General features: G+C 43.5%; 51 protein-coding genes (2 of these 51 running past the window's edge). 35 read left to right on the top strand and 16 right to left on the bottom strand.

The annotated features are described in order from the left end of the window. A protein-coding gene (locus MKS89_RS05815; RefSeq protein WP_072961600.1) for a glycoside hydrolase family 30 protein crosses the window boundary here: on the top strand, positions 1–354 show its 3' portion. Its footprint begins 2,286 nt before the window's first position; only the last 354 of its 2,640 coding nucleotides appear in the window; its start codon lies beyond the left edge, outside the window; its stop codon occupies positions 352–354. Here MKS89_RS05815 and MKS89_RS05820 read toward each other — a convergent pair. The 5 genes from MKS89_RS05820 to nagB form a co-directional block, all read right to left on the bottom strand. Continuing rightward, positions 288–1,286, bottom strand: a complete 999-nt coding sequence (locus MKS89_RS05820; RefSeq protein WP_072961602.1) for a D-alanine--D-alanine ligase family protein — start codon at positions 1,284–1,286, stop codon at positions 288–290. The genes MKS89_RS05815 and MKS89_RS05820 overlap by 67 nt on opposite strands. 15 nt (positions 1,287–1,301) lie before the next feature. Continuing rightward, positions 1,302–2,267, bottom strand: a complete 966-nt coding sequence (locus MKS89_RS05825; RefSeq protein ID WP_072960890.1) for a tyrosine-type recombinase/integrase — start codon at positions 2,265–2,267, stop codon at positions 1,302–1,304. A 70-nt stretch (positions 2,268–2,337) separates the two neighbouring features. Beyond that, entirely contained in the window at positions 2,338–3,573 is a 1,236-nt protein-coding gene (locus tag MKS89_RS05830; RefSeq protein ID WP_072960893.1) for an ROK family protein, read from the bottom strand. After that, positions 3,574–4,725 (bottom strand): N-acetylglucosamine-6-phosphate deacetylase, encoded by a 1,152-nt coding sequence (gene nagA / locus MKS89_RS05835; protein ID WP_072960896.1) that lies wholly within the window; start codon positions 4,723–4,725, stop codon positions 3,574–3,576. Further along, a complete protein-coding gene (gene nagB, locus MKS89_RS05840; protein WP_072960898.1) occupies positions 4,726–5,538 on the bottom strand; it encodes a glucosamine-6-phosphate deaminase in 813 nt (270 codons plus the stop codon). A 289-nt stretch (positions 5,539–5,827) separates the two neighbouring features. On the opposite strand from nagB, the gene nagE reads away from it, so the two are divergent. The 7 genes from nagE (at position 5,828) to MKS89_RS05875 (ending at position 14,305) form a co-directional block, all read left to right on the top strand. Next, entirely contained in the window at positions 5,828–7,324 is a 1,497-nt protein-coding gene (gene nagE, locus MKS89_RS05845) for an N-acetylglucosamine-specific PTS transporter subunit IIBC (RefSeq protein WP_072960900.1), read from the top strand. Between the two features lie 214 nt (positions 7,325–7,538). Next, entirely contained in the window at positions 7,539–9,023 is a 1,485-nt protein-coding gene (locus tag MKS89_RS05850) for a protein adenylyltransferase SelO (RefSeq protein WP_072960903.1), read from the top strand. A gap of 334 nt (positions 9,024–9,357) precedes the next feature. Further along, positions 9,358–10,362 carry a TRAP transporter substrate-binding protein gene (locus MKS89_RS05855; RefSeq protein ID WP_072960905.1) on the top strand — a complete coding sequence of 335 codons (1,005 nt, stop codon included), beginning with the start codon at positions 9,358–9,360 and terminating at the stop codon, positions 10,360–10,362. Between the two features lie 82 nt (positions 10,363–10,444). After that, positions 10,445–11,116 (top strand): TRAP transporter small permease, encoded by a 672-nt coding sequence (locus MKS89_RS05860; RefSeq protein WP_072960908.1) that lies wholly within the window; start codon positions 10,445–10,447, stop codon positions 11,114–11,116. Between the two features lie 5 nt (positions 11,117–11,121). Continuing rightward, complete coding sequence (locus MKS89_RS05865) at positions 11,122–12,483, top strand: TRAP transporter large permease (protein WP_072960911.1); 1,362 nt, start codon at positions 11,122–11,124, stop codon at positions 12,481–12,483. Positions 12,484–12,745: 262 nt separating this feature from the next. Next, the gene (locus MKS89_RS05870; RefSeq protein WP_072960913.1) at positions 12,746–13,537 is read left to right on the top strand and encodes a substrate-binding periplasmic protein; all 792 of its coding nucleotides are present in this window, start codon (positions 12,746–12,748) and stop codon (positions 13,535–13,537) included. Between the two features lie 165 nt (positions 13,538–13,702). After that, positions 13,703–14,305: an ATP-dependent Clp protease proteolytic subunit gene (locus MKS89_RS05875; RefSeq protein ID WP_072960915.1), complete on the top strand. Its 603-nt coding sequence runs from the start codon at positions 13,703–13,705 to the stop codon at positions 14,303–14,305. Between the two features lie 129 nt (positions 14,306–14,434). Here the strand turns inward: MKS89_RS05875 and MKS89_RS05880 are convergent, their stop codons facing one another. Further along, positions 14,435–15,778: a sigma-54-dependent transcriptional regulator gene (locus tag MKS89_RS05880; RefSeq protein WP_072960918.1), complete on the bottom strand. Its 1,344-nt coding sequence runs from the start codon at positions 15,776–15,778 to the stop codon at positions 14,435–14,437. Positions 15,779–15,787: 9 nt separating this feature from the next. Then, positions 15,788–17,590 (bottom strand): sensor histidine kinase, encoded by a 1,803-nt coding sequence (locus MKS89_RS05885; RefSeq protein WP_072960921.1) that lies wholly within the window; start codon positions 17,588–17,590, stop codon positions 15,788–15,790. Between the two features lie 497 nt (positions 17,591–18,087). On the opposite strand from MKS89_RS05885, the gene tig reads away from it, so the two are divergent. The 7 genes from tig (at position 18,088) to MKS89_RS05920 (ending at position 26,963) form a co-directional block, all read left to right on the top strand. Continuing rightward, a complete protein-coding gene (gene tig / locus MKS89_RS05890; protein WP_072960924.1) occupies positions 18,088–19,392 on the top strand; it encodes a trigger factor in 1,305 nt (434 codons plus the stop codon). Positions 19,393–19,498: 106 nt separating this feature from the next. Beyond that, positions 19,499–20,125 carry an ATP-dependent Clp endopeptidase proteolytic subunit ClpP gene (clpP, locus tag MKS89_RS05895; RefSeq protein WP_072960927.1) on the top strand — a complete coding sequence of 209 codons (627 nt, stop codon included), beginning with the start codon at positions 19,499–19,501 and terminating at the stop codon, positions 20,123–20,125. A gap of 86 nt (positions 20,126–20,211) precedes the next feature. After that, the gene (gene clpX / locus MKS89_RS05900) at positions 20,212–21,486 is read left to right on the top strand and encodes an ATP-dependent protease ATP-binding subunit ClpX (protein WP_072960930.1); all 1,275 of its coding nucleotides are present in this window, start codon (positions 20,212–20,214) and stop codon (positions 21,484–21,486) included. Positions 21,487–21,602: 116 nt separating this feature from the next. Then, entirely contained in the window at positions 21,603–23,954 is a 2,352-nt protein-coding gene (gene lon, locus MKS89_RS05905) for an endopeptidase La (protein WP_072960932.1), read from the top strand. 192 nt (positions 23,955–24,146) lie between these two features. Further along, positions 24,147–24,419 (top strand): HU family DNA-binding protein, encoded by a 273-nt coding sequence (locus tag MKS89_RS05910; RefSeq protein WP_021020075.1) that lies wholly within the window; start codon positions 24,147–24,149, stop codon positions 24,417–24,419. Between the two features lie 249 nt (positions 24,420–24,668). Further along, positions 24,669–26,522: a peptidylprolyl isomerase gene (gene ppiD, locus MKS89_RS05915; RefSeq protein ID WP_072960935.1), complete on the top strand. Its 1,854-nt coding sequence runs from the start codon at positions 24,669–24,671 to the stop codon at positions 26,520–26,522. Positions 26,523–26,657: 135 nt separating this feature from the next. Next, positions 26,658–26,963 (top strand): ComEA family DNA-binding protein, encoded by a 306-nt coding sequence (locus MKS89_RS05920; RefSeq protein ID WP_072960937.1) that lies wholly within the window; start codon positions 26,658–26,660, stop codon positions 26,961–26,963. Between the two features lie 82 nt (positions 26,964–27,045). On the opposite strand, the gene MKS89_RS05925 is transcribed toward MKS89_RS05920, so the two are convergent. Together MKS89_RS05925 and MKS89_RS05930 are read right to left on the bottom strand one after the other, a co-directional pair. Next, the gene (locus MKS89_RS05925) at positions 27,046–29,445 is read right to left on the bottom strand and encodes an ATP-binding response regulator (protein ID WP_083571272.1); all 2,400 of its coding nucleotides are present in this window, start codon (positions 29,443–29,445) and stop codon (positions 27,046–27,048) included. A gap of 165 nt (positions 29,446–29,610) precedes the next feature. After that, the gene (locus tag MKS89_RS05930; protein WP_072960943.1) at positions 29,611–30,771 is read right to left on the bottom strand and encodes an acyl-homoserine-lactone synthase; all 1,161 of its coding nucleotides are present in this window, start codon (positions 30,769–30,771) and stop codon (positions 29,611–29,613) included. A gap of 255 nt (positions 30,772–31,026) precedes the next feature. Between MKS89_RS05930 and cmk the strand changes: the two genes are divergently transcribed. The 6 genes from cmk to pyrF all read left to right on the top strand — a co-directional run bounded on the left by cmk (position 31,027) and on the right by pyrF (position 36,229). Continuing rightward, positions 31,027–31,710, top strand: coding sequence for a (d)CMP kinase (gene cmk / locus MKS89_RS05935; protein ID WP_072960945.1), 684 nt, complete (start codon positions 31,027–31,029; stop codon positions 31,708–31,710). Between the two features lie 117 nt (positions 31,711–31,827). Then, a complete protein-coding gene (rpsA, locus tag MKS89_RS05940; protein WP_072960947.1) occupies positions 31,828–33,498 on the top strand; it encodes a 30S ribosomal protein S1 in 1,671 nt (556 codons plus the stop codon). 85 nt (positions 33,499–33,583) lie between these two features. Continuing rightward, a complete protein-coding gene (ihfB, locus tag MKS89_RS05945) occupies positions 33,584–33,868 on the top strand; it encodes an integration host factor subunit beta (RefSeq protein WP_072960950.1) in 285 nt (94 codons plus the stop codon). Positions 33,869–34,005: 137 nt separating this feature from the next. Continuing rightward, complete coding sequence (locus MKS89_RS05950) at positions 34,006–34,290, top strand: LapA family protein (RefSeq protein ID WP_072960953.1); 285 nt, start codon at positions 34,006–34,008, stop codon at positions 34,288–34,290. A 9-nt stretch (positions 34,291–34,299) separates the two neighbouring features. Then, on the top strand, positions 34,300–35,469 hold the full coding sequence (lapB, locus tag MKS89_RS05955; RefSeq protein WP_072960955.1) for a lipopolysaccharide assembly protein LapB: 1,170 nt from the start codon (positions 34,300–34,302) through the stop codon (positions 35,467–35,469). 61 nt (positions 35,470–35,530) lie between these two features. Further along, positions 35,531–36,229 (top strand): orotidine-5'-phosphate decarboxylase, encoded by a 699-nt coding sequence (gene pyrF, locus MKS89_RS05960; protein WP_072960958.1) that lies wholly within the window; start codon positions 35,531–35,533, stop codon positions 36,227–36,229. 68 nt (positions 36,230–36,297) lie between these two features. On the opposite strand, the gene MKS89_RS05965 is transcribed toward pyrF, so the two are convergent. From MKS89_RS05965 to MKS89_RS05975, 3 genes are all read right to left on the bottom strand, one after another. Next, positions 36,298–36,612 carry a hypothetical protein gene (locus MKS89_RS05965; protein WP_072960960.1) on the bottom strand — a complete coding sequence of 105 codons (315 nt, stop codon included), beginning with the start codon at positions 36,610–36,612 and terminating at the stop codon, positions 36,298–36,300. Positions 36,613–36,883: 271 nt separating this feature from the next. Continuing rightward, positions 36,884–37,654, bottom strand: coding sequence for a tRNA isopentenyl-2-thiomethyl-A-37 hydroxylase MiaE (miaE, locus tag MKS89_RS05970; RefSeq protein ID WP_072960963.1), 771 nt, complete (start codon positions 37,652–37,654; stop codon positions 36,884–36,886). A gap of 74 nt (positions 37,655–37,728) precedes the next feature. Then, positions 37,729–38,493, bottom strand: a complete 765-nt coding sequence (locus tag MKS89_RS05975; RefSeq protein ID WP_072960966.1) for a DNA repair protein — start codon at positions 38,491–38,493, stop codon at positions 37,729–37,731. Positions 38,494–38,797: 304 nt separating this feature from the next. Here MKS89_RS05975 and cysB point away from each other — a divergent pair, with 304 nt between their 5' ends. Then, positions 38,798–39,772 (top strand): HTH-type transcriptional regulator CysB, encoded by a 975-nt coding sequence (gene cysB, locus MKS89_RS05980; protein WP_072960969.1) that lies wholly within the window; start codon positions 38,798–38,800, stop codon positions 39,770–39,772. A gap of 129 nt (positions 39,773–39,901) precedes the next feature. Here the strand turns inward: cysB and MKS89_RS05985 are convergent, their stop codons facing one another. Next, positions 39,902–40,138 (bottom strand): hypothetical protein, encoded by a 237-nt coding sequence (locus MKS89_RS05985; RefSeq protein WP_072960971.1) that lies wholly within the window; start codon positions 40,136–40,138, stop codon positions 39,902–39,904. 152 nt (positions 40,139–40,290) lie between these two features. On the opposite strand from MKS89_RS05985, the gene lrp reads away from it, so the two are divergent. Beyond that, entirely contained in the window at positions 40,291–40,785 is a 495-nt protein-coding gene (lrp, locus tag MKS89_RS05990; RefSeq protein WP_021020090.1) for a leucine-responsive transcriptional regulator Lrp, read from the top strand. A 179-nt stretch (positions 40,786–40,964) separates the two neighbouring features. Next, the gene (locus MKS89_RS05995) at positions 40,965–43,742 is read left to right on the top strand and encodes a DNA translocase FtsK (protein WP_072960974.1); all 2,778 of its coding nucleotides are present in this window, start codon (positions 40,965–40,967) and stop codon (positions 43,740–43,742) included. A gap of 74 nt (positions 43,743–43,816) precedes the next feature. Here MKS89_RS05995 and dsbB read toward each other — a convergent pair whose 3' ends face one another. Beyond that, complete coding sequence (dsbB, locus tag MKS89_RS06000; protein WP_072960977.1) at positions 43,817–44,350, bottom strand: disulfide bond formation protein DsbB; 534 nt, start codon at positions 44,348–44,350, stop codon at positions 43,817–43,819. Between the two features lie 72 nt (positions 44,351–44,422). Beyond that, positions 44,423–46,006 (bottom strand): Na(+)/H(+) antiporter NhaB, encoded by a 1,584-nt coding sequence (gene nhaB, locus MKS89_RS06005; protein ID WP_072960979.1) that lies wholly within the window; start codon positions 46,004–46,006, stop codon positions 44,423–44,425. A gap of 629 nt (positions 46,007–46,635) precedes the next feature. On the opposite strand from nhaB, the gene fadR reads away from it, so the two are divergent. Then, positions 46,636–47,481, top strand: coding sequence for a fatty acid metabolism transcriptional regulator FadR (gene fadR / locus MKS89_RS06010; RefSeq protein ID WP_072960982.1), 846 nt, complete (start codon positions 46,636–46,638; stop codon positions 47,479–47,481). 89 nt (positions 47,482–47,570) lie between these two features. Here fadR and MKS89_RS06015 read toward each other — a convergent pair whose 3' ends face one another. Beyond that, on the bottom strand, positions 47,571–48,734 hold the full coding sequence (locus MKS89_RS06015; protein ID WP_072960984.1) for a Card1-like endonuclease domain-containing protein: 1,164 nt from the start codon (positions 48,732–48,734) through the stop codon (positions 47,571–47,573). Between the two features lie 393 nt (positions 48,735–49,127). On the opposite strand from MKS89_RS06015, the gene hinT reads away from it, so the two are divergent. From hinT to MKS89_RS06065, 10 genes are all read left to right on the top strand, one after another. Next, positions 49,128–49,478 (top strand): purine nucleoside phosphoramidase, encoded by a 351-nt coding sequence (gene hinT, locus MKS89_RS06020; protein WP_072960986.1) that lies wholly within the window; start codon positions 49,128–49,130, stop codon positions 49,476–49,478. Positions 49,479–49,543: 65 nt separating this feature from the next. Beyond that, on the top strand, positions 49,544–50,950 hold the full coding sequence (locus MKS89_RS06025) for a COG3014 family protein (RefSeq protein WP_072960987.1): 1,407 nt from the start codon (positions 49,544–49,546) through the stop codon (positions 50,948–50,950). After that, positions 50,950–51,339, top strand: coding sequence for a YcfL family putative periplasmic lipoprotein (locus MKS89_RS06030; RefSeq protein ID WP_072960989.1), 390 nt, complete (start codon positions 50,950–50,952; stop codon positions 51,337–51,339). Before MKS89_RS06025 ends, MKS89_RS06030 begins: the two co-directional genes overlap by 1 nt. An 18-nt stretch (positions 51,340–51,357) precedes the next feature. Further along, positions 51,358–51,948, top strand: coding sequence for a penicillin-binding protein activator LpoB (lpoB, locus tag MKS89_RS06035; protein ID WP_072960991.1), 591 nt, complete (start codon positions 51,358–51,360; stop codon positions 51,946–51,948). Between the two features lie 24 nt (positions 51,949–51,972). Beyond that, positions 51,973–52,842: a phosphotransferase gene (locus tag MKS89_RS06040; protein WP_072960994.1), complete on the top strand. Its 870-nt coding sequence runs from the start codon at positions 51,973–51,975 to the stop codon at positions 52,840–52,842. A gap of 175 nt (positions 52,843–53,017) precedes the next feature. Beyond that, complete coding sequence (gene ycfP, locus MKS89_RS06045) at positions 53,018–53,557, top strand: alpha/beta hydrolase YcfP (RefSeq protein ID WP_072960996.1); 540 nt, start codon at positions 53,018–53,020, stop codon at positions 53,555–53,557. A gap of 327 nt (positions 53,558–53,884) precedes the next feature. Then, positions 53,885–55,174: an NAD(P)/FAD-dependent oxidoreductase gene (locus MKS89_RS06050; protein WP_072960998.1), complete on the top strand. Its 1,290-nt coding sequence runs from the start codon at positions 53,885–53,887 to the stop codon at positions 55,172–55,174. A gap of 465 nt (positions 55,175–55,639) precedes the next feature. Further along, positions 55,640–56,662 (top strand): ABC transporter permease, encoded by a 1,023-nt coding sequence (locus tag MKS89_RS06055; RefSeq protein ID WP_072960999.1) that lies wholly within the window; start codon positions 55,640–55,642, stop codon positions 56,660–56,662. A 3-nt stretch (positions 56,663–56,665) separates the two neighbouring features. After that, complete coding sequence (locus MKS89_RS06060; protein WP_072961001.1) at positions 56,666–57,577, top strand: ABC transporter permease; 912 nt, start codon at positions 56,666–56,668, stop codon at positions 57,575–57,577. A gap of 2 nt (positions 57,578–57,579) precedes the next feature. Further along, positions 57,580–57,671, top strand: partial view of a dipeptide ABC transporter ATP-binding protein gene (locus MKS89_RS06065; protein ID WP_207521993.1) — the start only. It continues 1,585 nt past the right edge of the window; 92 of the gene's 1,677 nt are visible here — the first part of the coding sequence; it begins with the start codon at positions 57,580–57,582; the stop codon falls past the right edge of the window.

Below are 57,671 nucleotides of genomic sequence, written 5' to 3' on the forward strand. Positions count from 1 at the left end.
ATGAACGATTTAGAATTAATGCGTTATAGTCGGCATAAATTAGAAAAGTTATTAGAGAATTCGCATATAAAATTCAGATATCTCTATGTTCTGGGTTGGTATAATTTAATGAAATATTATCAACGCTTAGGGAATCAAAATAAATCAGATAATTACCGATATAAGATCGGTGCTATGAGTGATCATGATTCACTTCTATGGAAAGCTGCAATGGGAGATATTGATCCGACAGGAACTGAAGTAGAGTTTTTAGTCTCTACTCCATTTATGTTTGCATTTCTGCCTAATTATGGTTTATCTGCGCCAAGCTTCGATAACCGAGAAGAAATTATATCATTAAGCATTTGGGAGTAATCTTTACCAATCGTATAGTATGAATGAGCGAAAAGACTTTCCGGGCTGATACCGGGATCTGCGGATAACTCGATGCAGTAAAAATCGTCGGTCATTTTCCCATCGATTCGCATGTAGTCTATTTTTCCGAGGGCCTTATAGAGACGCTGAACCTTTTGGGTAATATGTGTCGGCATTTCTTGTGTAACATTAATAAATTTATGTTTTTTCTGTCGGTCAGTATGACGTTTATCTTCCATTGAAAACAAGTGATCATTAAAATAATCGGGTTCACCTTCTATAGTAATTTCAATCGCTTCACAGTGGACGATATCACCTGAACCAACGATACAGTAGGATATTTCTCTGCCAGATATAAATTCTTCCGCTAAAATTGGCGGTTGATAGTGTAAAAGGAGTGTTTCCACTTTATTCTGGGCTTCCTGATAAGATGAAACCTTGTTACTTTGTGTGATTCCAATTGAACCTCCTTCCATTAATGGTTTCACAACCAGCGGATAATCCAGATGGCGGAGTAGCGGGATATTATCCTCTCTGCGAATTAACAGACCTTTCGGGGCTTTAATAGCAAATTCAGCACAGATATTTTTGGATAATTCTTTATCAGAACATACCATTGCAGCATAAGGATCGGCTCCGATATATGTTAAATCATGTAATTCACATATCGATGGTACCAGTGCTCGGCGATTTCTGTTGTTTATTCCGGACCAGATACTCAAAATAATGGTCTGTTTATTCTCTCTTATATTTTCAAGCTCAACTGGATTCTGAATGTGAATCACGTTAAACCTGAGGCTCTGTAGCCCTTCGATGATGGAACTTATCGTTTTCTGTTCTGAGACTTCTAAATCTTTTCTAGATAAATCAAGTTGTTCAAAGCTTTCTGCCACATCTGAAACAAAAACAAGCGTAATTTCTTTATCGGTCATAATTACTAGTTATCCTTACTTTATCATGATGCGACTCCTGATCCGGGCTTGTTGTAGTTTCTCCTGAAGTGCTGTATCTGATACGTGCGTATATATCTCCGTCGTTGCAATGTTACTGTGGCCGAGCAATCGCTGGACAAAACGAATGTCCAACCCGGATTCGAGTAATTCACAGGCGGCACTGTGTCTGAGCATATGTGGCGTGACTTTGATTTGGGTGTGGGCATCAATCGAGAGTTCCCGAATCAGTTTACGCAGAAACTGAGTCGAGGCGGGTTGTCCCCGGCTATTGACCAGAAAATTGTCAGCTGTCGGGGCAGTGACAGTTCTTTCGCACATATAAAGCATGACCAGATCACGTAATTCTTGATCCGGCAGATAGACATATCGCTCTCTGGAACCTTTGCCCAGTATTTTCAGCTTCCCTTCGTGGACAAAGATATCGGTTATTTTCAGGCTGGCCAGCTCGCTTACCCGGATACCTGTTGCAATCAGCAGTTCAACCGACAAAAGTTTCGTCAACTGATTGAGGGCTCTTTTACTCGTGATCTGAGGTATTTTTGTGGCTGAAGATGACTGTTTGATGGGCTGGCAGATGTTGGCTCGGGCACTGGTCAGCATTTGTCTGAGATCGGAGCGGGGAACATTTCTGGGGAGACGTTTCGGGATTTTTAACTCAAAACGGAACTTATGGAATGGATTGATTTCGATACTCTCTTCCTGTTCCAGCCACTTAAACATTGCCTTGATACAAGCCAGTTTTCTTTTGATCGAGGTCGGAACTAACTGGCGTGTTATCAGATGTTCATGGTATTCGGTTAGTTGCTGTTTCCCGATATCCTGTAAAAATGTATGGATGCCCATGTAGTGTATAAACTGCTGTAAATCACAGTGATAGGCTTTAATTGTGTGTTTGGAGAGCCCTCTGCATTTTTCACAGAATAGCAAATACGCAGCGACTGTTTTACCAAGATTTTTCATGGTGATGCTCACTTTAAAACTGATATCTTACTGTTTTATAGAGCATTTTTAAATTATAATGATTTCTTTATCATTGTTCGTTCAGGATGGATTCATTTTTGTCGGTCATAATCAGACTTAGCAGATTGCTCTCATGTAGTGCCCGTTTAATTAATGCATAGCCCCCAATCGTGTCCTGTTGTTGAAAACGGGCTTGTTCAAGGCGTAAATCCCCGGCAAAGCTGGGAAGAGTCTGTCGCTGAATTTGTTCCAACAATAGGGGAAATAATATCGGGGCTGTCTGAACCATTTCTCCGGCAAACAGAATTTTTTCCGGATTGAATACATTTACCAGCATCCCCAGCACACGGCCGAGATATTGGGCGGCTTGCTCGATAATATGTGTTGCGACGCCATCGCCCTGAATCGCGGCGTGACAGAGGCGTTCTATGGTGAGATTATCCGCAGTTAAGACACTTTGATGGCCGCGTTGCAGTAGCGTTTGTGTTTGCTTGAGCAGCGCTTGATTCGAAACGACGGTCTCAAGACAACCAAAGCTACCGCAGTGGCAGCGTTGTCCGAATGGATCAATCTGAATATGCCCGATCTCGCCAATCGGGCGGTGTTTGCCCAAAAGCAATTGCCCGTCGGTGATAATCCCGGCTCCGACGCCGTGATGAATACTGATCAGGATGAAGTCATCGCATTGTTTCGCTTTTCCCAGATAGTATTCCGAGAGTGCTCGGGCTCGAATGTCATTGCCGATGTAGACGGGTAATGCCAGATCTTCAAGCGCTGAGGACAACTTAAGGCCGGCAATTTTATGGTTGGGAGAGTAATGGATCATCCCTGAAGTTGGATCGACCAAACCTGCCATGGTCACCGCAATGGCAATCAAATGATGTGTCGCATACCGAGTTCGGATTTGACAGATTTCATGGCGGAGCGTGTCAACGATGCCTTGTGTATCGTGAGACTCAATCGATGTTTGCTGAACATGATGAATCTGACCGGATAAATCCATCAGACTTGCCTGAATCATATCCCGACCTAACCGACAAGAGATAAAGTAGAAATCTCGCTGATTGGTGGTCAGCGAGATTGCCGGGCGTCCACCGGTTGAGGCTTGTTGTTCAACCTCAGAAATGAGATTGTGGGACAGTAGCTGACGCGTGATATTGGTGATACTGGCTGGTGCCAATGCACTCTGTTGAGCAATTCGGACGCGGGAAATCGGGCCTTCTTGGTCGATCAACTGATAGACCAGTGCCGCATTAACCTGTTTGAGTTGCTCGTGATTTGTCACTTGTCTGCTACGTTTGACCATTTAGTGCATGTCCTTTGTCCACTCGCCATTGACCAGCGTATTGATGACCTGATAAGCCGGATCAAGAATGGTCAGGTTGGCAATCATGCCGGGACGAATGGCACCAAGCAGGTGATCCATTTTGATCGCCCGGGCCGGGTAGAGTGTTGCCATCCGGAAGGCTTCTTCCTGTGGAATTTCGGCTTGTTCAATCAGTAGACGAATCCCTTCATTCATCGTGAGCGCTGAGCCGCCCAGTGTACCATCCTGATCGACACACTGGCCGTCGCGGATAAATACGGGGGTGCCACAAAAATCAAACTCGGTCATCCCTGCCGGAGGGGTCGCAGCGGCGGTTGCATCCGTTACCAGACAAAGCCGCTCGCCCATGACTGTCTTGGCGGTGCGGATGTTCGCCCAATGGACATGGTAACCATCAGCGATGATGCCGGCATACACATCATTGCGATCAAAGACCGCACCGACGACACCGGGAGAACGGCCATTTTCCATCGAGGTCATGGCATTATACAGATGCGTTGCAAAGCTCGCGCCCTGTTCAAATGCTTGGCTGGCTTGCTCATAGGTTGCTGCCGTATGACCGACACTGACGACAATCCCTGCTTTGTGCAGTTGTCTCAGGTGCTCGCTGTGATTCATTTCTGGGGCGAGTGTGACTTTTTTCAGCCATGGCGCCTGTTCAGCCAACCAGCTGATCATGTCATCGCTTGGATGGCGCAATTGCTGGAGCGGATGAATCCCTTTACGTACAGGGTTGGTATAAGGCCCTTCAAGATGCATTCCCAACACTTGGTGTTGATGTTGGGTCATATACTGACGTGTCGTCTCAACCGCTTGACGAATCACATCGTCACTGTCACTGATCAAGGTCGGCAGAAAGCTGGTTGTACCGGTTTTCAGATTGGTGAGATGCATGTGTTCGAGCGTTTCCACAGTCGGCGCGCTATTGAACATCACGCCACCGCAGCCGTTCAACTGTAAGTCGATAAAGCCGGGAGACAAAATATGGCCATGTAAATCGAACCGAGGGATATCTTCCGACAGTTCTGATATCGGGACTAAAGCGTGAATTTTCCCTTTGCTGATAACAACCGCAGTATCCAGTAATTTTTCATCGCCTGTCAGAATTTCACCGTGACATAATGCGAACATTTACTCTGTTCCTCCAAATTGCTCAATTTCAGCCGCTTCAAGCTGCTGAAAATAGCGTAGTGTTTTGACTTTCAGTTCCATCGCAGCGGGCTCATCGCAGATCAGAAGACTCCGGGGATGCATCTGCAAAGCAGAGACAGTCCACAAATGATTGACTGCGCCTTCGACACCGGCCTGTACTGCCAACGCTTTGTTCGGGCCTGTGGCAAGAATCAAAACTTCTTTGGCATCCAGTAATGTGCCGACTCCGACGGTGAGCGCCATTTTCGGTACCTGATTGATATCGTTTTCGAAGAAACGGGCATTATCAATGATCGTTTCTTGGGTCAGGGTCTTGATTCGGGTTCTGGATGCTAAAGACGAGGCTGGCTCATTAAATGCTATATGTCCGTCACTGCCGACACCACCAAAGAAGAGATGAATACCGCCGAACTGCTTAATCGTCGCTTCATAGGCCTGACATTCTGCCTCTAAATCAGGTGCCATGCCATTTAAAATGTGAATATTTTTCTTTTGGATATCCACATGATTGAAGAAGTTTTCAAACATAAAGTGATGATAACTTTGAGGATGATCTGGCGAAAGTCCGACATATTCATCCATATTGAAAGTTACGACATGTTCAAAACTGACGGCACCCGCCTGATACAACTGAATCAGAGACTGATACGTTGTGAGTGGGGTACTGCCGGTGGGTAGACCTAACACAAAAGGCCGTTCAGCCGTTGGTTGAAACGCTTTGATTTTTTCAACGATATAGTGTGCGGTCCAGTGACCGACTTGGTGCTTATTTTTTAAAGGTAATAAACGCATTTTCTCTCTCCATGCATCATACTGACACTCTGATTCACTGCAGTGTTTGCGTGTTCATTGGCTCATTGCATCGGTTTTTACTGTGCACTGCCTCGGAAAATCACGCGCTGAGACGATCAGAATGTAAAGTGAACTTAATTCATATATTGAATAAACTTTTCGATTAGTGCAAATAAAATGTCGTATTGCTTTACAAAAATATCAATTGTGTGACATATATATTAGGTCTTAGTTTACTGGATGAATTAAGATATCTGTGTAATGTACGAATCATGTGATGGAGGGTGCAATGAACGTACTTGGGTATTTACAAAAACTTGGCAAGGCAATTATGTTGCCGATTGCTATCTTACCGGTGGCCGCGATTCTATTAAGGCTCGGACAACCGGATATGTTGAATATTGCTTTTATGGCTCAGGCAGGGGGCGCAATTTTTGGTCAACTACCTTTGCTGTTTGCGATTGGTATTGCGGTTGGATTGTCTCGCGGAGATGCCGGTGCTGCCGGTTTAGCCGGGGCCGTCGGCTATTTGGTCCTGACGGGCGCCGCTAAAACCATCAATGCTGATATCAATATGTCATTCTTTGGCGGTATTGTGGCAGGGGTGGTTGCCGGTCATGCGTATAACCGTTTTCATCAAACCAACCTGCCGGCTTATCTTGCATTCTTCGGTGGGAAGCGGTTAGTACCGATTATGACTGGTTTGATTACACTCGTTTTGGCTGCTATTAGCGGTGTGGTTTGGCCTGCAATTCAAAATGGTATTGATACATTTGGTCATACTGTAGCGCATTCTGGTGCATGGGGCGAATTTGTCTATGGGACATTAAACCGTGCTCTGATCCCAGTCGGATTACATCATGTTTTGAACTCCATTTTCTGGTTCGGATTGGGTGAATGTACCAAAGTTACTTACGAGTTGGCTGGTGGACTGCATAACTTATGTCTTGCACCTGAGGTGGCAAAAACACTGAGTGTCGGTGGTGCGATTTCAACCATTGACGGTAGTGTGATTCAGAGTATTGCCACTGAAACCACGCGTGGTGATCTCAATCGTTTCTTCGCTGGTGACCCATCGGCCGGGGTCTTTATGGCCGGTTACTTCCCAATCATGATGTTTGGTCTGCCGGGTGCTGCGTTTGCGATGTACATGGCTGCACCGAAAAGTCGTCGTCCGCAAGTGGGTGGGATTTTGCTGTCTGTGGCGTTAACCGCGTTTTTAACCGGTGTGACTGAGCCGCTTGAGTTCCTGTTTATGTTCCTCGCACCGGTGCTGTATATCATTCATGCGATACTCACCGGGATTTCGCTGGTTGTGACCAACTATCTGGGAATTCTCGATGGTTTCGGCTTCTCCGCAGGTCTGTTTGACTTTGTGATCAACTGGGGGCTGGCAACGAAACCCGGACTCTTGTTGGTGGTCGGACTATGCTTCAGTGTGATTTATTTCTGTATCTTTTACTTTGCCATCCGTTGGTTTGATATTCCGACCCCGGGCAGAGAAAAAGAAGAAGTGGCGGTACGCCAGTCCGGAGCGTCTGAAGATATCCAGACACTGGCTGATGAATATCTCCAAGCCTTGGGTGGCAAGGATAATCTGAAGCAAATTGATGCATGTATTACGCGTTTGCGCCTTTCTGTGAACGACATGGCGCAGATTAATGAAGTTAAAATTAAAGCACTGGGTGCCAGTGGTATCGTCAAGCTGAACCGAACCGATTTGCAGGTCGTATTAGGGGCGAAGGCTGAATTGGTCGCCAATGCGATGAAAGGTGATACCGAATAGAATATCACTGATATTCCGACTCAGTGCCAATACCTGATAGCGATGGTGTTAAGCTGAGAGCAATCAAAAGAGCGTGCAATTTTGCACGCTCTTTTTTATGTTGAATGAGTCGGCCTGTGGGGTGATTTGTACACGCGCAATGTATGAAATAACCTAGCAAACTAGTCAGGTAATTGGTAAGGTTGACAGAGATAGATTAGAACGGGAACACCTTATGTTTCTTTGGCAACAATTACCGATTAGCCACCGTTATGCAGCACTGCCGCAAAGCTTTTACACTCGGGTAATGCCGACCCCTGTAGATAATCCGCGCTGGGTGACCTGGAATGCACCTTTAGCCGCCAGTTTTGGTCTGGGTGAGACACCTGATGATATCTGGCAACAGATCTTTTCCACAGGTTCGACGCCGAATTATTTTCAACCGCTGGCAATGAAGTATGCGGGACATCAATTTGGTGTCTATAACCCGGCACTGGGGGATGGGCGAGGATTGTTATTCGGAGCGATTGCGGATCAGCAAGGGCGTTGGTTTGATGTCCACCTCAAAGGTGCGGGTCAAACGCCTTACTCGCGGATGGGGGATGGCCGGGCCGTATTACGCTCTACAATTCGTGAATATCTTTGCAGTGAAGCAATGGCTGCGCTTGGGAATCAAACGACCCGAGCGCTGGGGATGATGGTCAGTGAGACACCCGTGTATCGTGAACGTGTTGAGCAGGGGGCTTTGCTGATTCGTCTGGCTGAAACCCATATCCGCTTCGGTCATTTTGAACACTTTTTCTATACCGGGCAGCATGATGACTTGCGTTTGCTGGCAGACAAAGTCATTGAATGGCACTTCCCGGAACTTGAATCCTCATCAGACTCATCGCGGGAGTCGGTCTATCTGGCGATGTTCGAGCAAATCGTTAAACGGACTGCCGAGATGATCGCCTTCTGGCAAGCTTATGGTTTTGCGCATGGCGTGATGAATACCGACAATATGTCGGTCCTCGGCCAGACTTTTGATTACGGGCCATTTGCGTTTCTGGATGACTATGATCCCCATTTTATCTGTAATCATTCCGATTATCAGGGGCGTTATGCGTTTGATATGCAACCGGGTATCGGCTGGTGGAATCTGACAGCCTTAGCACAGGCATTGACGCCGCTGGTTGATAAAGGTGAACTGGAAGCTGCGTTGCAAACTTATACCGTGCAACTCAATCAGGAATATAGCCGTTTGATACGCAGTAAACTCGGATTACAACAGCGCCGGGACGGAGACAGTGACCTGTGTGATAAGCTGCTCAAACTCATGGCAGAAAACCGGGTTGACTATACGCTGTTTTTCCGCCGACTCTCATCTTTGGATCAACAACCGTCTGAATGTGTCACCACACTATTTGAGAACCGAGCGGCGGCACAGCAGTGGCTACAACAGTACCTTGCACGTTGTGAACAAGACACTGATTCGACGGGGAAGGTGCGGAATGTTGCCCAGCGTTGCCAGTCGATGCGTCAGGTCAATCCCAAATATATTCTCCGTAACTATCTTGCCCAGCAAGTGATTGATGCCGCAGAACAAGGTGACTTTCAACCGTTGGAGCAATTGATCTCGGTGTTAAGGGCTCCCTATGATGAACAGCCGCAACATGAACATTACGCGGAGTTACCCCCCGCATGGGGAAAATGTCTCGAAATCAGTTGTTCATCATAATACGGTTATCCGCTTGCTGATGGTGGTCACTGATCATTGACCATAACCTCTATTCGTTATCCCGTTATCCCGTTATCAGCGGGATAGCGCCTATCCTTGACGGATCTCGATGTGTCATTTATGACCCATTGATGTATTTGGGATGGAGGGATTCCCACCCATTCTTGCCTGATGTGATATGCAGATACTGTTCGATTTTTTAACGGTGTTGAGCTTAAGTTACTGTTGTTATTAATTTGTTTCATTTGTTTCTAATGGTTGGCTCATTACTTGCCTTGTTGTCAATAACGTGAATGCCAAGCAGGTATTCTGTTTCTATAACAAGGAGAAAAAGATGTTCAAGCCTTTCACATTACTGACTGTATCGATACTTGCTGCGACCAGCTTCAATGCCGCTGCTTCCGAAGGCTGTGATCCGGGTGAAACCGTGATTAAATTCAGCCATGTCACCAATACAGATAAACACCCGAAAGGGATTGCCGCGGCTTTGCTTGCCAAGCGAGTCAATAAAGAGATGGACGGCAAAGTTTGTATGGAAGTTTTTCCAAACTCAACCCTGTATGATGATAATAAAGTCTTGGAAGCCCTTTTAAATGGCGATGTTCAACTCGCAGCTCCTTCTCTTTCCAAGTTTGAAAAATTCACCAAGAAATACCGTATTTTCGATTTGCCATTTTTGTTTGACGACGTTGCAGCGGTTGACCGTTTTCAGAATTCGGCTGCCGGAGATAAGCTGAAAAATTCGATGAAGCGCCGGGGATTACAGGGACTGGCATTTTGGCATAATGGGATGAAACAGTTGTCTGCCAACAAGCCGCTGATTTATCCAAAAGATGCGAAAGGGCTAAAATTCCGTGTTCAGGCTTCAGATGTGTTGGTTGCTCAATTTGAACAGCTGGGTGCCAATCCACAGAAAATGTCGTTCAAAGAAGTATACGGTGGTTTACAGAGCGGGGTTATCGATGGTCAGGAAAATACTTGGTCAAACATTTACGGTAAGAAATTCTTCGAAGTGCAAGACGGTATTACTGAAACCAACCATGGCATTCTGGATTACCTCGTTGTGACATCCACTAAGTTCTGGGACAACCTTCCGGATGATGTGCGGAATCAGTTTGCACAGATTCTCAAGGACGTCACTGCAACACGAAATGCAGAGTCAACGAAAGTTAACCTGACCAACCGTCAGAACATTATCGATGCCGGTGGGGTCGTGCGGACACTGACGCCTGCTCAGCGTGAACAGTGGGTTGAAGCGCTGAAACCCGTCTGGAAGAAGTTTGAGAAAAATATCGGTCATGATCTGATCGAGGACGCACTCGCAGCAAACAAGAAGTAACTGTCGTAGTCACGCTATAAACATGTGCCCCACAACGCTGGTGTGGGGCACCTTGATGATAACAATGAGAGCGAAGATAGTTATGGAACATTCTTTCTTTTCTAAAGTCGGTCGTTTTACAGATTCGGTTGAAGAATTTCTGATCGCATTCTTTCTAGGAACGATGACATTACTGACGTTTATTAATGTCATATGTCGCTATGTATTTAATGACAACATATTGTGGGCCCTTGAACTGACCGTCTTTATGTTCGCCTGGATGGTACTGGTTGGTGCTTCTTATGGCGTAAAAAAACATTTTCACATTGGTGTTGATGTGATCATTAACATTGCACCGGCGGGGTTAAAGAAAACCTTTGCCGTGATGTCTGCATTCGCTTGTTTAAGCTTTGCCGTCTTGCTGTTAATTGGGTCATGGAATTATTGGCATCCGTTTGTTGCTGAACGGGCTTGGTATGAAACCGATGATATTCCGATGCCGGGGTTTCTTCAGTTTTTAGCCGATTGGCTCAATGAAGGGGAAGCTTACGAGAAATTACCCCGATTTATTCCGTACATGGCGCTGCCTATCGGGATGGGGCTATTGACGCTGCGGTTCGTGCAAGCCGCTTATCAGATTTTGACCGGCAAAATCGATCGTTTGATTGCTTCACATGAAGGAGAAGATGATCTAGAGACACTCAAAGCAGAATTACAGCAAAGTACGGATGCGGATTCTGAAAAATCAACGCAGTCATCGGATCGGAAGGAGTAATCGTCATGGCCGTTTTATTTCTCTTTTTAATGGTGATTGCCCTAATGCTCATTGGTGTGCCGATCGCTGTCTCACTGGGTTTGTCGAGTATTGTGTTTCTGATGATGCATTCTGATGCATCGCTGGCCTCGGTTGCACAAACACTATTCAATGCTTTTGCGGGTCACTATACATTGTTGGCGATTCCGTTCTTTATTCTTGCTTCTAGTTTCATGTCAACCGGTGGTGTGGCGAAACGAATTATCCGTTTTGCGATTGCGCTGGTTGGCTGGTTCCGTGGTGGCTTTGCAATTGCGTCAGTTATGGCCTGTATGATGTTTGCCGCGCTGTCGGGCTCTTCTCCTGCAACTGTGGTCGCCATCGGGAGTATTGTTATTGCCGGGATGATAAAAAATGGTTACTCCAAAGGGTTTGCTGCCGGGGTGATTTGTAATGCCGGGACACTGGGTATTTTAATCCCGCCATCCATTGTTATGGTGGTCTATGCGGCGGCAACGGATGTGTCGGTTGGGCGTATGTTCCTTGGCGGGGTTATTCCCGGCTTACTTGCGGGTGCGATGTTGATGGTTGCCATTTATGTTGCGGCCCGGGTCAAGAATCTCCCGAAACAACCTTTCGTTGGTTGGGGGGAATTGATGTCTGCCGGACGAGACGCAATTTGGGGACTGTTCTTAATCGTCATCATTTTAGGCGGTATTTATGGGGGGATTTTCACCCCGACTGAAGCGGCTGCGGTGGCTGCGGTTTATGCTTTCCTGATTGCCAACTTTATCTATAAAGATATGGGACCGTTTGCTGACCATGAAAACCGGCTACCGGGCGTGGTGAAGGTTTTTCAGGCATTTGTTCATCCGGATACGAAGAAAACATTGTGTGACGCGGGCCGGTTGACGATCATGTTGTTGTTTATCATTGCCAATGCTTTGATTCTGAAACATGTTCTCACTGAAGAACAGGTGCCGCAGATGATCGCAAATTCGATGCTTTCTGCCGGTTTGGGGCCAATCACTTTTCTGATCGTCGTCAACCTGTTACTGCTGATTGGCGGACAGTTTATGGAACCATCAGGCCTGTTGATTATTGTTGCACCGCTGGTTTTTCCGATCGCGATTCAACTCGGTATTGATCCGATTCATCTCGGGATCATTATGGTGGTGAATATGGAGATTGGGATGATAACGCCACCTGTCGGTCTGAACCTGTTTGTGACAGCCGGAGTGGCTCGCATGTCGATGCTCAACGTTGTTAAAGCTGCGTTGCCTTGGGTGGCGATTATGTTCCTATTCCTGCTGATTGTGACTTATGTGCCATGGGTTTCAACATGGTTGCCGACCACACTGATGGGACCGGAGATCATCACTAAATAGTCACTAAATAATCATCACTAAGTAAATCATCATAAAATCATGTACCAATATCCCCGCCTGCCTTAATATCAGCGCGATGTTGTGAATTGAGGTCAGTCGGGGAGCTGTTGGATGATGTCCACCGACTTCTCCCCAGATTTATCCTGAACCAGTCGCAAGACAGACGATGTCGTCTTTATCGGTTTGATCTCCTACACTGAAAGAACCGAAGAAAAAATATTCGTTCAGTTGATGAATAATATGTTTTGGTGAAGTGAATCATATGTATCGATTAAAACTGTGGCGGGTGTTTTTCTTAACTGTAACTTTCCTGAGTGCTTATCCTGTTTGGGCGGCATCTCAATTGCAACAACCCGTGGTCGCCTCGTGTAGTGAACGAAGCTATGCATATGTGCAAAATGGTGTCATTCACGGTCTTTCTTATGAGGTGGTTAAAGCTGTTTTCGAGCGTGCGAAAATCCCTTTTCAGTACCGGATTATGCCGTGGGCCAGAGTATACAATTATGGTTTACACCAAGAGAATTTTTTGGTGGCCTGTTTGGGTAAAACGCCTGAACGGGAAGGGCGTTTCCAGTGGATTGGTGCGGTGAATCATACGCGCAATATATATTTTTACGGATTAACGTCAAAGCCGATAAAAATTAATTCATTAGAAGATATGAAGCCATATCAAATCGGCGTCTTAAGAGATTCCTATTATGAGAATTTTTTGATCCGGAATCATTTCCCTCGGGAAAGTATCTATGTGGTCAGCCGAACGGAACAAGCGTTATTAATGTTAACCGGAGGTCGGTTTGATTTTTTGCTGTTGGAAGAAGCAACGATGTCCATTGTTGCCAACAGTTTGAAGATCTCTCCAGATAAATATCAGAAAGTGCTGTTTGCATTTCATGCAGAAGATTATTTGGCATTTAGCCACAATACATCTCCGGCTCTGGTTGAGCGAGTAAGGCAAGCGTATCAGGCGTTGGTTGCAGAAGGTGTCATCCAGAAAATATTCGTTCAGGAAAACTGGCTTAAAGCAGGAGATTCTCCTGAACAGTTAGGGGATTAACTGGCAAAACGGTGAAAATATTGACCCGCTTCGCAACGGTGAAAACGGTTGGTGATGCTATGGGGTTAAATATGAGATCTGTTTCTTAGAAGGTGGGAGATATGCCTTGCTAGTTAATCGTAATTCGTTACAATGAATCCCAAGGTTAATAAGAGAAGAATGTCTATGAATTTCGTATTAAAAAATGATGAAAATGATAAAGACAATGATGAACGGAGCTCTGGTTCAATGGTAGAGGAAAAACTCATAGCGTCTCGTTCTATTTTCATTTCTGGTGAAATTGACCAGAAGCTGGCCCAAAAAGTCTCAACTCAGTTACTGGTGTTGCAGGAAATCAGCGATGAGCCGATTTATTTGTATATCAATAGCCAAGGCGGACATGTAGAAGCTGGCGATACTATCCATGACATGATTAAATTTATCAAACCGGAAGTTATCGTGATTGGAACCGGATGGGTTGCCAGTGCCGGAGTGACTATCTACATTGCCGCGAAAAAAGAAAACCGTGTCTGTTTACCGAACACCCGTTTTATGATCCACCAACCATTGGGTCAGGTGCGTGGTAAAGTCTCAGATATTCAAATCGAAGCGGATGAGATCTTACGTATGCGTAGCCGGGTCAATCAGATGATCAGTGAAGCAACCGGACAGCCTTATGAACAGGTTGAGAAAGATACCGATTATAACTTCTGGATGAGCCCGGAAGAAGCGGTTAAGTACGGATTGGTCAGCCGGGTCGTGAGTAATATCAGAGAACTGCAAGATTAATCTGGAAACATCGTTCAACGATTAAATGAAAACATGGAATGAAAGTTAGTCTTTCATTCCATGTTTTTTTATGCCTTGCTGCCGGACGGCTCGTACTGAGCGTCTATCCGGTTGTATCAGAAGGTGTATTTAGTTTTTGTAATTTTCTTTATCCAGCTGATATTTCTGCATTTTATCGTAAAGTGTTTTCCGCGGGAGATTCAAACTTTCCATCGTATCTTTGATACTGCCGCCACATTCATTCAATGCCTGTTCGATCACTGATTTTTCAAACTCCGCCACCTGATCAGCAAGACTAAGTATGGGCCCGCTCAACAGGTTTGTATCCTGACCGAGTTGAATCAGTTTACCGAGTAATACATACCGTTCTGCTGCATTTCTCAATTCGCGAACATTACCCGGCCAGTTATGACTCATTAACGATTGTACGTCCTGCTTTGAGATCGAATTCGCAGCTTTCCCATAGCGGGCCGCGGCAACCAGTAAAAAGTGATGAAATAGTGCGGGAATATCTTCTCTACGTTCCCGTAGCGGAGGAATATCCAAAGTCACAATATTTAATCGGTAATAAAGATCTTCCCTGAACGTACCTTGTTGAGCCGCCTGTTTCAAATCGACTTTGGTGGCGGCGATCACCCGAATGTCCAGCGGAATTAATTCATTCGAGCCGACACGCTCAATCAATCGTTCTTGCAACACCCGCAGCAGTCGAATTTGTGCTGACATGGGCATCGACTCAATTTCATCGAGAAAAAGCGTACCTCCCTGTGCATGTTCGAATTTACCGATACGTTGTGCTTCTGCCCCCGTAAATGCGCCTTTCTCATGGCCATATAATTCACTTTCAATCAAGTGTTCCGGCACCGCACCACAATTGACGGCAACGAAGTTGCGTTTTCTCCGGGAACTCAATTCATGCAAAGAACGGGCAATCAACTCCTTGCCGGTGCCAGTTTCACCAAAGAGCAAAATATCCGCATTGGTATCTGCAATCTGACTAATGGTCTCTTTCAATGCTTGAATACTGGCAGTTTCACCAATAATCCGCGGCCCGAGTGTCTGGCTGGCCTTCAGACTCCGCTTCAGCTTTTGGTTTTCCAGTGTTAATCGGCGTTTATCAATTGCGCGATGGACTGTCTCCATCAGCCGCTCGGGCGCGAATGGTTTCTCAATAAAATCGTAGGCACCGTCATGCATCGCCTGAACTGCCATTGAGATATCACCGTGTCCGGTAATCAGGATAACCGGTAAGTCTGAGTCTTGATGGTGCACCGAATGCAGTAAATTTTGACCGCTGAGCCCGGGTAATTGAATGTCTGTGACAATCACCAGTGGCAGTCCGTCTTGTTTGATAGCCAGCAGCGCTTCTTCGGCACTGTCAAAAAATCTGGCTTGAATGTCAGCCAGTTCAAAACTTTGTTCGATTGCAATCCGAATATCCGCTTCATCATCGATAAAAAATACATCGCACATAACATGTCCTTATGAGGCAGTTTCAGGTGAGGGGGGAGGTGTCGTCGGTAACTGAATGCTGAACCGTGCGCCGCCAAGCGGTGATGATGAGGCATTCAGTTGCCCGCCCATACTCTGTATAATTTGTTGAGAGATCGACAAGCCCAGCCCAAGCCCATTCTTTTTGGTGGTATAGAAGGGATCAAACAACTGGGATAATGTTTTATCACCTAAACCTTCTCCGTTATCGTCAATATGAATGGTGAGCTGGCGGTTGTCTTCAGTAAAACTGAGGATGAGCTGTTTATCCGGACGATCATCAAGTGCCTGAATGGCATTGGTCAAAAGATTAATCAGTACTTGTTCCAAATGAATCGGATTGATATTCAACCAGATGGGGTGTTCCGCAGGTTGGATCTCGAAATGGACAAGGTTTGATTTTATTTGTGACTGAATTAATTCTTTGGTCGATAAGAGAATAGGGTAGAGCTGGACGACGGCACGCTCATCATGATCTGATTTGCGGGCAAAAGAACGCAACTGGGTGCTTATTTTCGCCATTCTTTCCGTCAGCCCTGAGATGCGATTCAAGTTGTCGTCTGCCCGTTCAATTTTACCGCTGGCCAGAAAACGGCGGCCATTATCTGCGAAGCTGCGGATTGCTGCGAGTGGGTTATTCAGTTCATGACTGATACTGGCAGACATTTGTCCAAGCACAGCGAGTTTTGCGGCCTGAATCAATTCATCTTGTGTTTGTCGCAGTCGCTGTTCAGTTTTACTCCGTTCTTCGATCTCAAGGTGTAGCTTCGCGGTTCTTTCCATCACTAAAAACTCAAGCTTTTGCTTTGCTTCAGACTGAAGCTGTTCAATCTGGCGCAATTTATTTTTACGGTGATGAATGAGCAACATAATGAGATAGATAATGGCAAATACCATGCATGAAATGACCACAAAAGCGAAGCTCGTCCAAAAGACCTGAATTTTCGGTGACAGCACGCGAATATTGAGCGGGATGTTTTTCAAAGGACGGCTGCTGACAATGAAATCTCCTTTAATCCAGCTCTGTTTTGGGTCAATCCATTCGGTAGTCGCTTGATCCATTTTTCCGAGTAATCCCAGTGATTGTATCGTTTTATCGAGATACTGACGGGAATGAAAGATTTCAGTGCGGATTTCTGGATCAATGAAGGTGACACTTTTGAACAGCCAGTTCGGCTGACTTGACATAAAAATAATGCTGTGCGGATCGGTGGCGACAAAGTAGCTGTTTGTGCTTTTCCAATTCTCTTCAATTGACGAGAGATCCATTTTTACGACCACGACACCGAGAATCGTCGCGGCATAAGTCACTGGGTAGGCATAGTAGTATCCGCGTTCACCGGACGTTGAGCCAAGCGCATAGTATTGGCTCTCTTTACCTTGAACGGCCACTTGAAAGTACGGACGCCAATTGAAATTTCTGCCAATAAATGAGCGTGTCAGATTCCAGTTACTTGCGGCAATCGTATTGCCATGAATATCGAGAAGGTAGGTATCAGAGGCTTTAATGGCATTATTAACCTGTTCAAGATAGTGATTGGTGATATTGATTTGAGCGGAGTTGTCTGCCATCGTTAATGCATCAACCAGTTTTTTGTCTTTGGCGAGTAGCTGGGGAATATGGGCGAACTTATCCAGTTTAGTGACCACATGGCTGGCGAAACGTTCTAATTGTGCTTGATGTTCACTGAGCAAAGTTTGATAGCTATACTGCCATACAAGATGCGCACCGTACGCTGTCGTGAGAAAAAAAACGACGACAAAAATCACATTGAATCGGAACTTAGATAACATCGTTGCACTTGTCGGTGAGAAGAGGCTGTCTTTTATTTTACGGGGTTTGTCTGAAGAACGGTGATAAACGGTTTCGGGAAGAGCGAAAAAGTAAGATCAGGATCTCTTTTTCAATATTTCACTGAAAAAAAGCAGCTTTTCCCTTGAAAAGAACAATTTTATCCCCAACCTGTCAATTTACGAAGCAATTCGGATAAGATTTTGTGAGGCAGGAGAATAAATTCTGAGCATCAGGTGTTCGTCTGCTGAGATAGACTCGACAGTTGTAGCTCTGGTCGTTAGAATGTCGCGTCTAAAAAGTATGTCCTGAGTCTGATGGGAGCATATCTGGGGGTATCTCCTATTGTGGAGCGATGATTACTCCACATTACTGCTCACTATTTTATTTCGTTATAGATGTACTCTGAAAGAGTACGGAACATGGATGCAGCCGAGATCAGCACGATCTAGGCTCATGATGCTCAGAAGAACTGAGCCAGTTTTGAGGTTTATATAGAATGCAAGTTACTGTTGAAACGCTAGAAGGCCTACAACGCCGTCTGAATATTACTGTTCCTGCTGCTAACATCGAAGATGCTGTTACAGCAGAACTGCGCAACATCGCAAAAAACCGTCGTTTCGATGGCTTCCGTAAAGGCAAAGTGCCAATGAAAATGGTTGCTAAGATGTATGGCAAAGCAGTACGTCAGGATATCCTTGGTGAAGTGATGCAGCGTCACTTTATCGAAGCGATTATCCAAGAAAAAGTGAACCCTGCTGGCGCGCCAACATTTACTCCTGTTGAAGATGAAGAGAATAAAGACTTAGTTTTTAACGCGACGTTTGAAGTTTATCCAGAAGTTGAGTTGAAAGGCTTGGACAATATCGAAGTCGAGAAGCCGAACGTTGCGGTAAAAGATGAAGATGTGGCAGAGATGCTTGAAACACTGCGTAAGCAGCAAGCAACGTGGACAGAAGTTGACGCAGCGGCTGAAGAAGGCAAGCGTGTCACACTTGATTTTGTCGGTACAATTGATGGTGAAGCTTTTGAAGGTGGTAAAGCTGAAGACTTCGCTCTGGAAATGGGCGCTGGCCGTATGATTCCTGGGTTTGAAGATGGCATCGTTGGTAAAACTGCTGGTATGGAGTTTGAAATCGACGTGACTTTCCCTGAAGACTACCACGCTGAAAACCTGAAAGGTAAAGCGGCAAAATTTGCAATTAAAATCAGCAAAGTTGAAGAGCGTGAATTACCGGAATTGAACGATGAATTCGTCGCGAAATTCGGTGTGAGCGAAGGCGGTGTTGAAGCACTTCGTGCTGAAGTTCGTAAGAATATGGAACGCGAGCTCAAGCAAGCTGTGAAACAGCGTATCAAGCAGCAAGCGATTGATGGTTTGGTCAAAGAAAATGACATCGATGTACCGTCTGCCCTGATCGACCAAGAAATCGAAGTGCTTCGTCAGCAAGCTGCACAACGTTTCGGTGGTAATCCTGAAGCAGCCGCACAGCTGCCTCGCGAATTGTTTGAAGAACAAGCAAAACGCCGTGTTGTCGTTGGTTTACTGTTGGGTGAAGTGATCAAAGCTGATGAACTGAAAGCTGATGACGAAAAAGTAAAAGCGCTGATCGAAGACATGGCAACTGCCTATGAAGATCCGCAAGAAGTTGTGACATATTATGAGCAAAACGAAGAGCTCATGAATAACATGCGTAACGTTGCACTTGAAGAGCAAGCTATTGATGCACTCCTTGCTAAAGCAAAAATTTCTGAGAAAGATGTAAGCTTCAACGAGCTGATGAATTCTCAGAACGCTGCTTAATTAAGCAATATGTATCATAGAAGGTTGACTAAAGGTTAACTATTCTGATAACAATGGTCCGCATGATGTCCGTCATTCGGGCCATTTATTTTAGGGATATAAGAATATGAGCTACCAAGAAAAAAATGAAATGTCGTCAATCATGAACGCCTTAGTACCCATGGTGGTAGAGCAAACCTCCCGAGGAGAGCGCTCTTACGATATTTATTCCCGTCTGCTGAAAGAGCGTATTATCTTTTTGACCGGTCAGGTTGAAGATCAGATGGCAAATCTTATCGTGGCTCAGCTCCTGTTCCTGGAATCAGAAAATCCGGATAAAGATATCTTTTTGTATATCAATTCCCCGGGGGGAAGCGTTGATGCCGGATTGTCGATTTATGATACCATGGAGTTCATCAAACCTGATGTGAGTACAGTTTGTATGGGTCAGGCATGTTCTATGGGGTCGTTTTTATTAGCAGGCGGAACCGCTGGAAAACGCTTCATGTTGCCGAATGCGCGTGCAATGATGCATCAACCGTCAGGTGGTTTTGGCGGTCAGGCATCTGATATTCAGATTCATACGCAGGAAATTTTGAAGATTAAACAAAAATTGAATGAGCTTCTTGCCAAACATACCGGACAGCCACTAGATGTGATTGAACGTGATACCGATCGGGATAACTTTATGTCTGCACAACAAGCGGTCGATTATGGTCTGGTTGATGCAGTATTGACACATCGAGGCAAATAGGCTGATAGTGCGCTTCATTTGAATAGCGCAATTTGATACAAATTGATATAAACTCAGCATATGGATAAAGGCTAAGAGGTTAGCGAATGACAGATAAAAGCAAAGAGAGTGGTAAATTGTTGTACTGCTCTTTCTGTGGCAAAAGCCAACACGAAGTTCGCAAACTGATCGCAGGTCCTTCTGTTTACATTTGTGATGAATGTGTCGATCTATGTAACGACATTATACGAGAAGAAATTAAGGATGCACTTCCGAAGAAAGAGTCAACGGCATTGCCAACGCCGCATGAAATTCGGGATCATCTTAATGACTATGTGATTGGTCAAGAGCACGCGAAAAAGGTGCTTGCGGTCGCTGTCTATAATCACTACAAGCGTCTGCGGAATGGTGATAAGACAAGTGAAGGCGTTGAACTAGGTAAGAGTAATATCCTGCTGATTGGGCCGACAGGTAGCGGTAAGACTTTATTGGCTGAAACACTGGCTCGCTTTTTGGATGTGCCATTTACGATGGCGGATGCGACAACACTAACCGAAGCTGGTTACGTCGGGGAAGACGTTGAAAACATTATCCAAAAGCTACTGCAAAAATGTGATTACGATGTTGCCAAGGCAGAGCGGGGGATTGTTTACATTGATGAAATCGATAAGATCTCACGTAAGTCCGAAAACCCATCGATCACTCGGGATGTGTCCGGTGAAGGTGTGCAGCAAGCCTTGTTGAAACTCATTGAAGGGACGGTTGCATCTGTTCCGCCTCAAGGCGGCAGAAAGCACCCACAACAAGAATTCTTGCAAGTTGATACATCAAAAATCTTGTTTATCTGTGGCGGTGCATTTGCCGGGTTGGACAAAGTCATCGAGCAACGGGTCGCGACAGGAACGGGGATAGGCTTTGGTGCTGAAGTCCGTTCTAAAGATGAAATCAAGACCGTCGGTGAACTGTTTACTCAGGTCGAACCGGAAGACTTAGTGAAATATGGGTTAATTCCCGAATTCATTGGTCGTCTCCCCGTGACTGCAACACTGACGGAATTGGATGAAGCCGCATTGATTCAGATTCTTTGTGAACCGAAGAATGCGCTGACCAAACAGTACGGTGCGCTTTTCGAACTTGAAGATGTTGATTTAGAGTTTAGAGAAGATGCACTACGTGCTATTGCTAAAAAAGCAATGATGCGTAAAACAGGTGCTCGTGGATTGCGTTCGATTCTTGAGGGTGTGTTGTTAGAAACAATGTATGAGTTACCATCAGTTAATGATGTGAGCAAGGTTGTCATTGACGAGTCGGTAATTAATGGTGAGTCTACACCGTTACTCATCTATTCCAACAATGAAAATCAGGCCGCAGGTGCCGAATAATTCAGCAAAGTCTCACGAAGGAGGTATGATTACCTCCTTTTTTTTATTCTACGATTGAATCCCATTGTTTAGACCCCATATACTGCCATATAGACAGAAGCGGAAGAGAGAAGAATATGAACTTGGAACGTTCCGAGCGTATAGAGATCCCCGTATTGCCACTGCGAGACGTTGTGGTTTATCCACATATGGTTATTCCTTTATTTGTTGGCCGAGAAAAATCAATCCAATGTCTTGAAGCTGCAATGGACAATGATAAGCAGGTTCTTTTAGTTGCTCAAAAGAAAGCTGAAACGGATGAGCCAGCCATTGATGACTTGTTTGATGTCGGCACGGTCGCGACGATTTTACAACTCCTGAAGTTACCTGATGGTACAGTTAAAGTGCTTGTTGAAGGGCAACAACGTGCACAGGTTGAATCTTTTGTTGAAGGTGATTTTTTCTCTGCGCAGGCTCGCTACTTAATCACACCTGAATTAGATGAAAAAGAGCAAGAAGTGATTGTTCGCAGCGCGATTAATCAGTTTGAAGGGTTTATTAAGCTCAATAAGAAAATCCCACCAGAAGTTTTAACCGCTTTAAATGGCATCGATGAAGCTGCTCGTTTGGCTGACACGATTGCTGCCCATATGCCTTTGAAACTTGTGGATAAACAGCAAGTTCTTGAAATTCTTGATGTAGTTGAACGTCTGGAATTTTTGATGGGCCAGATGGAATCTGAAATTGATTTGCTACAGGTTGAGAAGCGTATTCGCAACCGAGTGAAGAAACAGATGGAGAAATCCCAGCGTGAGTATTATCTGAATGAGCAGATGAAAGCGATTCAGAAAGAGCTGGGGGAAATGGATGATGCGCCTGATGAATTTGAGACATTGAAGAAGAAAATTGAAGATTCGAAGATGCCTCAAGAAGCACGTGAAAAGACCGAGCAGGAGCTCCAGAAACTGAAGATGATGTCTCCGATGTCTGCTGAAGCAACGGTAGTCCGGAGCTATATCGACTGGATGGTGAATGTTCCTTGGTCGAAGCGCTCGAAAGTGAAAAAAGATCTGGCAAAAGCTGAAGTGATTTTAAATGAAGATCACTATGGGCTGGAGCGGGTTAAAGAGCGTATTTTAGAGTATCTTGCGGTTCAAAATCGTATTCAGAAATTGAAAGGCCCGATTCTTTGTTTGGTTGGTCCTCCGGGTGTTGGTAAAACATCTCTGGGGCGCTCTATTGCCGCCGCGACTGGACGAAAATATACCCGTATGGCATTGGGTGGTGTTCGCGATGAAGCTGAAATTCGTGGCCATCGGCGTACCTATATTGGTTCGCTGCCGGGTAAGCTGATACAGAAAATGTCCAAAGTTGGTGTAAAAAACCCACTGTTCCTCTTGGATGAGATTGATAAAATGTCATCGGATATGAGAGGTGATCCGTCATCAGCATTGCTTGAGGTACTTGATCCTGAGCAAAACAACGCATTTAACGATCACTATCTGGAAGTCGATTATGATCTGTCTGACGTGATGTTCGTGGCAACCTCAAATTCAATGAATATCCCCGGACCTCTTCTTGACCGAATGGAAGTGATTCGTCTCTCGGGATATACCGAAGATGAAAAATTGAATATTGCCAAACGTCATCTTGTTTCTAAACAGGTTGAACGAAACGGTCTGAAACAGTCAGAAATTGAGATTGATGACTCTGCGATTATCGGCATTATTCGGTACTACACCAGAGAAGCTGGTGTCCGGAATTTAGAACGAGAAATTTCAAAAATTTGCCGTAAAGCCGTGAAGAAGATTTTGTTGGATAAAGATATCAAGCTTGTGACGGTTGCGCAGGACAACTTGAAAGAATTCTTAGGCGTACAGCGGTTTGATTTCGGTAAAGCGGAAGAAAGTAACCGTATTGGTCAGGTGACGGGCCTTGCTTGGACGGAAGTCGGTGGCGATCTGTTAACCATTGAAGCGCAGTCTATGGTTGGTAAAGGAAAACTGACACAGACCGGTTCGTTGGGCGATGTCATGCAAGAGTCTATTCAAGCGGCAATGACAGTGGTTCGATCACGTGCAGAAAAATTGGGGATCAATAGTGATTTCCACGAAAAACGCGATATCCATGTGCACGTTCCTGAAGGTGCAACACCGAAAGATGGTCCAAGTGCTGGTACCGCAATGTGTACTGCTTTTGTTTCTTGTCTTACGGGTAACCCTGTGAAAGCTGATGTTGCAATGACTGGTGAGATTACATTACGGGGTGAAGTCTTACCGATTGGTGGTTTGAAAGAAAAATTACTTGCCGCTCATCGAGGTGGGATAAAAACTGTTTTGATTCCAAAAGATAATGAACGGGATCTGGAAGAAATTCCTGAAAATGTTATCGCAGATCTAAAAGTTATTCCTGTGCAATGGATTGACGAAGTTCTGACCGTGGCTCTGGAGCGCCCCCCGTTAGGGGTTGAGTTTGAGTCTCAAAAATAGTGATGTATAGCAAAAATAACTAAAAGTTTACGCTGATTAGCATAAAAAGGCTTGTCAGCGTTTTTTTTGGAGGCCATAGTTACTGACTATGGCTTAAGCCCTGATACAACAAGGCTTTAAGCCATTTTTCGGACTTAATGGAACAAAAAATCACCTTTAAATATAACGATAGGTGAAGAAAGGGGAATCACAGTGAATAAAACACAATTAATCGATAAAATTGCGTCAGATGCTGAAATCTCTAAAGCATCTGCGGGCCGTGCTCTTGATGCATTCATTGATGCAGTGGGTGGTACACTTGAGTCTGGTGAGCAAGTTGCTCTGGTTGGGTTTGGTACATTCAGTGTTCGTACTCGCGCAGCCCGCACTGGCCGTAACCCGAAAACAGGGGATGAGATCCAAATCCCTGAAGCTAAAGTACCGGCTTTCAAAGCTGGTAAAGCATTGAAAGACGCGTGTAACTAATTTGGTTGCACAGAATTTTGCTAATTGAGGCAAAATTAAGTCAAACGTTTTGAAAATATGCGCATCGTAGTGATGCGCATTTCTTTTTTCTGATATTATCGCGTCATTCGCTTTGAATTTAGTTGGTTCTGAAAACTATCAGTTGTGAAAGTCTTTTGATGATGAAAATCATTGAGTTCTGAAAGGTTGTTTTGAGAAACAGAGTATTTTATTGAGTAAGTGGCCATTAAGCCGGAGAATGATTAAATTATGATGGATCGGTTGCGCGAGGGTGTGAATAGCATCGCGATTAAGATTATCCTTGGGTTGATAATCTTATCATTTGTATTTGCGGGAGTCAGTAGCTACCTTGTCGGTGGTAGTAATAATGCAGCAGCAAAGGTTGGAGGCACAAAGATAAGCCGGGCAGAATTCGAGCAAGCTTATCAGAATGAGCGGAACCGAATGCAATCACAATTAGGAGATTACTTCTCGAACCTGCTTGCAGACCCGAGTTATGTGGCATCTTTCCGCCGTTCTGTATTAGATAAAATGGTGAATGATGTTCTACTTGAACAACATGCTGAAGCATTGGGTTTAAGAATTAGTGATGAACAGGTTCGTCAGGCCATTGTAGACATGCCGCAATTCCAGTCAGACGGCAAATTTGATCAAAATATTTATCAAACTGCATTGCGCAGGGCAGGTTTTTCTCCTGATTCTTTTGCAACATTCCTAAGAAGTGATTTATTACGTAATCAACTTCTGACTGCGGTTCAATCGAGTGACTTTACTCTGGGTGGTGAAGTAGATACTCAGGCCGCATTATTTGCGCAGAAACGAGAAATCAGAACGATTAAACTTGCTACGGATGACTATGCGAAGAAGATTCAGCTTAGTGACGAAGATTTGAATGCATATTACAAATCTCATGAAGACCATTTCATGCGTCCGGAGCAATTTAAAATCTCCTACCTTGAACTTTCAGCAGACAAACTGAAGTCATCAATCAAAGTTACTGATGATGAAGCTGAAAAATATTATCAGGATCATGCAGATCAATATGCAACCAAAGCACAGCGTAAAGTCAGCCATATTCTGGTGAAAGATGAGAAGCAGGCCGATGCTTTACTAAAACAGCTGCAAGAAGGTGCTGACTTCTCAAAACTGGCAAAAGAGGATTCTCAAGATCCGGGAAGTGCTAGCAAGGGAGGCGAGCTGGATTGGTTTGAAAAAGGTGTCATGGATCCTGCGTTTGAAAAAGCGGCATTTGCGCTGAAAAAAGTAGGTGACCTCTCTGGTGTTGTGAAATCAAATTTTGGCTATCACATCATCAAGTTAGATGCAATGAAACCCGCTCAAGTTAAACCTTTCACAGCCGTCAAAGATGATGTGATTGCATCCATTCGTGATGAGCGGGCACTTGACCGTTTTTATCAATTACAGAATGATCTTGAGAAAGTTGCTTTTGAAAGCCCTGATTCTCTGGATGAAGCTGCCAAAGCTATTCAAGAGAAAGTTCATACCACTGATTTTGTGTCGTTGACGGATTTGCCAGAGATTCTGCGTGCTGCACCCGTTCAAAAAGCGCTGAATAACCCAGAAGTCAAAAATGAAGGTTTGAACTCTTCTGTGGTTGAAGTGGCGCCTGAAGATGTTGTGGTTGTTCGTATTGAAGAGAGTCGCCCGGAAACACTATTGTCTTTCGATACAGTGAAAGCGCAGGTTGTTGAGGGGCTATCTAAAGTCAAGGCTGAGCAGCAAACAGAAGCGATTGCTGAGAAAGTGCTGGCTGGTTTAAAACAGGGAGATATGACAGCGCTTAAGAAAAATCAGCTCAAATTTGGTGAATTAACCATGATTGATCGAAGTTCACCGTTGGCACGGTCAGTTTTTGCTATGCAAAAACCACAAGATGGTCAGCCTGTCTACGGACAGACAAAAGATCGTCAAGGAAACATTGTACTAGTTGAGTTAACGAAGGTTGAATCGACAACGGATAAGCAATTAACGCAACAATTGGCTGTCCAAATGCAACGTTTGAATCGTCAACAGGATCTCACCGGTCTCTTGAATATCTTAAGAGAGCAAACTGATATTGACTATTATCTTGCGACTCAGTGATAAGCCGGATGTAATTGATATGTTTGTTGAGGCGGGCTACTTTTGTAGCCCGTTTTAATTTATATCAGTCAGTCTCGTATTTTTAATAGGCTAAGCTAGGATGAATTCGAATTTTTTGATTTGGAGATAAATCTTATGTTTAAACTATTACTTCTTTCTGTACTTTCAATCCTGTGTCTGCCATTACAAACGGCTTATGCAGCAACAGATGAGCCTGCCTCTGCTGCACTTTTGGAGAGTCCGGTCAATACCGTCAATATTAACAGTGCAACCGCGGAAGAGCTTGCCACAACGCTCAGCGGTATTGGTTTGAAAAAAGCGCAGGCTCTCGTTAACTATAGAGAAGAACATGGCCCATTTACTCAGATAGAGGATGTTACAGCAGTCAAGGGGATTGGTATGTCGCTTGTCGAGAGGAACCGTAGCCGAATTGCCTTATAGTGGCGAGCATTGCTTAGATAGAACAATTCGGATAAAAAACAGTGCTGTTATTGATGGTAGATTCATATTTAATGTGAGTCGATCATAAAGTATCTATCGTATTGACTTGGGGCTTTGGCGTATTGATATGATTTATCGCCTGAAGACTATCCACATTTAACCATTTGAGTACGGTTTGTTGTAATAACTGTTTAGTCGTGGGCTTAATCAACCATCCATCCATTGTGCTTTTTATCTGAGCAATTTCATCTTCACCCGATTCTCCAGACAAGGCAATAATTGGGAGTGTCGGGTGAGTTTCTTTAATGATTGTACATGCCTTTAAACCATCCATGACAGGCATTTGAACGTCCATGAAAATAATATCGATGGCATGATGGTGAACTATTTCAACCGCTTCCTTTCCGTTTTGAGCTTCATAGACAGTAAACTGAAGAGATTCCAAATAGAGTTTTGCTAGTGCTCGCTGTGTTGCGTTGTCATCAGTAACCAACGCGATTCTCTGTTTCTGATTTGCCGATATGGTATGGGTTGATTCCAATCGTTCAGGGGATGGCGTTTTTACCACATCAATTTTGGGTGGTGCAAGTTGCTCTTCTTGTTTGACATGAGGAAAGGTGAGAGTGAATTTTGTATATTCACCGTAAACCGATTGGCACTGAATGTCACCACCAAAGAGCTTCATTGCTCTTTTGCAGTAGCTTAAACCTAAGCCGCTCCCCCCTTTTTTCTGGTAGGTGAAGAATTCATCAAATATTCTATGTACAATTTGTGGTTCAATGCCCGGGCCATAGTCGGTAAAAGTAAGTTCATTATATTCATCGCCAGCATCAAGAGATAGTTCAATCTTACTATCAGAATAATCATCGAAATAATAAATTGCATTCCTTAATAGATTAAAAATAATAAAGTCAAATAAAGTATCATTTACACGTATGTTAAAATCACAGGATACTTTCATAACTATACGATTTTTAAATAAACTAGAGCGATAAGCAAATCTATTAATAATCTGTGTTATTTGCTCTTTTATAGAAAAGATAGCCATTTTATCTTGGCTTATTATCGATTGGTTAACTTCATGTAAAATGATATCAATCAGCTGACTTCCGTGCTGGACGGCATTTTTACCTCTTTGAATCTCATCTCTTAGATTTTGAGGTAATTGGCTATTAAGTATAAGATCATCTAATTTTTCTAGATGAAATTGAATTTGAGATAGGGGGTTTCGCATCTCATGAGCGATAGACTTCGCCATTGCCTGAGACTGGTGTATCTTGGTTTCATAATGGATATAGACTTGTGCTTTTTTTAAAAGTAATTGAATTGCATTTATTTCTTCATTTGAATATAGGGAACCATCATTTTTTTTAGGAGAAATAAGTAACTGTGATAAAGTGTTATGATGATCATATATAGGAAGAATCATAGCACTTTCATTTTTTGACATTAGATCTCGAATCTGACGGAATTTTTTATTATGATTGTTATTAATGTATTGTTCAATTTCTTCAAGAAGTAGAACAGAATAGTTATTTTTAAAGTAACTAAAATAAATACTATTTGAATTAATATCAGAAACTAAAATTGACTGCTCTAAATTAAGTAAACGTTCAAGTTTTGTTATGGCTTGCTGTGTCGATATTTGAAAGTCATCTACTAAAGACAAAATTCGTTCAACAGGTGGTTTCTTATCCCCATAGACCCATAGTCCTACATATTGAGAAAAAAATTGCCAAACATTTCTCCAAGTCAAACCACATAATAAACACCAGATGGATATGAATGTAACATAATGATCATATGATTCATGATAAAAAACAATTATAGGAATTACATAAATTAAAGTAGAAATAATAGATGTTAATAGTATATAAGATAAATAGCGCCAGCTATAAAATCGATGACATAGTACGGCATACCCCATTAATAATAGTTCACTAATTGCAAGAGCAGGAGGAAGCCATGTTAGAGAAAAATTATGATATATATAAGTAATTAGGATGTGTATTAATACAGTGGATGTCATAAATATGACCATGCCAATAACCATATAAGTTGATTTTAATCTTTTTAAGTTATCCCCTTTAAAACTTAAATACAGTAAATTGAAGAATGATAAAGAAGTAAAAATAATTGATGTGGAGAAAAAAATTGCTGTCAATGAACCAAAATGGATTGTAAAATCACTTGGTGCTCGTATTGTTACACCAGTGACAGTATCTTCGGTGAATATATTTGCGTAAAGTGAATATAAAGTTGCGACAAGAAGTAAACTGAATTGCCAAAAATGAATCTTATTATTTTTCCGTGATGATCTTAATCTACAAGAGAAATGAAAGGCAGATGAATATGACATATAAGAAGCTATATTAGCGGCCTTTGCTATGATTATAGCACCTGTTTCTCCATATTCTACAAGCCATCCTGTGTGGAAGTAGGCATTTGTTAATATCCATAATATAACAAAAAATGTATACATGACATATGGATAATATATAGTTCTTAGTGTACGCCAGTTCTGTTTTATAGAATAATGTAAAAAATAGATAAGCCAAAGAAGACATAAAATAGATATGCTTAATAGAAGAAGCGCCTTAGGGTATGATACTTGATGAATTATGTGTGTTATCAACAGAAGTTCTCCCTATATCTTTCTTTGTTTGATAATAAGTGATTTATATTTTTTGTAATTACAGTTAGTTAGCTCGCCTAAGAGAGAGCTGTTAAGTAAAAAACCTTGGTAAGTAACAGCACCTTCGACAATATCGGAACAGTTTTTTTTCAAATGGCATATGCTATCTAGTGCATCATATAAGTACAATAGAGCTTGCTGCTCAATGATAGTTAATGAAACAGCCTTTCCATATTTGATTAGTTCTCTCATTAGATACTTTTGCCCTACATATAGAAAAAACAATCTCATATGACTTGAGCCGCTTGTTGAAAACCTTAAAATTTCACAAATTGCGTTTGTATCCTTGATGCACTGAGAGAACGCTGGTTCAGAATCATAATCGGTAAATTGAATGATTTGGGGGTGAAATATCCCTGTGCTATATAAGTTCATCCCTATGTCTGCCGAAAAACAAGATCGCCATCCACTTCCCTGAAAAAAAGGATCGAATGTTAGCCAAGTTTCCCGCTCATGCCAGTGCTGGATGAGGGCAGTAGAAACAAGCAGTGGATATGGAGAGTTTTTTGTGTGATAGAGAATGAAATGACTGCCACGTTGCGACAGATTAAGGCAGAACAGCATTTCATACCACTTTTGCTCAATAACGAAAACATCGAGGTTAATTAAGGTGATGGCATCAGAAAGTGTCAGCGCTATATGGCTGTGCAAGGTTAAAAAGAGTCGTTGATCGGTTTCAATACGATCTATTATCTCAGACTGATAGCAGGATTCATCTATTGGTGGTGCAGCGCAGGAAGTTAATGAAAGTGTTTGGCTCCGTTGCAGGATGAGAAAACGTTCATAAGCGGCCCAACAGGCAAGTATATTGCCAAACCTTTTTATCGCGATTATTTCTACCTCATGCCAAAATTGGGGAATTGTTGAGATAGGAAAGTTCAGAATATGTTGGATAGCCCAGGGGTGTTCAAAAAGTGCAGCTAAATTACCATGGGCAAGTTCTGGATAGATACACGTAATATCTTGCTTTCTTCTATTGACTAGTTCATTAAACCCAGAAAACTCGGATGTATTTTGTAGTTGTAATTCAATTTCTATGAACAAGCTGTCGAAATGTTGTTGATTCCAGATTCTGTGGTCTGTTTGATAATGCTCTGACGTTGTTGAATGCACTGTAACCTGCCTTAAAATTTATGGAAAGCATATGCTTATCGTTATGCTATCACCGAGACTCTAATGATTCGAGTTGCTTATTGACAGTTTTGAATATTTTTGTGATGAATTTTTTATTAACTAGTTATGTGAAAAATGATTTAAGTCTATTGAAGATCTTAAATTCCCTATGGCTCCTGAGCCGTTGAGTCTTTATAATGCGTCACCGGCAAGGTGCGGATTTGAGCCGCAATCATTTGAATAGTGGAGTAAGACATGTCTTCTTATACACCGGTGATTACCGTTGATGGACCGAGTGGCGCCGGGAAAGGTACGCTTTGTATGTGTATCGCTAAAGCATTGGGATTTGATTTGCTTGATTCTGGTGCATTGTATCGTGTATTAGCTCTGGCTGCGATTCATCATGGTGTTGATACCGAATCAGAAGATGCTTTGGTGCCTTTGGCAACGCATTTAGATGTTGAATTTATTGCTGAAGGGGATTTAGTCAAAGTTGTTCTGGAAGGTGAGGATGTTTCCAGGGAGCTCCGTAAGGAAGAAACGGGTATGGCTGCCTCTAAAGTTGCTGCTTTTCCCAGAGTGCGAGAAGCCCTTCTTCGACGTCAGCGTGCATTTATCAAAGAGACCGGACTTGTTGCCGATGGACGAGATATGGGGACGGTAGTTTTCCCTGATGCGGAAGTCAAAATATTCTTGGATGCCAGCTCTGAAGAGCGGGCAAAAAGACGTTATAACCAGTTGCAACTTAAAGGGCTTGATGTTAAATTTGATGACCTTTTAAGCGAAATTCGTGAACGTGACGAAAGAGACCGCAATCGTCCCGTTGCGCCATTGCGTCCTGCTGATGATGCATTGGTTCTTGACTCAACGTCTATGTCCATCGAGCAGGTTCTCGAAACGTCGCTACAATATATAGAATCTAAACTGGCGGTTTGCTAGCTGTTTGCTAAGTAATGGTCAGTGCAGAACGTCGGTCTCAAGGATGATGATTGGCGAAATTCATAACCCCACGCGGTAGGATACCCGTGGAAGTTTAATATTTTGAAGATGAAATAAATGACTGAATCTTTTGCTCAACTCTTTGAAGAGTTTCTAAACGAGACTGAATTCCAGACTGGTACTATCGTTAAGGGTACTGTTGTTGCTATCGAGAACGGTTTTGTTCTTGTTGATGCAGGTCTGAAGTCTGAATCTGCAATCCCTGCTGAACAGTTCAAGAACGCTGCTGGCGAACTTGAAGTTGAAGTCGGTTCTGAAGTCGATGTTGCGCTGGATGCGGTAGAAGACGGTTTCGGTGAAACTCAACTTTCTCGTGAGAAAGCGAAACGTCACGAAGCTTGGATCGTTCTTGAGAAAGCATACGAAGAAGCTGAAACTGTTGTTGGTATTATCAATGGTAAAGTTAAAGGTGGTTTTACTGTTGAACTTAACGGCATTCGCGCTTTCCTTCCTGGCTCTCTGGTTGACGTTCGTCCAATTCGTGACACTGCTCATCTAGAAAACAAAGAGCTAGAGTTCAAAGTTATTAAGCTAGATCAGAAACGCAACAACGTTGTTGTTTCTCGCCGTGCTGTTATCGAATCTGAAAACAGTGTTGAGCGTGATGAACTGCTTGAAACGCTACAAGAAGGCACAGAAGTTAAAGGTATCGTTAAGAACCTGACTGATTACGGTGCGTTCGTTGATCTTGGTGGTGTTGACGGTCTTCTGCACATCACTGATATGGCTTGGAAACGTGTTAAACATCCATCTGAAATCGTCAACGTTGGTGACGAAATCTTAGTGAAAGTGCTGAAGTTTGATCGTGAGCGTACACGTGTTTCTCTAGGTCTGAAACAACTAGGTGAAGATCCATGGGTTGCAATCGCAAAACGTTACCCAGAAGGTCACAAGCTGACTGGTCGTGTGACTAACCTGACAGATTACGGCTGCTTTGTTGAAATCGAAGAGGGCGTTGAAGGTCTGGTTCACGTTTCAGAAATGGATTGGACGAATAAGAATATTCACCCATCTAAAGTTGTCAACGTCGGTGACGAAGTTGAAGTGATGGTTCTGGATATCGATGAAGAACGTCGTCGTATTTCTCTTGGTCTGAAACAGTGTAAAGCTAACCCATGGCAACAGTTCGCTGAAGCTCAGGCGAAAGGCGATAAAGTTACAGGCAAGATCAAGTCTATTACTGACTTTGGTATCTTCATCGGTCTTGATGGCGGCATTGACGGTCTGGTTCACCTGTCTGATATCTCTTGGAATGTTCCTGGAGAAGAAGCGGTTCGTGAATACAAGAAAGGCGATGAAATCTCTGCTGTTGTTCTTGCTGTTGATGCAGAGCGTGAACGTATTTCTCTTGGCGTTAAGCAAATGGAGAACGACCCATTCAACGCATATGTTGCTGATAACAAAAAAGGCACACTAGTCAATGGTACTGTTACTGCAGTTGATGCGAAAGGTGCTACAATTGAACTAGAAGATGGCGTTGAAGGTTACATCCGTGCTTCTGAGGTATCTCGTGACCGTGTTGAAGACGCATCTCTCATCCTGAGCGTTGGTGATAGTATTGAAGCGAAATTTACTGGTGTAGACCGTAAGAACCGCGTTATCAACCTATCTGTCAAAGCGAAAGATGAAGCAGAAGAGCAAGAAGCGATGGCTTCACTGAACAAGCAAGATGAAGGCGCGTTCGGTAATGCTATGGCTGATGCTTTCAAGGCTGCTAAAGGCGAATAATATCGTTCGCAAAAAAGGAGCCTATTGGCTCCTTTTTTTTGGTTAGGATTTTGATGCTGATATTGCAAGTAAGAAGAGGGAAACTATGACGAAGTCTGAATTGATTGAAAGATTGTGCGCAGAGCAAACTCATCTGTCCGCGAAAGAAATCGAAGATGCCGTAAAAGATATCATCGAACATATGGCAACATCGTTGGAACAGGGAGACAGAATAGAGATTCGAGGCTTTGGCAGTTTCTCTCTGCATTATCGTGAGCCTCGCACTGGACGTAACCCCAAAACAGGTGAAAGAGTTGAATTGGATGGTAAATATGTCCCTCACTTTAAACCTGGCAAAGAACTCAGAGAGCGCGTTAATAGTACGATCTGATTTTTGCAAGCGAATCGATACGGCATATCGTTTGATATGCCGTTTTTTTTGGATACGATATTATCAATTATCATGGTATGCATGGTGATTTTCTTGCATAATCAGGAGTGCCAATAACTGATGCAGGTTTTCCCATTATGAGAGTCCTAAAAATCATTCTTCTTCTCGTTCTCTTCCTTGTTGCCTTAGCCTTGGGGGCTCAAAACCAAGAAGTTGTTACGTTCAACTATTTATTAGCAAAAGGTGAATTTCATTTATCTTGGCTTTTGGGAGCAGTTTTTGTCGCTGGTTTTGCTATAGCGTGGCTTATTTTTGGTAGTTTGCATCTCAGGGCAAAACTCCAAATTCGCCGTTTGAATAAGCAACTGAACAAAAGTGAAACTCAGCGTCCAGTTGCGAAAGAGAAACTGAATATCGGATAATATAGCTCGATGTTAGAAATACTCTTCTTGTTATTGCCGATCGCTGCTGCTTATGGTTGGTATATGGGGCACCGTAGCGCTCAGCAGGACAAGCAGAAACAATCTCACCAAATATCCCGTCAATATGTTACGGGGCTTAATCTGCTATTATCTGATCAATCGGATAAGGCGGTTGATCACTTTATCGAACTACTCCAGGTCGATGATGAGACGATCGACACGCATTTAGCACTCGGTAATTTATTTCGTTCTCGAGGTGAAGTTGATCGAGCAATTCGAATCCACCAGAATCTGATCTCTCGCTCAGGACTAACAATCGATCAAAAGAATCTTTCACTTCAACAACTGGCAAAAGATTACATGGTTGCTGGTTTTCTGGATCGTGCGGAGCGCATTTTCGAACAACTCATTGAAGAACCCGAACATCGAGAATCTGCATTAATTCAATTGACTTCGATTTATCAGCAGACCCGTGAATGGATGAAAGCCATAGAATGTGCTCATGCCTTGGTTAAACTCGGCCGCAAAAAGATGCGTAAGAATATTGCTTACTTTTGGTGTGAGCTTGCAGCGGATGCGCAATCAATGCGTGATGACATGAAAGCGATACAAATATACAAAAAAGCGCTGTCGGAAGATCCGAAATGTGTCAGAGCAAGCATTGGCTTAGGGAAGCTTTATCTGGAGAAAGAAGATTATCGGAATACCATTCGTTATATGGAAATGGTACTTGAACAGGATGTCGATTATGTTAGTGAGATTTTACCGACGCTTGCTGAGTGTTATCACCATTCTGGTCATGAGCAGGGGCTGATTGAATTTTTAAGAAAATGTATCGCCCATCAAGCGGGTGCTTCAACTGAACTAATGCTGGCTCAGTTGGTCGCTCATCATGAAGGTGTTGGCGCGGCGCTGGATTTACTGACGAAGCAACTGGTGAAGAATCCGACTATGAAGGGGTTCTACCGTTTGATGGATTATCATTTAGCGGAAGCTGAAGAAGGTCGGGCGAAGAAAAGTTTATCTGCATTGCAAAGCATGGTTGGCGAGCAGATGAGAATAAAGCCTCATTATCGTTGTCGGAAATGTGGCTTCTCCTCTCACTCTCTGTATTGGCACTGTCCATCGTGTAAGAGCTGGGGAGAGGTTAAACCGATTCGGGGTTTAGACGGAGAGTAAGAACCGCTCCTGAAACGAGAATTGAACTGAATTAAAATATAAAATAAACGAAGGAGAAAAAATGGGTGAGCCGAGAGTCATTGTGGCATTGGATTATGATAATCAAGCCGAAGCATTACGCTTTGTTGATCGGATTGATCCTCAGCATTGTCGTTTGAAAGTCGGGAAGGAAATGTTTACGTTATTTGGTCCTGATTTTGTGCGTGCATTACACCAACGTGGCTTTTCCGTTTTTTTGGACCTGAAATTTCACGATATCCCCAATACTTGCGCCAAAGCAGTGAGAGCTGCGGCTGAGCTGGGTGTCTGGATGGTGAATGTTCATGCCAGCGGTGGTGAACGCATGATGACTGCTGCACGCGAAATACTCGAACCTTATGGTGTAGACAGGCCGATACTGATCGGTGTTACGGTTCTAACCAGTATGTCTCAACATGATTTGGCTGATATCGGGCTAAATGTGTCTCCTCAAGAACAAGTGCTTCGTCTCGCGACATTGACAAAAAATTCAGGGCTGGATGGTGTCGTGTGTTCTGCTCAGGAAGCCCGGCAGTTGAAAGAGCAATTAGGCCTGTCATTTCAGTTAGTGACGCCAGGGATTCGTCCGGCAGGGAGTGATGTTGGTGACCAACTGAGAATTATGACGCCTCAGGAGGCAATTGCAGCGGGTTCTGATTATTTGGTTATTGGTAGACCGATTACTCAAGCACAAGAACCCGCATCGGTTCTGGAGAGTATTAATCATTCACTTTATGGATAAACAAGTCGATTATTCTGTTTACGGCAAGATTAATTTGAGTAGAACAGGGGCTTTAACCCTAATGCCAGTCAGTTAAGCTGACTGGCATTTCTTTTATTAGGGTATTTACTGGGTTTAGGTTTCACCACCCTTGGGTATGCTCTATCTTCTCGCCTTATTGGTAACCGATATACACCAAGTTGTTCTATGAGGAACTCATAATGCTTAGGTAAATTACCGGGACTCGTTAATGGTAAAGTCTTTAGATAAACCAATACTGCTCGTGAACAGCTTGCAAAACTTAATTGGTTCGGCCAGATATCTTGTTTATGTGCCGCTTCTGTCATTGCCTGACGGATAAGGTTGTAAGCTAATAAAAGCCCCCATAACTCTTGCTCTACCATCTCAGGCTTTTTGCTTCTTAGCGTGAACAATATCATCATCTAGAAAATGGTTAAGCTTTTCATAGCTTAAGAAGTCTTGATTAGATTCAACAGTGGTGTGCAGAGCTTGTTCTATGTTCATAAAAAAATCCGACATCATGACTGATATCGGATTTTTACATGTTCTAAGGATCGTTCAACTGATCTGCTAATTTTCTCTTAACTGATCGGCATTAGGCTTTAACCCCTGTTTTTTTATATCAATTCATGAGGAGGTCATTTTCTCAGTCATTCAACAAGGGAGGCCACTGTGAAATCTGAAGCAAAGGTCGGGAGAAAGTATCAGTTCGGCTTCGGTTTTTCCTATCGTATCGATTCGCTTAGAAATATCTTGATGCGCAATTTGTTGGGCCAGTGTTAAGTAGTCTTGATAATGTCGTGCTTCGGAACGTAACAAAGACACGTAAAATTTCGCGATATCGTCATCCATGTGTGGTGCAAGTTTGGCAAAACGTTCACATGATCTTGCTTCAATATAGGCGCCAATAATTAACTTATCGATGAGAGCATCCGGCTCATAGGTTTTTACCTGTGACAATAGTCCTTTAGCATAACGACCGGCAGGAATATTCTCATAGGGAATCTCTTTTTTCTCCATAATCTCAAGCACTTGATAGAAGTGGTGGAGTTCTTCTTTGATCAGTAAGACCATTTTATCGATTAAATCTTGGCTGTACGATGAATTAGCTTTCGCCATGATTGTTTTGGATAGCTGACTTTTCCCTTTCAGATCCGTCAGAGCGCCTAATTTGCGATAAGCAAAATCTTCATAAGGTTTAAACCATGTAAGCAGAGCGGATGCACTGGTCGCATCGACCGCGTACTTACGGATAAGATACATTGCCGATTGTCCGGCCTTCAATTCACATAGAAGATGATCAATCAGAATGGTTTTTAAATTCTCCGGCTTTTTCGCCTCGTTAATCCACGCTTCCGGGGTCTCACATCGTAGAAAGTCATGAATGGGTTGGAGTAATTGTTGATACTGGTCGTTACTGGTCATGGTCTTAAACTTAAAAAGGTCGCCAGAGCGACCTGTTATGAATAGGTGTAGAATTTAAATCAGGGAGGAGATCGCTACCACTTTTTCTTCTCACCGAACAGGGCTTCCATATCGTCATCTCGTTCTCGATCGCCTTGCGCTTCAATAATCGATGTTTGTTTCTGTTGGCGCTTGTTCTCGAGCTCATCGTACATGGTTTGCAGTTTTTCCCGAGCTTGATTTGAATAAGCATCATTTTTTGTACTAAGGACATCGATACCTTTCTTCAGAAGTTGAATCGCCGTTCCGGGTTGTCCGCGCACAATCGACTCATTGGCTCGTTTGATGACATTCTCAATATTGATGCGTATCTGAATCATTTCCAGACGTGCATTTTCTGTCACATACGCCTGAGTATCCAAACGTCCTTTATTATGTTCGCTCCGAACTGTATCTCTCAGACGTTTTACAAGCTTGAGCATTGTAATCGCTTGTTTATCATTGGTTGGTGACTTGAATGTTGTACTGTCCTGATTCGGATGATTTTCACGTAGATTTTTTACTTGCCCCTGCATGTTTTCGATACGATGTGCCAATTGTTTGTTTTTAGGGTCTAGCTCGTACATATTTTGTAGTGCATCTAAAATCCGATTATTCAGACACAGCAACAAGTCCTTACTGTAAGGGACATGATGGGCGTTACCAATTAGGTCTTCAGTGGCATCAATGATCGCGACATAACGAGTAGACTCGTGTTTTCTCGCTGCTTCGACTTTGACTTTGTACTGCAACATAATGTTGTAGCCTAAAATCAGAAGGAGCAATATGCCCACCAAGGCAATGATTAATCCTATACTCATAGTTCCTACATCAATCCGTACATCGTGAATTCAACCTGTCTAAGGATTCATAAAGTTGGCAATCCTGGACGGTAAGTTCGTATAGCATAATAAAATTTAGCGTATTCTACCAATGAATCCCCCCATTATTCTTTAATAGATCACTTAATTATTGAGTAAATGAAGTTCCCACTCGCAGAAAAGTTCCAATTATTTTCCAACTTGCGGCCAAAAAAGGGTATAAATTATTCTCATTAAGCATTATAACTAATGATTATATAAACTATCTAAGTTTGTGATTTGCTGCAGAGATAACGGGGTTGACATGAAGCTACAGCAGTTAAAATACATTGTGGAGGTGGTGAATCATAATTTGAATGTTTCAGCTACAGCCGAAAGTTTGTACACATCTCAACCGGGAATTAGTAAGCAGGTTCGTTTACTTGAAGATGAGCTTGGAATTCAGATATTCGAACGGAGTGGTAAACATCTGACCCAGGTGACTTCTGCCGGGGAAGATATCGTTAAAATTTCACAGGAAATTCTTTCTCGGGTTGAAGGGATTAAAGCAGTCGCCAGCGAACACACTCACCCAGAAATGGGGACATTAAATATCTCGACAACTCATACACAAGCCCGTTATGCACTGCCGGATGTGATTAAAGGGTTTACCGCCAGATATCCTAAAGTTTCTTTACACATGCATCAAGGAACGCCAAGTCAGATGTCAGAAGCGATTGCGAAAGGGATCGCGAACTTTGCTATTGCAACCGAAGCACTACATTTGTATCAAGATGCAATCATGTTACCTTGTTATCACTGGAATCGTTCGATTGTGGTGCCAAAAGGGCATCCTTTAGCACAACGAGATAAGCTAAGCATCGAAGAGTTAGCGACATATCCCTTGGTCACTTATGTGTTTGGATTTACAGGGCGCTCTGAACTGGATATGGCATTTGATCAGGTTGGATTGACTCCGCGAGTTGTCTTTACCGCCACGGATGCCGATGTCATTAAGACTTACGTCCGAATCGGTATGGGAGTCGGGGTGATTGCCAGCATGGCAGTTGATAAAGTCCGTGATGCAGATCTAGTGGCAATTGATGCCAGCCATATTTTTGGTTCGAGCACCACGAGTATCGGTTTTCGTCGAGGGACCTTTCTACGTTCTTATATGTTTGATTTTATGGAACGTTTTGCACCTCATTTGACTCGTCCTGTGGTGGAACAAGCGATATCTCTGAAGTCGAATCAGGAAATTGATGAGATGTTTAAGGATATTCAACTGCCTGTGCGCTAATTGTTATTGATTTTGAGTTTGTTAGGCGCTGTCAAGTCCCGGATTTTTCAGAGTTAGGTTCCAAAGTAGCAAATAATTTAGTGAGCCGATGACTCTTTCATCAGCAATCGCAGTAGTTTTGTTCTTGATTCAGTCGTCAGTTTGTGGAAAATCTGGTGCAAGGTGTAAATAAGTCGATAATATTTGCCCTTTTGGTAGTTTTTCACGTTTGACGTTCAGAGGTTTCTTGACCTTTACAATTATGCCTGCTTTCGCAAATATACCGTCAGCAGTAGGAAGAATGGATGCACCTACGGTGATGTCATTATCGTCAGAGGAGCGGATGCCAATGATGGTGTTTGACTTTTTCGGTATGCCGATCATCATCCTGACCCCTCATTTGTATTTGGTTGTATTCACTGGGTGTTTGTATAATATATCGAATATATGACTAGTATTATGTGAGTCTGTTATTTGAGATATTTTGTGTTAAAAATTGTTGTATGTGTTTGCAAGGAAGTAAATAAGGTGGAATAAACATGGCAGACAACTATAAAAAGCCGTCCAAGGATTTAGACCGGATCGATCGCAACATTTTGAATGAGTTGCAGAAAGATGGCCGGATTTCAAATGTAGAGTTATCCAAACGTGTTGGATTGTCTCCAACCCCCTGTTTGGAACGTGTGAGACGACTTGAGCGTCAGAACTATATCACGGGATACACAGCACTTCTGAATCCGCAGTATCTTGATGCGTCATTACTTGTTTTTGTTGAAATTACATTGAATCGTGGGGCTCCGGATGTATTTGAACAATTCAATACAGCGGTACAAAAACTAGACGACATTCAGGAATGTCATCTTGTTTCAGGAGATTTTGACTATTTGTTGAAAACCAGGGTATCGGATATGGGTGCTTATCGTAAACTTTTGGGCGATACGCTATTACGACTACCTGGCGTAAACGATACGCGAACCTATGTGGTGATGGAAGAAGTGAAGCAGACAAATCAGTTAGTCATCAAAGTTCGTTAGCCGGTCAGGGAAGAAGTCTCGAATATCTTTCTGTATTCTGACTTAACGACATTGGGTTTTGGCTAATGTTATGGTTAAATCACAGCATAAACCGAGCGGCTTGAGCCGCTCGGACTGTTTTTATTTCAATTCATGTTATGCATGATGCTTTGACATGAGGTTTAGGCAAAAAGTTGGTTATGTTCAAAGAGAACAAAAGTAAAGTCGAAACCATTATCAAAACCAGAGCTGAGGTCACGACTTCAGCTCGCTTAAATGGCATTCAACGGCTGAAAGAGAGTGTTTTGATTTTGGCTGTCCTCCTCTCCGTTTTTTTCTCCGTGGCTTTATTGACATTTAGCCCTGCTGACCCGTCTTGGTCTCAGACCGCTTGGGGTGGAGAGCTACATAATGCCGGTGGATATATCGGTGCCTGGATCGCCGATACACTCTTCTTTACTTTTGGGTCGCTGGCATATCCACTTCCTTTGGTGATTACGCTCCTTGCATGGGGAGGACTTCGCGCTCGTGATGAGGATGAATCCTGCGATTTTATGCTCTGGGGGACCCGTTTACTCGGTTTCGTGGTGGTTCTGCTGACAAGTTGTGGCTTGGCTGACATCAATTTTGATGACTTGTGGTATTTCTCTTCTGGCGGTGTTGTTGGTGATGTTTTAAGTAGTCTGGCACTACCAACATTCAATATCTTGGGCAGTACGTTGATTTTCCTGTTTCTTTGGGGGGCTGGTTTTACATTACTGACTGGCATCTCATGGTTGACGATTGTGGAGTGGCTTGGGGATCAGGCCATTGCATTCGCACAAAAAGGTGTGTCACTGTTTCGGAGAGGGGAGAAGGAGACCATTCTGTCCCCTGGGATTGAATCATCGGCTGCTTTGCTTGAACGTGATATTCAAAATCGTCTGTCACCGACTGAAGCTGTGGTTGAATCGGATTATACAGATACAGCATCAGAACCGACGAGTGATTCCCCTGGCGACTACTCTTTTACGGACCGTTCTCTTACTGATAATGTTCGCCGCTTTAATATCCACATCCCTCAGAGTGAGCAGGATGTGGAGGATGATGGAACACAAGGGCAACAAGTTGCAACGGATGTCAATGATGAATGGTCTGAACGAAATAAACGGTTTTCTGCAACAATAGAAGAATTGGATAAAGCCGCACAGCAACATGATGACTTTGCTCAAGGCGATTGGGACGATGAGTCAATTGAGGATACGTCCGCTACGACAGAGGTGGTCAACCACTCATTTGGATCCGTTGATGTTGATATTCGTGAAAATGAACCAACAATTTCCAGCTTAGATACACTCGATGATGAACCGGATCGTCCTGAGGTACAAGATGAGTCAGATGAAGATGTTGTTGCTTTCCAAAACTTAGTGTCTGAAGCGAAGAAGACCGAATCGGCAAAACAAAATCCGTTTTTAGTGCAGCCGACTATCGATCTACCTACACCGACAGAGCCATTACCCACTTTAGAGTTGCTGTATCATCCGGAGAAAAGAGAAAACTTTATTGATCAGGATATGCTGACGGAAGTGGCAAGGTTGGTTGAGTCTAAGCTATTGGATTATAAGATTCAGGCAAGTGTTGTGGGGATTTATCCCGGTCCGGTCATTACTCGGTTCGAACTTGATTTAGCGCCGGGAGTGAAAGTGAGCCGAATTTCGGGATTATCAACAGACTTAGCTCGTTCCCTGTCAACACCGGCAGTTCGAGTCGTCGAGGTCATTCCGGGGAAACCTTATGTTGGTTTGGAATTGCCAAACTTGAGCCGTCAGACGGTCTACTTGTCTGATGTCGTCAGCAGTGACAAATTCAAGCGGTCAAAATCTCCGACGACAATTGTACTCGGTCAAGATATTGCCGGTGATGCTGTGATTGCCGATTTAGCCAAAATGCCTCATGTCTTAGTTGCAGGAACGACCGGTTCAGGGAAATCCGTCGGGGTGAATGTGATGATCCTCAGTATGCTATATAAGGCGACACCGGAAGAAGTCCGATTTATCATGATTGACCCGAAAATGTTGGAGCTTTCAATCTATGAAGGCATTCCTCATCTTCTGTCAGAGGTTGTGACGGATATGAAGGATGCAGCCAATGCATTGCGTTGGTGTGTGGCGGAGATGGAGCGTCGCTACAAGCTGATGTCGGTTGTTGGTGTTCGGAACATTAAAGGCTTCAATGAGAAGTTGGATATGGCTGCCAAAGCTGGGCATCCGATTCATGATCCACTCTGGAAGGATGGTGATAGCATGGATGCAGAACCACCACTTCTGGAGAGACTACCTTTTATTGTGGTCGTAGTCGATGAATTTGCCGACTTGATGATGGTGGTTGGTAAGAAGGTTGAAGAACTGATCGCCCGTTTGGCTCAGAAAGCGAGGGCTGCGGGAATTCATTTGATTTTGGCAACCCAACGTCCTTCGGTTGATGTCATTACGGGATTGATTAAAGCAAACATTCCGACTCGAGTCGCATTTACTGTTTCAACCAAGACCGATTCTCGTACCATTCTTGATCAAGGAGGGGCGGAATCTCTGTTGGGAATGGGAGACATGCTTTATTTGCCACCTGGATCCAGTCACACCATCCGCGTTCATGGGGCATTTGCTTCTGATGATGATGTTCATGCCGTCGTCAATAACTGGAAGGCCAGAGGAAAACCCGACTACATTGCAGAAATTGTCAGTGGGGATCAAGGACCGGAAGCATTGTTACCGGGAGAGCAACTCGAAAGTGATGAAGATATCGATCCACTATTTGATCAAGTTGTTGAACACGTTGTTGAAACGCGAAGAGGCTCGGTTTCTGGGGTGCAGCGACGCTTCAAGATTGGATACAATCGTGCAGCTAGAATTGTCGAGCAGTTAGAGGCTCAGGGGATTGTCAGTGCTCCGGGACACAATGGTAATCGGGAAGTGCTAGCCCCGCCGCCGATCAGAGATTAATTGTGTCACGTTGATAAAAAAGAAGAGGGAGACCATATGGTCTCCCTCTTCTTTTTCAAAGATCATCGTCGTTTTTAAAATAAACTGCGTTTTTTGGGTTTAAAAAATTGAGCAATCAAGAAAATAAAAGCAACAAAAAGATTGATTGCAAAAATGATTTCCAACCACTGTGGCATCGATAAAGTTAAAAATTGCCATACAATTTTGCTACAGTCGCCATATGCTTCAAACATCCACGGCATCCATTGATTTAGTGGTGCCCACTGTGGGAATTGAACAAAAGCATCACAAGTTGCAAATGGTGAAGGATGGAACTGATACTCAACATGCTGGTGTGCAAGTAATAGTCCTGAATAGGCGGTGTATCCCCAAGAGAAAAGGCCTAACCACCGGAATATTGCCAGTTGGGGTGCAATGAGTCCCAGAATTGCTGCGCCACCTATTCCCATCACTGCGACTCTTTCATAAATACACATGACGCAGGGTGCAAGCATCAAAACATGTTGGAAAAAGAGTGCGCACATTTCGAAAAATAGGATAGATAACATCAGTAAAACCCAGAATGTTCTGGACTGAGAAAACTGGTTGAGTTTGGCAAAGATCACTATGGGATATCCTTATAAAGTAAAAGCTCTGTTCTACAGAGCTTTTTAACGCGAAACGACTGTAGACTCAATCGATTATTCATGACCCAGTGATGCTGATGCATGTTTTAATACGTCTGGGATGTGGTGTGATAACCAACCCAGATCATAATAATTCGCTGTTGCTGGCTCAAGGAAAAAGATGACCCCGACCAAACCAACAAGTGTTAAAACAATCGTATATGGCAGGGCCATCATCACCATTCGTCCGTAAGAGAGTCGGATGAGTGGCGCTAGTGCAGAGGTCAGAAGGAACAAAAACGCAGCTTGTCCATTCGGGGTTGCAACTGAGGGCAAATTTGTCCCGGTATTGATCGCAACAGCTAATAGGTCAAATTGATCGCGTGAGATAATGCCTTCCATGAGTGCGGTTTTCACCTCGTGAATATAGACGGTACCAACGAATACATTGTCAGAAACCATAGAAAGCAATCCATTCGCGACGTAGAACATTGCGAGTTGAAGGTCTGCATTTTTCAGGTGTAATACGGCATCGATTACCGGTTTAAATAAGTGCTGATCGACAATCACCGCAACGATCGAGAAGAAGACCGCGAGTAAAGCGGTAAAGGGCAATGCTTCTTCAAATGCTTTTCCAAGTGCGTGCTCTTCGGTAATGCCACAGAATGTGGTTGCAAAAATGATCACGGAAAGACCGATCAGCCCAACCGATGCAAGATGAAGAGCCAGTCCGACAATCAACCAAATTGCAATTAATCCCTGAATCCATAGTTTTGCGACATCAAGATTAGTTCGGTTTTGTGTTTGTGTCCGATCATAATCACGTAGAATTTGCCGAACGGGATCGGGGAGTCGAGCGCCATAGCCGAAAATCTTCAGCTTCTCAACTGCGATACAGGTGAGAATCCCACTGATAAAAACAGGTACGGTGATCGGCGACATACGAATTAAAAATTCACCGAAACTCCATCCCGCCTGATCGGCAATAATCAGATTTTGTGGTTCACCAACCATCGTCATCACACCGCCAAGTGCAGTTCCTATCCCAGCATGGAGGAGTAGTGAACGTAGAAAAGCTCGGTAATTTTCCAGATCTTCTCTGGTCAGGTCTGATAAATGCTCATCTTGTGTATGGTCACCTTGTCCAGAGGCAACTTTGTGGTAGATGGCATAAAATCCAACAGCAACACTAATGATGACAGCAATTACCGTAAGGGCATCGAGGAATGCGGAAAGAAACGCAGCAGCGATACAAAATGCTAAAGATAAGATAACTTTAGAACGTATTTCTAAAAGAATTTTGGTGAAGATAAAGAGAAGCAGTTGCTTCATGAAGTAGATGCCTGCCACCATAAACATCAAAAGTAAGAGGACTTCAATATTCGCAACTAACTCATGTTTAACTTGCTCCGGGCTTGTCATTCCTATGACTATTGCTTCTATTGCAAGTAACCCACCGGGTTGAAGCGGATAGCATTTCAAGGCCATTGCTAGCGTAAATATAAACTCAACAACCAGTAACCAACCTGCGGCAAAGGGGCTGATTGTGAAAAAGACAATTGGATTCACAATGAGAAAAGTAATAATTGCCACTTTGTACCAATCTGGTGATTTACCCAGAAAATTTTTAATGAACGCGTTTCCTAACGAAATCGGCATGATGATGACTCTTATAGTTGTTATGAATAGACACTGATATCCATCACTTCTTTTTCGTAATAATTTACGAAAGATATCCATTCAAAATTACATACATCCCCAGCAAAGATTCATGAGTGATGCCTAATGAATATTGCTCCCTGATTGATCTATCGACATGGGTGTTTTGCCGGAAACTCTACAGTAGGTTAATTATTTCATGAAATACAATAAGTTCTTAGTGAGAGTTTCCTTGAAGTTTTCACATAAAAGTAGTCTATAGTATGGACATAATGCATATAAAATCACTGTGACTTCACAACTTTGGAAATAATGTCGAAGATAACATTCTTATCAACCGCCCTATCAACAGAGATATTGTGAAATAATATGACATATCTGTAAGTTTACTATGGAAGATTTTATGTTTTTCACCTGTCCATCGTACTAAATTTCCTTTATATTTTATTCAAGTTTCAGAATGGTAATCTTAAGCTAAATCAAAAAGCACATAAGATACTTGTTGTGCATTGATGTAATTATTTGGCTTGTGTGGCAAGTTGAATATTGAACGTTTTCGCAGTGTATAAACAGGTGATATGATGAACGCCACCTGACTTTGTAAATAAACAAAACTGGAAAAGTATTGAATGGTCATTAAGGCGAAAAGCCCAGCAGGCTTTGCAGAAAAGTATATTATTGAAAGTATCTGGAATGGGCGGTTTGCGCCGGGGTCGATTCTCCCGGCAGAAAGAGAATTGTCCGAACTGATTGGGGTGACCAGAACGACATTAAGAGAAGTGCTGCAACGGTTAGCTCGTGATGGCTGGTTGACAATACAGCATGGTAAGCCGACGAAAGTGAATCAGTTTATGGAAACCTCTGGTTTGCATATTTTGGATACTTTGATGACGCTGGATGCTGAAAATGCAACCAGTATTGTTGAAGACTTACTGGCGGCAAGAACCAATATCAGTCCGATTTTCATGCGTTACGCATTTCGACTGAATCAGACCCAGTCTGAAAAAACGATTAAGCGAGTGATTGGATCGTGTGAAGCGTTACTGGATGCTGATTCATGGGAGCAATTCATGGCTGATTCCCCATACTCCGAAAAAATTTCACAGCACGTGAAAGATGATGGCGAGGGTGATAAAGAAGCTCGTGAACAGAAGCTATTGGCGAAAACGTTCAATTTTTATGATTACATGTTGTTCCAGCGTTTGGCTTTCCATTCTGGCAATCAAATCTACGGTCTGATCTTTAACGGTTTGAAAAAATTGTATGATCGTGTCGGTAGTTACTACTTCTCAAATCCTAAAGCACGTGTGCTCGCGTTAGAGTTTTATAAAGACTTGCTATCGATCTGCTCGAACGGGGCGGATAAATTAGAGCATCTTTCTGCTTGCATTCGCCAGTACGGGATTGAAAGTCGACAAATTTGGAATGACATGAAGCGTTCATTGCCAACAAGTTTTACTGAAGATGATGGTTAATTAGTTTGTTTGCCATGATTGGTGAATCCTTGTAAACAACGAAAAGGGTCGGTAGGCCCTTTTTGTTGTTTATGAATCGTGTTTATTCTTCAGGAAAGGTTTTCTCGGCCGCCTGCTTGGGTGAACCAATGTGATAAATGTGTTTCTAGCGCTTTTAACTCTTCGGGACCGATTAATGCCAGTCCTAGATCCTGTGCTCGGGTAATGTCGTTTTGCCGGAGAGGACGGAAGCTGACGAGCATTGCTCTTGCCTGAAGTCCACCCAGTAAGTCTCTCAGTGATTCAAGCTTATACAAGGTATCATCACCGTCGTCTCTCATACCCTTGGTTTTACATTCTATGATATGTAGTTTGTTATTTACCACTGTAGCGACATCCAGCTCATTTCGTACTTCACGCTCACCCAACTGACGATACACTTGAACGTTTAAAGAGCGATCCTGAATTGTCGGCATGCCACACTGAATTTTTCTGACGATGCTGTGTACCAGCGTTTCTAGCCATTCTCCGTTGGCAAATCGGCGGGCATCTTCATTGGCAAACGTTAATATACCGTGTTCATAAGTCGCAATATTGGCATTGACAAGATCTTGTATCAATACACTCAGTTCTTTGTAGCCTTGCTGTTTTTCTGACAAAGCGACATCAAGGCATTGTTCTTTTCTGCATGTTGTTGCCAGATAATTCAGCGTTGCCAGACCCGGACCGAGTTCGAGCGCATGACTTGCCCATGATGCACCGATATTACAGAGTTTTTTATCCAGCTCTGGTGGCGTATCCCGCTCAACGAACTCACCTCGGGCACCAAAGATTGTTAAATAGTCGGAGATGGTAATCCGATCCTGAACCTGCGCATCTTGGCAGTCATCCGGATATAGCCAGCACAGACAGTCAGAATTAGGTTCAACCACAAAAATGGGCCACTGGAATGTTCTGAAAACTTCATAAACGGAAAGGAGACGGTGGCGAAGCCCGCAACTGGCATTGAGTTGAATATCTTGAGCTCTGTTTTTCAGGTCGTGGGCCAATTGATAAATAGAGCGTTTAATTAATGCCACACTTGAACCTGATGGGATCTCGTAAAATTCACTACTAATATCATGTTGTTCTAAAACATTATGCAACCGGGAATAAATGGTTTTTTGTGAAGCATCACCGATCAGGACGGTATGTGAACCGATAATACGGTGATCAAGCAACGGAGTTATCAGACGAACTGGATCGTCGTCAAGGATGCCAACATGAATGGTCATAAATTATCCTCGTGCTTTCGCTTGCAGGAGTCGGAAGGAAAAAGACAAGCGATATAAACTAGGATATAAAGGTCTCCAGAGTAAAAAACAAGGTCAGTTGGTGATAAATATCTACTTTAGCGCGAAATATGACGCTATCTTTACCTATCACCCACTTAAAATTCAAACTCGAACCGGATCTGACCAGCGATTGGCAGAAAACAGCGATGTCCCTATGAACTCAAACATCCGTAACATTCTGCTGTATTTAGCATGAGAAAAGTGCTTAAAATACATGAGGTACGAAAACACAATGAAACTTAACTGATTGTGATCAATCCAATCTATGGTTAATTTTTCGTTGTCACTTTTTATGAGTCTGATTTTATACATGAGCAGATAGAGAGGCATTACATGGCCGAAGAAACAATTTTTAGCAAGATTATTCGCAAAGAAATCCCAGCAGAAATTCTTTATCAGGATGAATTGGTCACGGCATTCCGGGATATTAATCCGCGAGTACCAAGTCATATTCTGATTGTACCCAATCAACTGATTCCGACAGTGAATGATGTTGAAGATGCAGATGAAGCCGCTTTAGGTCGTCTTTTCACTGTGGCGAAGAAGTTGGCTGAGCAAGAAGGCATTGCTCAAGATGGTTATCGACTGATTATGAACTGCAATGCGCATGGCGGGCAGGAAGTTTATCATATACATATGCATCTGCTGGGAGGACAACCGCTGGGGCCGCTCTTGATGAACTAATGGGTATCTGATGAGTGAATCATCGATGATATGAATGGATAGATACAGGCGGACACAGGAACGTTGTGAGAATACGGATACGAGATATTGCCGTGATATGTTTGGCGCTAGGAAGCAGTGCTTGCGCCAATTTTTCGGCTGGCAACCTATTCAGCCATTACTCCGAACAAAATCAGGAGATGTATCAGGCTGTTAAGCAAGGTGACTACCAGAAGGCGAGTCAGGAACTTCCTGATCATCTCGTCGGGGGAAAGATTTTAGATAATCTGGAAAAAGGCCGAGTCTATTGGCTGAATAAAGATGTGCCCGAGAGCCGGTCATTTCTGAATCTGAGTGATCAGGCGGTCAGACAGCAGCAGGATGAGGCCATTGTGTCTATCAGTCGCGAGGCAGCCAATGCGGGCAGTTTGTTTGCCAATGACAATTTGACGGCATACGTTCCGGCAGATTACGAACTCGGTTTTTTACATTTATATCTCGCACTCTCGTATGTTTATGAAAATCAGCTTGAAGATGCGTTAGTCGAACTGAGACGGGCGAATCAGGTTCAGGAAAAAGCAAGAAATAAGAGACAGGCTGAATTAATAAAAGAGCGAAACCGTCTCAAACAAGAGGGGATTGAACCCAATCTTGGTGGATTAATGGCTCGTTATCCTAGTACCGGGAGCACGCTTCAATCGATTCAGAATGGTTATCTGTTTTATTTGTCCGGATTGTTATATGAAGCCAGTGGTGACTTGAATGATGCCTATGTTGATTATCGGCGAGCACTTGCTGTCGCACCGGAAAATACCAGTGTGGTCCAGAGCACGCTCCGATGTGCGCAAAAGCTAGGTATGAATCAGGATGTGGTCGCGCTGCGAAAAAAATATGGGCGTTTACCGCGGCTGAGTAAACATCAGGGACGGGTGATTATCATTCAGGAGCAAGGGGTTGTTGACCAACAGGAAGGTTGGCAGGCGTCTTTACCGATCTATGATAGTCTTGGCAGAATGAATCTGTATTCTGTGGCCTTACCTTACTATTCAGATTATCAGCCATCAGATGCTCTTCCAATGACGCTCGATGGTACCACCGTTGCTGGCCAACAGTTGGTTGATACCAATCTGATGGCAAGGAAGCAACTGAATGAAAGAATTACGTCGATTGTTTTTCGACAGATATTACGTTTAACATTGAAGAATACGCTGCGCCAGGAAGCTTCGAAAGATGATAATGGCGGTGCTGAAGTCGCAAATCTGGTGTTCAATATATGGAATACTTTGACAGAGCAGCCGGATACAAGAAGTTGGATTACTTTGCCTGGCAGCGTATTTAGTGCGACAAAGATTGTATCCGCGGGTGAGCAGACATTCACCGTGGGGCAGCAGACTTATACATTCAATGTTCCTGCACAAGGAACAACATTTGTGTGGCTTTCCCGTCAAGGGGAAAATGCCGTAATTTGGCACAAACAGTTGGGAAGGTTATGATGAATAAATGGCTCTTCAGTTTAGTTGTACTTGTTTTGGTGGGGTGTGCCAATACACAGACCGCCGGATTGACCGTTGAAAGTGAATATCAACGGATTTTGTATGGTGATAAAGTATTAGCATCTGAGCTTGAGGTGAAAGATATTTCGACAGCAGAAGTGAACGATCATACACGAGGTGTGGTCAGAGTAAAAAATAAGACCACCTCAGATCAGCATATTCAATACCGCTTTTATTGGTATGATCAACAGGGACTGGACGTCAATGCCCGACCTGGTCCGTGGCGACAAGCCATTATTAGAGGGATGGATGAAACTTCGTTATCTGAAGTGGCTGTGGCTCCGAATGCTGTGAATTTCAGAGTACAGATTAGAGAATTGAATCAGTAAGTGACAAGGTGAGTCTTTATGAAAAAAAGTATAATCCTCGTGTTGGGATTGGCTGCTCTCATGAGTGGTTGTGCAAATAAAGTGACCTATGGTGATGCACAGGCCGTAGAAACGAAAACCGTTGATTTCGGTTCGACAGATTTACAAAAAATCGCAGCAGATATGGTCGATAGTATGATGATGTCTGGTTCTGTGGCAGCCATTTCCCGAAACTCACGCCCGATTGTGTTTGTGGATGGCATTAAAAACAAAACCAGTGAACATATCGATACCGAATCGATTACGGACACGATTAGTACCAAGATGCTGAATTCTGGGAAGTTCCGTTTTGTTGATATGACGCGTATTGAAGCGGTCAGAAAGCAGTTAAATTTCCAGAACAATGATGCGTTAGTCGATAAGAGTAGCTCGATTCAGTTTGGTAAAATGGTTGGTGCACAATATATGTTATACGGAAATTTATCGAGTATCGTTAAAGATACGGGCAGCGATAAAGATGTGTACTACAAAATGACCATGCGTCTGATGGATTTGCGTTCAGGGCTCATCGAATGGGCTGATGAAACTGAAATTCGGAAAGAGCAGGAAAAGAGTTTTTTGGGATTTTAATCCACTGAGTTGAGGGCGTCAGCGATGGCACGCATGTCATGGTCCGAAGCATGTCAATTAGATCCGTCTCTGGCGTCTCTGACTCATTTTTTCCGAGAAACCCCGACGGTTGCACAAACACTCGCTGGTGGTTTGACAAACCGCTGTTGGAAGATTGACATACCTGAGTCGCCTTCCGCTGTATGGCGTCCTTCAACGGACGTCACTCAAGCATTTTCAATCTCCCGCCATCAGGAATTCCACATTCTGTCAGCATTGAAAGATCAAGCGGGACAAATTTCTCCTGAACCGCTTTATCTTAATGAACAAGGGTTACTGGTTCAGTGGATTGAAGGGGACAGAGTTGTTGCAAATGACATTGAAGTCATAATTCGTCTGCTGAGCCAGATTCATCAATTTCCGACGACCCAACTGCCCATCGTTCCTTTTGCTTATACGGCACGTATTGATCATTACTGGTTCAAATTGCAGTCGATGTCTGCTGATCTGGATGCGATTGAGCCACTGTACAAAACTTGGCGAACACTTCCCAATATTGCTGAGGTGCCACTCTCTCTTTGTCATTTCGACTTAGGCTGCCACAATCTGATCAAAACGCCTCAGGGGATCAAAGTGATCGATTGGGAGTATGCGTCTTTGGCCGATCCAAGAATGGATTTAGCGATGACGATCGATATGTCCGATGTCAATTGGCTCACGGCTGTCGGGCAGTATTGTCAACAGCGAGATATTGCTGAGCTTGATTTATGGATTGAGGGAGTGAAAGCTTGGCTGCCCAGAGTTCGAATGTTGGCGATGTTATGGTATCTGATAGCTTTTCAGATGTGGGAAAACAAAGAGATGCAAGCTGCAGCCGAACGGATAAAAGCACAGTTCGACAACTCATTTATTTAAGAAAGGATTTATTCAATAACAGGCTTTCGCGACGACGGATAGCAATCGAATACACGGTGAGCGAAGTGCCTGGCAAGGGAGCGAAAAGATTGATTGATTATTTTCATGTCACACTCACTGTATCACCGGAGCGTTTCATGCTAGGTTCACTCTGTATGTTGGAAAGGGGATTGTTATGATTATTTATCTACATGGATTTGATTCAACCAGCCCTGGGAATCATGAAAAGGTGCTGCAATTACAATTTATTGATGATGATGTGCGTTTTATCAGCTATAGCACACTTCACCCCAGACACGATATGCGACATCTCCTGAAAGAAGTACATAAAGCGATTGAATTAAGTGATGACCCACACCCAATGATCTGTGGCGTCGGACTCGGTGCTTATTGGTCTGAGCGGATTGGTTTTTTATGCGGCATTAAACAGGTGCTATTCAATCCGAATCTACATCCTGAGGACAATATGCAAGGGAAGATAGATCGTCCGGAAGAGTATGAAGATATTGCGACCAAGTGTGCTTCTGAATTTAGATTAAAAAATAAAGCGCATTGCTTGGTTGTACTGTCTACCAATGATGAAGCATTAGATAGTCGGAAAACGGCTGAAGAGCTGGGCAATTACTACGATATTATTTGGGACGAGACACAAAGCCATAAATTCAAGAAGATATCTCAACATCTTCAGACAATTAGCCAATTTAAAAATAAATAAAATTATATTTTTCATAAGGTTAAGCTATTGCTTGTCATCTAGGGAAAGACCATCGAGAAGGGTTGGTTTTTCTTGCAATCTTGGCTTGCATGACTTGATTTGCTCCTTATAATGTTTCTTATCAAGTTAAAACTTGATAAAAATCAAAATAAAATGAGAGCAGGGCTCAACCTGACGACAGTTTATGTGAAGTAAAGTGACGCTTTATCTATATCAGTGCGTCTCACAGAAAAGTGACTTTCAACTTTCTTTACCCGTCCTATTTTTCTAGTTCGGAGTGGTGATTCCGGGCTATAACATGTTTATTCATTTTGAGGATAGTTTGTTGTGACTCGTATTGTTGTTGTTGGTGGCGGTGCAGGCGGTTTAGAGCTTGTCACTAAATTAGGCCACACATTAGGAAGAAAAGGGCGAGCCCAAATCACGTTAGTGGACAGAAATGCCAGCCACTTATGGAAGCCGTTATTGCATGAAGTAGCAACGGGCTCTATGGATGAAGGTGTTGACGCGTTGAGTTATCGAGCCCATGCGAGAAATCATAGTTTTGATTTCCAAATGGGAAATCTGGAAGAGCTCGATCGGGACAGAAAAGTCATCACTTTGGCTGAATTGAAAGATGAGTATGGTGAGCTGCTGATCCCACGCCGCGAAGTGAAATACGATATTTTGGTATTGGCTATCGGTTCAACATCGAATGACTTTAATACTGAGGGCGTTAAAGATCACTGTATCTTTTTGGATAGTCCGGAGCAGGCCAATTTATTCCGGACGGAGATGAACAATGAGTTTCTGAAGCTTCACGCCAAGAATGGTCATGGTACGGTTGATATTGCGATTGTCGGAGCCGGTGCGACGGGCGTAGAACTTTCTGCGGAATTACATAATGCGGTGAAAGAGCTGCGCAATTACGGCTTTGGTGATTTGGACTCAAATAAGTTGAATGTCCACCTCATTGAAGCTGGTGAGCGGATTCTTCCTGCCTTACCACCACGAATTTCTTCTGCTGCCCATCATGAACTCACTAAACTAGGTGTGAATGTCCGCACATCAACGATGATCACCAAAGTTGAAGAAGACGGCCTGACGACCAAAGACGGTGAAAAAATTCCGGCGAAAATTATGGTCTGGGCCGCAGGGATTAAAGCACCTGATTTTATGAAAGATATCGCGGGTCTTGAAACCAACCGGATTAATCAGTTGGTGGTGACGAATACCTTACAGACGACCCGAGATGAAGATGTTTTCGTGATTGGTGATTTGGCCCAGTGTACACAACCGGATGGATCATTTGTTCCACCACGTGCACAGGCTGCCCATCAAATGGCAAGCCGGACATTTAAAAACATCGTTGCTAAATTAAATGACCGGGATATGAAGCCTTATGTTTATAAAGATCATGGTTCGCTGGTCTCTCTGAGTCGATTCTCAACCGTCGGTAGCCTGATGGGTAACCTGACGAAAGGTTCGATGATGGTTGAAGGGACAATTGCCCGAGTGGTTTATATTTCTCTGTACCGAATGCATCAGATGGCGCTGCATGGGATGTTCAAAACAGCGTTGATGCTGCTGGTCGGAAGAATCAACAGAGTGCTTAGACCTAACCTGAAGCTGCACTAATTCAATAAAAACCGGATTATATAGTTAATGCCATTCGCTCAAGAGCGAGTGGCATTCTTATCTTTAGAGCGTGAAAGATATTTCGCCGCTTTCTTTCTGATGAAACGAACACACAACGTTGCCAATAAACTGCTACTCGCTTTTTAACGTATATCTATCCGGGCATAGATAAGAAGTTATCAATCCTTTTATATCAATTGGTTGAATATAATCTGCGATGAGTATCCAATCATGTAGACCGCTTCCCTATTGAGTTGTCCGCCAATCTTTAAGGGTAGTTATTGACTTATATGTCATTTCATTATCTTGTTTTCATTTGTGTCAAGTATTTCACAGGGGGGGAATGTTTGGGTATTTATTCATCATTGCTACCCATGTTTTTTGTGAAACTACCCATTTCTAGCCTTGTTTCTATCGCGTCGAGTTGTAAGTTTTAACGTAAAGGAAATCAAAACAAGGAATGTCATGGATAACATCTACTATCTATCGGCAAGAGCAGGACGCTTATTGCTAGTATTTGTTGGTCTGTCAATGATCATCTTCTCTATTGCGAGATTAGTACCGGGTGACCCCGCACGAATCGCATTAGGGCCTATGGCGACACCCGAACAAGTCGCTGAGTTACGTGAAAGTATGGGACTCAACGAGCCGCTGGTTAGTCAATATATCCAATATGTCGGCAATTTGCTCGAGGGTGATATGGGCGAATCAACAATGACGGGTCGTGCTGTATTCACTGATATTCAACAAGCCTTACCTGCAACACTGGAGCTGGTTGTGGTTGCCGTGTTTTTCACAGCCTGTCTGGGGATTCCGCTAGGGTTGTTCGCAGCATACAAACCTAATGGTGTGTTTGACCAGTTCTCACGGATTATTTCGTTGGTTGGTGTTGTTACCCCGTCATTTTTACTAGCTATCATGCTTCAGTTGATGGCCAGTGTCGGATGGTTTGATCTGCCTGTGACAGAAAGAATGTCCAGCATGATGACGTTTGATGAATCATACACCGGTTTGCTTCTTATCGATTCACTACTCGCCGGTCGCTTTGATGTTTTTGCCGATAGTTTGCAGCATATTCTATTACCTGCAATTGCATTATCAGCGGCGGGTATCTCTCAGGTCATGCGTATTACCCGTTCTTCGATGATTGAATTTAGCCATCGTGACCATGTTGAAACGCTGCGCGCATGTGGTGTCAGCCGTCCGCTGGTGAATTTTAAATATCTGTTACGTTTAAGTGCTTCTGCGCCATTGACTATTTTAGGGCTCGAGTTTGCCTCTCTGATTGGTAATGCTTTCGTCGTGGAAATGGTGTTCTCGTGGCCGGGTGTAGCTAGTTATGGCGTTCGTTCTATCCTGCATAAAGACTTTAATGCTGTGGTCGGTGTTGTATTGGTTTCTGGCGTGTTTTTCATCGTAGCAAACCTTCTTATCGACTTTGTTATTGGTCTTGTCGACCCACGAGTGAAGCTGAAAGGGAAGTCATAGTATATGAGTAACTCAGAGACACATTTGCCAAATGGAGCGGAGGAGTTTGCTCCGGAAACAGCGAGTAAACAGTACACAAATTTTGGAAGAGCCTGGTACCGTTTCACCCGTAATCATACCGCAGTCATCGGTTTATTCATTGTTGTTAGTGTGCTGCTGCTGGCGATATTCGCTCCGTTACTGGCACCATACCCGGAACATGCCGGTAGCTTCGTTAATTTCAGAGCACGCCACTCAGCACCCAGTTTAGAGTACTTTATGGGGACTGATAACATCGGCCGCGATATTTTCAGTCGCGTGATTTACGGATACCGCATCTCGCTCTCATTAGTCGTTGGTGTTCTTGCTCTCTCTGTGCCGATTGGTGTTCTACTTGGGATCGTTGCTGCTTACGCCGGCGGTTGGGTTGAGCAGGTCATTATGCGTTTCAACGACATGTTACTTGCTGTACCACCACTGGCACTCGCTCTGGCAATCACATCGATTCTTGAACCAAACCTTGTTAACGCAATGATTGCGATCTCGTTCTTATGGTGGAACTGGCACTGCCGACTGATTTACCGCCTGGCGAAAAGTCTGGTGACAGAGGATTTTGTAGAAGCTGCTCGTTTAAGTGGCGCGTCTCACTGGCATATTATTTCTAAAGAGATTTTGCCTAACTGTATTGCTGCTATCAGCGTTAAAACGACGCTGGATGCCGGATTCGTCATCCTGTTTGGTGCAACACTAAGTTTTCTGGGGCTTGGGGTACAACCACCGACGCCGGATCTTGGCACCATGGTGTCGACCGGATCAAGTTACTTACCAGAATACTGGTGGGAAGCGATCATGCCGGGGCTTGCAATTTTATATGCCATTCTGGGGTTCAACCTGCTTGGTGATGGATTACGTGATTTCTTTGATGTTGAGGTATAACCATGCACTTGATAGAAATTAATAACCTCAACCTTGCATTTAAGGTGTACGGCGGGACCAGAAAGGTACTGCACAATGTTTCTATTAACATTAA

Source organism: Vibrio gazogenes, from assembly GCF_023920225.1.
GTDB lineage: Bacteria > Pseudomonadota > Gammaproteobacteria > Enterobacterales > Vibrionaceae > Vibrio > Vibrio gazogenes.

Excerpts from the sequence above, each read along its gene's own strand:
- MKS89_RS05820 (WP_072961602.1), bottom strand. The coding sequence starts at position 1,286 with ATGACCGATAAAGAAATTACGCTTGTTTTTGTTTCAGATGTGGCAGAA.
- MKS89_RS05825 (WP_072960890.1), bottom strand. The coding sequence starts at position 2,267 with ATGAAAAATCTTGGTAAAACAGTCGCTGCGTATTTGCTATTCTGTGAA.
- MKS89_RS05830 (WP_072960893.1), bottom strand. The coding sequence starts at position 3,573 with ATGGTCAAACGTAGCAGACAAGTGACAAATCACGAGCAACTCAAACAG.
- nagA (WP_072960896.1), bottom strand. The coding sequence starts at position 4,725 with ATGTTCGCATTATGTCACGGTGAAATTCTGACAGGCGATGAAAAATTA.
- nagB (WP_072960898.1), bottom strand. The coding sequence starts at position 5,538 with ATGCGTTTATTACCTTTAAAAAATAAGCACCAAGTCGGTCACTGGACC.
- nagE (WP_072960900.1), top strand. The coding sequence starts at position 5,828 with ATGAACGTACTTGGGTATTTACAAAAACTTGGCAAGGCAATTATGTTG.
- MKS89_RS05850 (WP_072960903.1), top strand. The coding sequence starts at position 7,539 with ATGTTTCTTTGGCAACAATTACCGATTAGCCACCGTTATGCAGCACTG.
- MKS89_RS05855 (WP_072960905.1), top strand. The coding sequence starts at position 9,358 with ATGTTCAAGCCTTTCACATTACTGACTGTATCGATACTTGCTGCGACC.
- MKS89_RS05860 (WP_072960908.1), top strand. The coding sequence starts at position 10,445 with ATGGAACATTCTTTCTTTTCTAAAGTCGGTCGTTTTACAGATTCGGTT.
- MKS89_RS05865 (WP_072960911.1), top strand. The coding sequence starts at position 11,122 with ATGGCCGTTTTATTTCTCTTTTTAATGGTGATTGCCCTAATGCTCATT.
- MKS89_RS05870 (WP_072960913.1), top strand. The coding sequence starts at position 12,746 with ATGTATCGATTAAAACTGTGGCGGGTGTTTTTCTTAACTGTAACTTTC.
- MKS89_RS05875 (WP_072960915.1), top strand. The coding sequence starts at position 13,703 with ATGAATTTCGTATTAAAAAATGATGAAAATGATAAAGACAATGATGAA.
- MKS89_RS05880 (WP_072960918.1), bottom strand. The coding sequence starts at position 15,778 with ATGTGCGATGTATTTTTTATCGATGATGAAGCGGATATTCGGATTGCA.
- MKS89_RS05885 (WP_072960921.1), bottom strand. The coding sequence starts at position 17,590 with ATGTTATCTAAGTTCCGATTCAATGTGATTTTTGTCGTCGTTTTTTTT.
- tig (WP_072960924.1), top strand. The coding sequence starts at position 18,088 with ATGCAAGTTACTGTTGAAACGCTAGAAGGCCTACAACGCCGTCTGAAT.
- clpP (WP_072960927.1), top strand. The coding sequence starts at position 19,499 with ATGAGCTACCAAGAAAAAAATGAAATGTCGTCAATCATGAACGCCTTA.
- clpX (WP_072960930.1), top strand. The coding sequence starts at position 20,212 with ATGACAGATAAAAGCAAAGAGAGTGGTAAATTGTTGTACTGCTCTTTC.
- lon (WP_072960932.1), top strand. The coding sequence starts at position 21,603 with ATGAACTTGGAACGTTCCGAGCGTATAGAGATCCCCGTATTGCCACTG.
- ppiD (WP_072960935.1), top strand. The coding sequence starts at position 24,669 with ATGATGGATCGGTTGCGCGAGGGTGTGAATAGCATCGCGATTAAGATT.
- MKS89_RS05920 (WP_072960937.1), top strand. The coding sequence starts at position 26,658 with ATGTTTAAACTATTACTTCTTTCTGTACTTTCAATCCTGTGTCTGCCA.
- MKS89_RS05925 (WP_083571272.1), bottom strand. The coding sequence starts at position 29,445 with ATGTATACATTTTTTGTTATATTATGGATATTAACAAATGCCTACTTC.
- cmk (WP_072960945.1), top strand. The coding sequence starts at position 31,027 with ATGTCTTCTTATACACCGGTGATTACCGTTGATGGACCGAGTGGCGCC.
- rpsA (WP_072960947.1), top strand. The coding sequence starts at position 31,828 with ATGACTGAATCTTTTGCTCAACTCTTTGAAGAGTTTCTAAACGAGACT.
- ihfB (WP_072960950.1), top strand. The coding sequence starts at position 33,584 with ATGACGAAGTCTGAATTGATTGAAAGATTGTGCGCAGAGCAAACTCAT.
- MKS89_RS05950 (WP_072960953.1), top strand. The coding sequence starts at position 34,006 with ATGAGAGTCCTAAAAATCATTCTTCTTCTCGTTCTCTTCCTTGTTGCC.
- lapB (WP_072960955.1), top strand. The coding sequence starts at position 34,300 with ATGTTAGAAATACTCTTCTTGTTATTGCCGATCGCTGCTGCTTATGGT.
- pyrF (WP_072960958.1), top strand. The coding sequence starts at position 35,531 with ATGGGTGAGCCGAGAGTCATTGTGGCATTGGATTATGATAATCAAGCC.
- MKS89_RS05965 (WP_072960960.1), bottom strand. The coding sequence starts at position 36,612 with ATGGTAGAGCAAGAGTTATGGGGGCTTTTATTAGCTTACAACCTTATC.
- miaE (WP_072960963.1), bottom strand. The coding sequence starts at position 37,654 with ATGACCAGTAACGACCAGTATCAACAATTACTCCAACCCATTCATGAC.
- MKS89_RS05975 (WP_072960966.1), bottom strand. The coding sequence starts at position 38,493 with ATGAGTATAGGATTAATCATTGCCTTGGTGGGCATATTGCTCCTTCTG.
- cysB (WP_072960969.1), top strand. The coding sequence starts at position 38,798 with ATGAAGCTACAGCAGTTAAAATACATTGTGGAGGTGGTGAATCATAAT.
- MKS89_RS05985 (WP_072960971.1), bottom strand. The coding sequence starts at position 40,138 with ATGATGATCGGCATACCGAAAAAGTCAAACACCATCATTGGCATCCGC.
- lrp (WP_021020090.1), top strand. The coding sequence starts at position 40,291 with ATGGCAGACAACTATAAAAAGCCGTCCAAGGATTTAGACCGGATCGAT.
- MKS89_RS05995 (WP_072960974.1), top strand. The coding sequence starts at position 40,965 with ATGTTCAAAGAGAACAAAAGTAAAGTCGAAACCATTATCAAAACCAGA.
- nhaB (WP_072960979.1), bottom strand. The coding sequence starts at position 46,006 with ATGCCGATTTCGTTAGGAAACGCGTTCATTAAAAATTTTCTGGGTAAA.
- fadR (WP_072960982.1), top strand. The coding sequence starts at position 46,636 with ATGGTCATTAAGGCGAAAAGCCCAGCAGGCTTTGCAGAAAAGTATATT.
- MKS89_RS06015 (WP_072960984.1), bottom strand. The coding sequence starts at position 48,734 with ATGACCATTCATGTTGGCATCCTTGACGACGATCCAGTTCGTCTGATA.
- hinT (WP_072960986.1), top strand. The coding sequence starts at position 49,128 with ATGGCCGAAGAAACAATTTTTAGCAAGATTATTCGCAAAGAAATCCCA.
- MKS89_RS06030 (WP_072960989.1), top strand. The coding sequence starts at position 50,950 with ATGAATAAATGGCTCTTCAGTTTAGTTGTACTTGTTTTGGTGGGGTGT.
- lpoB (WP_072960991.1), top strand. The coding sequence starts at position 51,358 with ATGAAAAAAAGTATAATCCTCGTGTTGGGATTGGCTGCTCTCATGAGT.
- MKS89_RS06040 (WP_072960994.1), top strand. The coding sequence starts at position 51,973 with ATGGCACGCATGTCATGGTCCGAAGCATGTCAATTAGATCCGTCTCTG.
- ycfP (WP_072960996.1), top strand. The coding sequence starts at position 53,018 with ATGATTATTTATCTACATGGATTTGATTCAACCAGCCCTGGGAATCAT.
- MKS89_RS06055 (WP_072960999.1), top strand. The coding sequence starts at position 55,640 with ATGGATAACATCTACTATCTATCGGCAAGAGCAGGACGCTTATTGCTA.
- MKS89_RS06060 (WP_072961001.1), top strand. The coding sequence starts at position 56,666 with ATGAGTAACTCAGAGACACATTTGCCAAATGGAGCGGAGGAGTTTGCT.